Raw genomic sequence first — 55540 nt, 5'->3', positions numbered from 1 at the left:
TGGAGCCCGAGGATTACGACTTTGATGAGGATGGCTCGGTGTCATTGCAGACCGATGCAGTGATCGGTGTGCGAAAGATGCTTGGCACGTTCCCCGGAGATGCCTTGTTCGAAGGATTAGGCCCCGTCGCTGACGCGGAGGGTCGAACACAGATCGACGAAACGCTCAATCAGTTGGTGACTCAGAACGCTCTTGATCTTGACCGTGATGGAACTGTGTCGACCCTGACGGATGTCCTGATGCTGATCATGAACATTCAGGACCTGTCCTGAAGGGCGGCATTCAGCTGGTTGCCTCTCGGTGCATCCAGCTGATCCAGTCCGCTGAGATCTCCTGGGGGCAGACCGCCTCGCACTCGAGGTTGCTGCTGCAGCTGCCGAAGCCCTCCTGTTCCATCCGGTCCTGCATGCTGCGGGCCCGCTTGGATCGCTCCGGTTGCCCCTGCGGGAGTTGGCCGAGATGCGCCAGTTTGGCGGCCACGAACAGGCTGGCTGAGGCGTTGCGGCAGCTGGCCACACAGGCGCCGCAGCCGATGCAGGTGGCGGTGTCGAAGGCGCTGGTGGCCTGGTCGCGGCCCACCGGCAGGGCGTTGCCATCCGGTGCCTGGCCGGTGCCGGTGGAGCAGTAGCCGCCGGCGGCGATCAGGCGGTCGAAGGCGGAACGATCCACCATCAGGTCCTGAATCGGCGGGAAGGCCCGGGCGCGCCAGGGCTCCAGGGTGAGCTCCGCACCGTCCTGGAATTCGCGCAGGTACAGCTGACACACCGATGTGGCCCCGCGCGGACCGTGCGCCTGGCCGTTCACCAGGAAACCGCAGCTGCCGCAGATTCCCTCGCGGCAGTCGTGTTCGAAGCCGATCGGTCGCTGCCCGTTGCTGATCAGCTGTTCATTGAGCTGATCGAGGGCTTCCAGCAGCGACAGATCCGGGGAGACGCGATCGAGGGTATGGCTTTCGTAGCCGCCGGGTTGGTGGCGGTCTGTTTGCCGCCAGATGCGCAGGGTGAGCTTCATCGGTAACTGCGGGTGCTCGGTTGCAGGGCGGTGAACTGCAGCGGCTCGCCGTGGCGGATCGGTTCCCCGTCATCCTGGTGCTCCCAGGCTGCGATGTGCGCGAAGTTGGCGTCATCGCGCTGTGCCTCCCCTTCCGCGCTCTGGTGCTCCTCCCGGAAGTGAGCGCCGCAGGATTCCTCCCGGGCCAGGGCATCCCGCAGCATCAGCTGGGCCAGCCCGAAGAAATCCCGCACCCGCAGAGCCTTCTCCAGCTCGGCATTGGGCCCATGGCCCTCACCAGGCACCCGCACCTCCTCCGAGAACCGCTGCTCCAGGGCCGATACCCGGGCCAGTCCATCCCGCAGATCCTCGGCGCGGCGACTGATGCCGCAGCGGTCGATCATCAGGGCCCCCAGATCGCGATGGAAGCTGTCCACCGGTCGCTCCCCCCTGGCGCCGAGCAGGGCCTCGATGCGGCGGCGGGTGCTGTGCAGGGCCTCCTGGCAGGCCGGATGGTCCGGGCTCACCGCCTCTGAGGGTGTGCCCGCCAACCAGGCGGTCACCGTGGAGGGGGCGATGAAGTAGCCATCGGCCAGGCCCTGCATCAGGGCACTGGCACCGAGGCGGTTGGCGCCGTGTTCGGAGTAGTTGGCTTCCCCCAGCACGAACAGCCCCGGGATCGAACTCATCAGCTGGTAGTCAACCCAGAGCCCTCCCATCGTGTAGTGGGGGGCGGGATAGATGCGCATCGGCGTGCGATAGGGATCGTCGCCGCTGATCCGCTCATACATCGTCATCAGGTTGCCGTAACGGGCGGCAATGACGTCGCGGCCCTCGGTTCTGATCGCGTCGGTGAGATCCAGGTACACCGAGCGTCCGCCTGGACCGACGCCGTGACCGGTATTGCAGAGTTCCCGGGCGCGGCGGGAGGCCACATCTCGGGGCGTCATGTTGCCGTAGGTGGGATACATCCGCTCGAGGAAGTAATCCCGCTCCTGCTCCGGGATGTCCGCGGGGGCGCGCTGATCGCCGGGCTGCTTCGGCAGCCAGATGCGCCCGTCGTTGCGCAGGCTTTCGCTCATCAGCGTCAGCTTGCTCTGGAAGGCATCACCGCTGGGGATGCAGGTGGGATGGATCTGGGTGAAGCAGGGATTGGCGAACAGGGCTCCCTTGCGGTGCGCCCGCCAGATGGCACTGGCATTCGATTTCAGGGCATTCGTCGACAGGAAGTAGACGTTGCTGTACCCACCGCTGCACAGCAGCACCGCCCGTGCTGTGTGCACCTCCAGTTCGCCCGTCACCGTGTGACGCGTCACCACCCCCCGGGCCACGCCATCGACGGTGATCAGCTCCAGCATGTCGCGCCGTGTGAGCAGCCTCACCCGGCCCAGCTCCACCTGACGCATCAGGGCCTGATACGCGCCATACAGCAGCTGCTGTCCGGTCTGGCCGCGGGCATAGAAGGTGCGGCTCACCAGCGCCCCCCCGAAGCTGCGGGTGGCCAGGCTGCCGCCGTATTCGCGGGCGAACGGCACCCCCTGGGCGACGCATTGATCAATGATGCCGCTGCTGATTTCCGCCAGCCGCTGGCAGCCGCTTTCCCGGGCCCGGAAGTCGCCGCCTTTCAGGGTGTCGGTGAACAGGCGGCTGACGCTGTCGCCATCCACCGCCATCGCCCGGGCTGCATTGATGCCGCCCTGGGCCGCTACCGAGTGGGCCCGCCGCGGACTGTCGTGATAGCTGAGCACCGTCACCCGGTAGCCCTGCTGGGCCAGGGTGGCGGCGGCTGAGGCGCCGGCCAGGCCGGTGCCCACCACCAGCAGGTCGATCTGGCCTTTGCGCAGGGGGCTGATCAGCGGCAGGGATTCCCGGGTGCGTCGCCAGGCGTCGGCGATCGGTCCTGTCGGAATGCGTGGATCGGGCAGTCCGCTCATGCGGCACCTCCCAGAGCCAGGCTGAGGCTGATCAGCAGGAAGCCCCCACCGATCAGGGCCGCCAGCAGTCGTCCACCCGTGCGCAGGGCGGAGCTGTTGGTTGGGCTCAACCAGCCGAGGCTGCGGTGGGCGGCCTCGGCGCCATGCAGGAGATGCAGCGCCAGCACCAGCGCCGCAGCGGCGTAAACCACGGCATTCAGCGGTTGCTGCAGCACGGAACTCAGCACCGCCCCCTCCTGCCCGGCTGCCGGTCGCGGCCAGCGCAGCTGATTGAGATGCACCACCAGAAACGCCAGCGTGAGCAGGCCGGCGATCCCTTTGCTGCGACTGGCCAGTGCGGCCAGGGGGGCATCGCGGCGGCTGCTGAGCTGGGCACTGTTGCCGGCCCGGCGGTTGGAGATGGCTTTGCTGATCGTGAGACTCACATGCAGGCCGGCGATCCCGGCCAGCCCGATCTCAAATGGCCTCAGCCAGGGACTGGTGTGCAGGGCGGTGGCGTAGGCCTCGAACCGCTCAGGCGCCAGCACCGCAGGGATCAGTCCGCCCAGGTGCACCAGCGTGAACAGCACCAGCAGCAAGCCACTCAGGGCAGCTCCGGTGCGGACGACAGCGGAGGGCAGCGCGATCATTCAGGACCTGTCGGTCAACGCCGCAACACATCATGGTGGAACGGAGTTGTCATGGTGAGGCTGCGTTGATCCCGTGAAGGACGTGCCCGTTGTGCCGCGTCGGCGTCGCCTCTGGATGGCCCTCGCCGCCCTGGCGTTCGCGTTGACGCTGCAGATCGGCTTCTGGCGTGCCGCCGCGACGCCGGAACCCGCACCACCGGCCGTGGACTGGGGAAGACCAGTGGCACCAGCGGCTTCGCCACCGCTGCGTCAGCCAACGCTGCCTCCGCTGCAGCTGGGTGCCTACATCACCAATGTCAACGACATTGATCTGCTCAATGACCAGTTCTCCATCGAGCTGCTGCTCTGGACCATCTGGCAGGGGGATCCGGATCAGAACCCCAGCGATCAGCTGCGCATCCTCAACGGCGTCTACAACGGCGACACCCAGCGGTTCGAGCGCATCCGCCGCGATCAGATCAACGGCAGCAGCTGGAGTCTCTACACCGTGCGCTCGCCGGTGGTGAAGCGTTGGCGGCTGCAGCGTTACCCCTTCGATGACCAGCTGCTGCATGTGCAGATCGGTCTGGAGGATCCGTTGCAGCCGGTCAACCTGGACGTGGTGCCCACCGATCCCAGCACGGTCAGCCCCGGGCTGATCTTGCCGGGCTGGATTCTCAAGCCCCCCAACGGCTATGCCTCCAGCATCAGCCTGATGAGTGATCTGGGCAGGCCCATGGCCGAGGTAGGGGCCGTTCGGCGTCAGCCCACGGTGTCCTTTGATCTGCCGATCCAGCGCCGCAGCCTGCTGTTCGTGGCGCCGGATTTTCTGGGCTACATGCTGGCCGTCGGCCTCTGCTGCATGAGCCTGCTGATCACCCGCAGCCGGGACGATCTGATCCTGGCGGCCGTGGTCTCCGCCGGAGGCAACTATGTGTTCATCGCTGGCCAGTTGCCGGTGACGGCGATGACCGGATTCATCGGCACGCTGCAGCTGATCATCTTTCTGGGAATCCTGTACGTGGTGGCGGCGGATGAATTGATCGACAACCAGCTCAGCCTGGTGAATGCCCGCTTTGCGCGGGTGTTGAAGGTGTTCCTGCTGCCCAGTTACGTGGGGATGACCCTGCTGGGAATCTGGTGGATCATTCCATGACCTCCGCAGCATCTCCTCAGCCCCGCCCCCCCGAGGTGGCCAATGGCTTCTGGACGCTGTTGACCTCGGCGATCACCATCGTGATCGTGCTGGTGGGCACGCTGCAGATTGAGCCGCGTCTGAGTGAGCGGCGCCTCAGGATTGATGAGCGTTACATCCTCACCTCCGAGGAGGTGGCGGCGCTGCCGCCTGAGACGCTGGCGGTGGTGCTGGATCGCTCGCCGGGTCAGGACCAGACCGGTTTCAGGTACCGGCTTCTGCAGCTGGTGCTGGAGCGCAGTGGTCGCCCCTTCGCTCTCGGGCTCAGCGAGCAGATCCAAAGCCAGGATGAAGCTGTCGCAGCCCTCCAGCAGGGGGCTGGGTCCTCACGCAATCCCTTCGCCATCAGCGTTGGTGTGTACGGGGCCGGGCTGGAGCTGAACCGGCGCCTGCGGGAGATTCCCATCCCCGTGACCGGCGGAATTCTTGGCCTGAGAGTCGGATGGAGCCACCGAAGCCAGCACGAACGGCTGGCTTCGGTGGGTTCCGTTGAAGACCTGCGCAGCGTTGTGCTGCTGCAGGGGCTGGGCTGGAGTGATGTGGAGATCTTCGATGCATCCGGGCTGCGCACCTTCACCGCCCGATCCGAGGATCTGTTCCGTCTTGTGGACAACCGCCGCGTGCAGCTGTTTCCGCGCGGCATTGATGAACTCGAGCGTGAAGCGACGATCGTGGCTTCCACCGCTGCGGGCACCGACCTCGATCCGAATCTGCTGATCACCTATCCCTTCGCCGGTTTCTTCTATGTCAGCCCTGACAATCAGTCGCTGGCGGATGCGATTCAGCTCGGTTTTGAGCGGGCGATCGCGGATGGTTCTTATCAGCAGTTGCTGGAGGAGCTGATCCTCACCCCTTGGCTGCGTCGCCATCTCGCCCTGGCGGACCGTCGCGTGATTGCCCTCCCCAATCCAGTGGCAGCGGATGTTCTGGCTGATGTGGATCCTCGCCACTGGATCGTTCCCTGGACTGATCTGCTGCAGGGGCGGATTCGCACTGGGGCTCAGTTCTGCACGGAGCAACGCCTGCAGGTGCTCTGCCCCTGACAGCTGTTGCTGGAGCAGCGAGAGGGTGTGTATCCGCCTGAACGACACAGCGGTTGACGTTTCCCTTATAAAGGTCTTGTAGCAACAGCTACCAACAACGTTCACCTCACTCCTGTGAGGCGCAGATCAACCAGGCCAAGGAACGGGGACCTGGATTTCTGAGGAACCACAGATGACCCTGACCTATCGCGGCCAGAAGTACGACCAGCAGACCGTTGCTGTCGCTCCTAACAAGCCTGCTCTGAAGTATCGCGGCGTTTCCTACGCCAAGTGATCAAGGGCTAATCACAGCGCACCCCCTGCCTTTGGTAGGGGGTTTTTTATGGCAGAAGCAGGAAAGGTCTGCGCGATTGGGACGCGGGCGCATAAGTACAAATACTTATTAGAAATGCATATGGCCGGATGGTCTCTGTTGAAACAGAAGGATGAATCAGGGCTGCTAAGGATGCCAAATAATCATCTTATTTCTTGCAAGCGGGATGGCGACTTCTATCGTTATCGCCTTCCTGTTGCTGATGAGTTTTTATGTTATTTATGCCGCGGTCAGAAGGCAGTACGTCATCAGAAAAAGGCAGCGGCGGTTGTTCCGCAGCAATCTTTATCAATGGCGTAAAGAGATGAAGGACAGTGTCCATTATCGCAAATATCGAGACAGAGGATAGGCAAGAGACTCAAGCAGTAAAGGGTTGATGGCTGGCACCTTCCTTCAGCGGCGAAAGGTCAAGGCAGCAACGATCGATGGCGTGTGTGCCGACAGCTGGAAAGAAGAAGCATTGAAGGCATTGGCTGTGTCCTCAAATCACAGCAGGGTTCTGAAGGAAATCCGTTGAGCTTCCTTCATCTGGAGCGTGTTGGTCCATAATCATTTCGGAAGAACTGCGTGAAGGTGGACTTCCAGACTGGGCTCGCTGAGGTTGACGGTGCTGGACACACCGTCGACTGAGAGCCCTCATGGGAGAACCCTCCCAGCGAGGTCAGTGACGTTCTGGACGTCTTTTCATGGAAGTGTTGGGTGGATCGGTGCAGTGGATCTGAGGCTTGCTCCTCATCGTCTTCTTTTGGTAGAGCCCCTGAAAAGCACCATCATCAAGGTTCGGATGCAATGGCTTTCGATTGATTGTTTGGATGGGTCATGCTTAAAGCTGTTATTTGGCTGGTTGATTGTGAGGCACTTGCCTCAGGCAGGTCTTCTATCACCGTTCTTATTCCGGACGAATCAGGGCACATCACCCGATCGGGGGATTGATGCAAAGCCTGCATTCCCCCACTTGGTGGGATCAGCGCGTCCACGGGCACGGGCTGGCATATCGCCGCAGCTCGGCGTGGCCGCTGGCGACCATTGACTGCTGGACGTTCGCCCCGTTGATGAACAGCTCGGCCACGGTCCTGCCATATCGGTCAGTCGTAATGCGGCGAATGCCCACCTTCTGGCTCATGAGCATTCCGTTGAGGTGATACTTCGCCGCCATGGCTGGAGCTGGCTTGGCGTTCTCCCCCTTCAGCTCTGGGGTGTCGATGCAAGCCAGCCTGACCTTTTCGCCTGTGGTCGTGGTGCAGGTATCGCCGTCGTAGCAGCTCTTGATGGTGACGGTGGGTAGGGCCGCGACGGGAGCTGAAGCCCCCAGCAGCATCACGGACATAAGTCCGATCGCAGTGGATCGAAAGCGCATCAGAACAGCTCCCTGTTTCAGATGTATCCATAACAACTGACGAACTCGCGTAGATTGTAAAGACTTTATTCGTATTTTCCATGCGCTACCTAATCCAGTGGACTTGCCCCGATGCAGGTTCATCGCCGGAACTGAACCAAGGCTTTAAGGACTACCTCACAGGTGGGAAAGCCATGGACGAGTTCGAAGGTTTCAAAATTCTGGCTCGCTTGATCATGCCGCAAAACGGCACCGGCGCTTTTATCGCAGAGGCTGAAAGCCTTGCCCACGTCTATAAACACACTGGGCCTTGGACCCGAGCTTTCAAGATTTCGGTGCAAATAACACCCGGACTTTCTGATGAAGAATGGGTGCAATCAGAGACAGACCTTTTTGGTTGATTCAAGGTTAAGGATAAGGATTTGTTCAGATACACACCCCCCAAAAAAAATGGGGGGTAAGTATGGTTCCTGTTTTTTGTGGTCTAGTCGGCACCCATCTGTAGGTCCGTACCACCACCCACTGCGCATTTGCGGTCGCTGAGTCGGGCTTGAACTGAACGACCTCCTGCTGATCTTCAATTCGCCAGCCATCTCTCGTCGCCGGGCTTCTACGGGGGGTCATGCGTAGCAAGATCCTTGCTCGGCAGATCAATTAGCGGTCATTGCGGTCGCTGTTCCAACCCTTCGGATCAAGGCGTTTCAAGAGACTTTCTTGCCTTCTACGAAACTGCTCCCTTCCTGTCAGCACAGGCCAACGCTCAAGCCGCAAAGCTCTACGGAATGATCTGAGGCAGCGACGCATACGGGACATACGAATGTTCTACACAGACCACTGAGCGAAATGTGACCTCACAGGACAAAGCCACATGAGCGAATCCGTCGGCGTCAACCCTTGCTCCCATCTGGTTAGAGCCTCACCCCCAGGTGCCAACCCACAAGCCTGTCCGCGCTTCTTGGGTCAGCAGCGGGGTCATCCAGTCCGTCATCAGCTCAGCCACAGCAGGCGTTCCTAGGTCTTAGGTACCGCCAGACAGCCACCGCTTGAAGGTGTCAGGGTCATTAGCTCTCAATGCAGTGACCAGCTCTCCAAGCAGGAGCAAGGCAATACGGGTTTCTTGGGGCATGGGACAGACGTAGCTGTCTGAAGTATTCCCCGCTCGGCTCAGGCGCCGAAGTTGTAGAGCAATTCCTTCCATTTTTGCAAATGAATTCCAATGGATTGCGAGAATCTCAAGTAGCGCAAGCCAAGCAGGACATTTTCTTTTAGCCATCTCAGTGAATCTCACCAAGTACAAAGCGATCAGAATGAGACAGCTTGGAGTGACAAAGGCAATCCATGGACTACAGCGGTCGCGAGGCCCAAAACAAGCTGTGAAAAATTCCCAAAAAAGGGCGACTTAGGCATTGATCGACCTTCCTAACACATGTAGATTAAATAGCCGAGAGACAGCGGACGTTGAAAGCTGGATATGCACCACCACTCATTCTATTGGCTATAGCCGCTTGTTTTTACATGGCCGACGTCAACAAGAGCTTCACAACAGACAAGTCATCCTCAAAGATTCAAAAAAACAAGACATCACTGATCAAAAAAGACTGGAACAAAATCAATCAATGCATCGCGCGTTCTGCCAAGCAACTAAATGATGAAGCGATGAAAACATATCGACTGATTAATTGGGACACAATCACCCCCGAGCAGAGCGAAGAGCGCCGAAAGCTATTATCAGAATTAAACGTTGAAAAGCTTGATCGAGACAAAGAGTGCAGAGAAAAGGGGTCCTTCTAAAGCCTGTACATCGTTATGCGCTTATGCCAAGCAACCCTGATCGCAAGGCGACGAAGCGTGCGACATGATTGCAAACCAAATCGACGGATTCCGAGAAGTTATCTTCACGAAAATGTGCTCAGAATCAATCAAGGTATTTACACCTTCCTGTCTGCAGTACATAGTGGGTGAACCCAATGAAATAGACTAAGGATCATGAGCGGCCTGATTGCATTTTCTACAGGCATGTGTGCCATCGCACTGGGTTCAATTGCTTTGTCATTGAGACCCATAGCCGAGTCAGCCCGCAGTTTCAATTACTGCGTAGAGGAACGAATTTCATACTGGACAAAGCAAGACGATGAACAAGTAGAGCGACCCTGGACACGATCAAACCAGGTCGCCTTTTGCAATGGCAAAGTTTACAAGCTTCGCATCACCAATCTCAATTCCAATAAAACCAAGGAGTAGAGAATTGCTGGACTGTCCCAATCGGCCGTTTCGGCATCGACAGTCATAATGATAGCCGATCACTCATCATCAGCATTCAGCTTCTCGAGCCAATCGATCTTTCGTGATTGCATGAAAACCTTTGCCGTATCTATCATCCCGCATTCTGAAATAGCCAACCTTTCTTTCGATCGCTTCAAATTCAGAGACCTCTTCGGCATAAATCGCATTCGAACGCTTCAGGCATTTCTCACTGAAAAGCAGGGTTTGATCATCTAATTGATTTGGAACTACAACGTCAGAGGTGCTATCAGCAGGAGCAACACCCGGCTCACTGAGTCTAGGTTCTCTGGCCTCCCCCATCAAAAAGAATGCTGCAGCAGCCAAAAGCAATAACGGGACTAAAAACGGAGATTTCAGGCCCACAGTCGCTGGGCAGCCACGCACTTGTTCCAAGTATGCAGGGGCCCCTGCTTTGTCCTTGCGGGTCTTGTATTGCTTTCAGCTTCTCTGCTGTGGCATCAGACTTCCCCAGGTCTTCCACTCCGCCCACAGGCCATCGCTTGAAGGTGTCAGGGTCATTAGCTCTCAATGCAGTGAGCAGCTCACCCACTAGTACCAGTGCAATAAGGGTTTCTTGGGTCATGGGCTAGACGTGACTGCCTTAAGTGTTCCCCCGTGGACGGAGTGGAGAGATACTATTCCTGTTGTCGTTGTTACTAATTCTCTAACTCTTGCCTGTTTCTTCTTTGAAGGTACAGTCCATCTAGATGCAAAGGAACGAGATGAAAACATTGCAGAGAATCTCTAACGTTGTTGCCTTCCCTGCCTTCTTCTTAGGTTCTGTCTCGGTCAGCATCTATCTCACCATCAACCTGTTCTTGAAGTTTGGTTGGTTGCTCTGCTTCTCCTTTGTCGCCTTTCTTTCCATAACTACGCTGCTCTATTGCGGTAAAAGAGCTGACACTTAAGGGCTTAAGTGGCTAGCTACCGACAGCGAATTCTTGAAGCTGCCAGGGTCATTGGCTCGCAATTCAGTGACCAGCTCATCCATCAGGAAAAAGCAGCGCAAAGAAAAACCCAGTTGCAGGAGGAAGTCCTCACCACAACGGGGTTTTGTTGATAAGCCGATGACCTGACTTGAACAGGCGACCCACGCTTTACGAAAGCGTTGCTCTACCAGCTGAGCTACATCGGCGGACAATTCAATTTAACATTGGCACTTGAAGCGTGTAATGGCCTTGACCGACGAGCGGCCTACGGGAAAAGTTCTGGACCCGGAGTTGCGGGAGCGGTTGATCCGGGAATCACAGACCCCCTGGCGTGGGCTCCGGCGTGCCCTCTGGTTCGCTCTCTTCGCCTCGGCCGGGCTCGGGCTCTTCACCATGCTCTTCCGTCTCTCCGCCGGCAGTGCTGTCGAGCTCGGAGATGTCGGCATCCAGGGCGGGGCCCTGGTCCTCTTCGCCTCCCTGCTCTGGTTCGACCGCAGCCGCTCCAGGGACTGACTCTGGTTCTGGTTCGGGCTCTGGAGTTGGTTCGGGGGCCGGTTGAGTTGTGGGCTCGGGTGTGGGTTTCGGTGCCGCTTCCGGCCAGTCCAATGGGGCCAACTGCAGCAGCTGCAGTCCGAAGCTGCTGCGCTCGCTGTTGAGTTGCTCAGCTGAGTACGCAGCCGTTTCACCCGCCCCCGTCAGCAGCAACAGCACGGCCTGAACAAGTTGCTGCAGTTGCCAGACGATCGTCGCCAGCAACGGCATGCTCAGCAGCAGGCAGAGCAATCGGGAGCTGCCGTTCAGCGGCGAGAACTCGCTGATCAGCCCCGCGGAGTCATCCAGCCACCACAGCAGCGGCAGCAGCAGCACGGCCGCTGCGATCAGGGGCACGGAGGATGCAGCCCCGCCCTGGCGGGCGCTCAGGGTCTGCTGATCCGGCGTGCGGCCACGGGTTGGGACGCGAACCAGCAGCAGGGATCCCCAGTCCGCCGGCTGACGCCAGAGGGCCACCGCCGGGGCAAGCACCGCGACGCCCCAGGTGAGCAGACGCTCCACCGACGGCACCGGGCCTGGATCCGCTCCCGCCAGCAGCAGACGGATCAGCAACAGCTCCAGGGGGATCACGCCGAGGGCGAGACACTGAAGCCAAAGCAGGGGCTCGCGGCGGGAACGCACGGCAGAGGGGAGCGTCAGGTGCTGAGTTTGCGGCGCTGGGTGACCATCTTGAAGGCTGAGATCCGGTCGCCGTCCTCCCAGTTGGCGAAGCGATCGCAACCGATTCCGCATTCGAAGCCGGTTGCCACCTCCTTGACGTCGTCCTTGTTGCGACGCAGCGAGTCGAGGTCTCCTTCGAAGACGATCTCCTTGCCGCGATGCACCCGCACCTTGCAGTTGCGCTGCAGCTTGCCGTTGGTGACGTAGCAGCCGGCCACCGCGCTCTTGCCGATGGTGAACACTGCGCGCACCTCGGCTTCGCCGAGATCCTCCTCCACCAGCTCAGGATCCAGCAGACCTTCCATGGCCAGCTGGATGTCCTCCAGCAATTTGTAGATGACGTCGTAATCACGAACATCCACGCCGGAGGCGTCCGCCGCTTTCTTGGCACCGGAGGCCATCGAGGTGTTGAAGCCCACGATCACCGCACCGGAAGCCGCTGCCAGGTCAACGTCCGTTTCGGTGACCTCACCCGGAGCAGAGAGCAGCACCCGCACCTGAACCTCAGCTTTGGGCAGCTGTTCCAGGGAACCGAGGATCGCCTCGACACTGCCCTGGACATCGGCCTTGAGGATCAGATTGAGCTCCTTGAGCTCGCCCTCGGTGGCCTGTCCAGACATCGCCGTGAGCGACACACGGCGGGACGCCATCTGCTGTGCCAGGCGGGTGGCACGGGCATCGGAGGCGCGATCGCCGACCACAGCACGCGCCGACTTCTCATCCGCGTAGACCTCGAACTCGTCGCCGGCGGTCGGCACTTCGCTGAAGCCAAGCGCCTCAACGGCATACGAAGGACCGGCCTCCTTCATGCGCTGGCCGCCGTCGTCGACCATGGCCCGCACCTTGCCCAGCACCGGGCCGGCCGCCAACACATCGCCGGTCCGCAGGGTGCCGTTCTGCACCAGCAGCGTGGCGACAGGGCCCTTGGCCTTGTCCAGGTGCGCCTCGATCACGGTGCCGCGAGCCATCCGTTCCGGATTGGCCTGCAGGTCTTCAACTTCCGTGACCAGCAGGATCATCTCCAGCAGCTTGTCGATGTTGTCGCCCTTGATGGCGCTCACCGGCACCATCACCACATCACCGCCCCACTCTTCAGCGAGCAGGTTCTGTTCGGAGAGCTCCTGCTTCACCCGATCGGGAGACGCCCCTTCCTTGTCGATCTTGTTGATCGCCACCACGATCGGCACCTCGGCGGCGCGGGCGTGGCTGATGGCTTCCAGGGTCTGGGGGCGGACGCCGTCATCGGCTGCCACCACCAGAACAGCCACGTCGGTCACCTTCGTGCCACGGGCACGCATGGCGGTGAAGGCTTCGTGGCCGGGCGTGTCCAGGAAGGTGAGCTTCCGGGATTCGTTCTGGTGCTCGACCTCCACCTGGTAGGCACCGATGTGCTGGGTGATGCCGCCGGCCTCGCCCGCCGCCACCCGTGCCTTGCGGATCGCATCGAGCAGGCTGGTCTTGCCGTGGTCGACATGACCCATCACCGTGACCACCGGTGGGCGACGGATCAGGTGAGCGAGGTCGTCGTCCTCGATCATCTCCACCGTCTTCTTGGCGGCTTCCTCAACGTCGTCCTGGAGCACAGGCACGCCGAATTCCTCGGCCACCGTCTCGATCGTCGGCATGTCCAGGGTCTGGGTGACCGTGGCGATGATTCCTTTGAAGAAGAGGGATTTGATGATCTCCGAGCTCTCGACACTGAGCATGTCGGCGAGTTCCTGAACCGTGAGGTTGTCCTCCGGAACGATCAACATCTCCGGCCGCACCTGCTTGGCTTCGCGGGCGGCGCGAAGCTCCATCGCCCGGCGGCGCTGCCGCTGACGGGTGGTTTCCTTCTTGCGCTTCCGCATCGCCGCCATCGGCTTCGGTGCGGTTCGCTGATGGACCTTCGGCTTGGCGGGGCGGGCGAGGCTCGCGGAGAGCACCATCGCCTGCTGTTCTCCGGCGAAGCCACCGGTTTCCGCGGTCAGGGCATCATCGTTCTCGCCGATGATGTGCACCTTCTGGCGCTGTTTCTGAGGCGAACGGCTGCGCAGGGCCTCCAGCTTGGCGCTGTCGTCCCAGTCGGGCCGACCCGGTCGACGCTGACCGGGAGCTGCTCCGGGACGGAGTCCCGGACGGCGTGGCGCCGTGGGAGGTGTCGGCCGCGCCACCGGTGGGGTGGCCTGTTCGCCATCACCGGTTTTGGTCGGGGCGTCTGGACGCCGTGGCGGCGGTGTTGTCGGGCGACCATTCGGCTTCTGGAGCTGCATGAGCTCGCCGGGTGCCACAGGCTTTCGCATGCCACCCGGCATCCCCGGACGGATGGGAGGTGCCGGTCGGCCGGGGCCGCCGGCGCCGCGAGGACCGCCTGCGGTACTGCTGCCGTCACGGCGGATGGGCTTACCGACGAGTTCGAGGGTGCTGCCACCGCTGCGTGCCGGCGCTCCGGGGCGACTGGGGGCTCCCCCCGGTCGGGTGGGACGTGCTGGGGCACTGCCACTGGGGCGGCCAGGGCTGCCGGGCCGCTGGGGCGCTCCGGTTCCCGGTCGCTGGGGCATGGTGGGGCGCTGGCTGCCGGTTCCTGGCCCGCTACCGGCAGGACCTGCTGCACGGCGGGGCTGCGGTTTGCCCACCAGTTCCGGGCGGGGGGTCGGCCGGGAGGGCATGCCCGCCTTGGCGGGGGCACCGGGTTTGGCCGGTGCGCCGGGCCGCGGTGGAGCCCCCGGTCGGCTGGGGCTGCCGGGCCGCGCAACGATCTGAGGTTTCTGGCCCGGAGCTGGCGCCGGTCGGCCGGGGGTGGCTGCGGGGCGTGGTGCGGGCTTGGCGGCAGTCGGTTTCGGAGATGTCGGCTTCGGAGCTGTGGGAGTCGCCGCAGCCGGCCTGGCCGGAGCCTGGGCTGGTTTGGCCGGTGCCGGTTTGGCGGCGGCAGGGCGAGCCGGTGCGGGTGGCGAGGTCGGTCGCGGTGGCGGTGCTGCTGCCGCTGGCTTGGCCGCCTTGGCGGGGGGCACCACCTCGGGCTTGCTCACCACCTGAGGGCGCGCCGGTGCTGCCGGTTTGGCGGCGGCAGGACGGCTCGGAGCCGGTCGTGCCGGGGTGGCCGGTGCTTCCGGCTTGGCACCGACCGGTTTGGTTGGTGTTGGTGGTCGTGACGGCGGGGCGGACGCACGGGCCGCTGAGGGTGCCGCTGGCTGTGCCACCGGAGCCGGCTTGCTCGCCAGCTGCGGCTTGGCTGGGGCCGGCTTGGCCGCTGATGCCACGTCCTGGGCCGGAGCCTGGGCGGGTTTGGCCGCTGCCGGTTTGGCGGGCGGAGCCGCTTTCTTGACCGAGAGAATCGCCTTGCCACCGGAGGGTTTCGCAGCAGCCGCCGACTTCGTCGGTGCTGCCGATTTCCCTGATCCCGCAGCGCCGTTTTTCAGCAGGTTGCGGATCTTTCCGGCTTCGTCATCACTGATCGAGCTGCTGTGGCTCTTGGCTGCGATCGAGAGCTTCTCAGCCGCATCCAGCACGTCCTTGTTCTCAAGGCCGAGGTCCTTGGACAGCTCATAAATTCTGACTTTGCCGCTGCTGGTCATTCAGTTGGAATCTCCTGTCGGGCCGGGCACGGAATGCCACGGTGGCCACACGCATGGCGGGGCCAATGGTCAGTTTGCCTCAGCGGATACACCAGTCCCGGGACTGAACCGCTCCTGCAGCACCGTGATCACCGCATCAGGCACCTGACAACGCAGGGCTTTCTGCAGTCGCTTGCGACGGCGTGCTTCCTCCAGACAGTCCTCCGTGGGACACAGGTAGGCCGAGCGACCCATGCCTGTGTCGAGAAGGACCCCATCCCTGTGGTCACGGACCACCCGCCAGAGTTGGCGGCGGTCCAGAAGCTGCCGGCAGGCCACGCAGCGACGCAGGATGGGACGCTCGTTCACCGGACGGCCTCACTCTCGGTCTCGGGGTCCTCGGCGGGGCTGTCCTGCATCGGGACCTCCTCGTCCGTCGGCATCGCGTCCTCCGCTGAAGGCTCCTCCTGCGCATACTCCTGCTGAGGAAGTTCCTCCTGAGGGAGTTCGTCCTGTGGAAACTCCTCGACGTAGTCCTCCTCGTCCTCCGGAAGCGGATACAGCTCTCGCAGACGTGCATCCTCTTCAGCGCGGGCAGCCTGTTCCGCCGCCAGTCGTTCCTCGGCCTCCTGCTGAAGGGCCTCCTCCTGTTCCCGCTGCGTGATCAGCTCGGCCACCGTGGCGTCTTCGGTTTCCTGGTCGTATTCCGTGGAATTCTTGATGTCGATCTTCCACCCTGTCAGGCGTGCCGCCAGTCGGACGTTCTGCCCTTCCCGGCCGATGGCCAGACTGAGCTGATCGGGGGGCACCAGCACGTGGGCGTGCTGACCGACGGGATCCACCAGCCGCACCATCTCAACCCGAGCAGGGCTCAGGGAGTTGGCGATGTACTGGCCCGGATCATGGGACCAGCGGATGACATCGATCTTCTCGCCGCGCAGCTCGTTCACCACCTGCTGAATCCTGGATCCGCGGGCACCGATGCAGGCCCCGACGGGATCCACCTCCCGCTCGATGCTGTCGACAGCCACTTTGGTGCGGGGGCCAACGGAGCGTGATGGCGGGTTGGCTTCCCTGGCCACGGCCACGATGCGGACGGATCCTTCCTGAATCTCCGGCACCTCGTTCTCGAACAGATACACCACCAGACCGGCATTGGAGCGGCTGACGAACAATTGCGGGCCGCGGCGGGGCACCTCGCTCACTTCCTTGAGGAACACCTTGAAGGTGGCGTTGGCGCGGTAGTTGTCGTTCGGGAGCTGATCGCGGCGGGGCAATTCGGCCTCCACCTCAGGGCGGCCCAGGCCTGAGCTCACCGCCATGATCACGGACTGCCGCTCGAAGCGGATCACCCGTGCCGTGAGCACCGGGTCTTCCAGATCCGCGAACTCCTCCTGGATCATGCGGCGCTGTTGATCGCGCAACTTCTGAGCCAGCACCTGCTTGGTGGTGGCGGCGGCCATGCGGCCGAAGTCGTCTTTCTCCGGAGTGACATCCAGCACCACGGTGTCACCCACCTGGGCATCGTCGGCCACCTGCATCACCTCGGCCAGGGCGATCTGGTGGTCTTCGCTTTCCACCTCGTCGACGATGATCTTGCTGGCCAGCACCCGGTAGCCCTCTTCTTCGAGGTCGAGGCCCACATCGAAATTGCTGAAGTACTCCTCTTCGAAGGGGTCTTCACTGATGCCCAGATAAAGCGTGCGTCGGTAGCGCTCGTAGCCCTTGAGCAGGGCTTCCCGCAGAGCGGCCTCCACCACCTGTGGCGGCAGCTTCTTCTCGTCGCTGATGTCGTCGATCAGGTTGCTGAGTCCGGGGAGAAGAACGAGAGCCATCGAAGAGGGTGAGGAAGACGGAAGGAGGGGGTCAGGCGCTTGGAGAGGTGAGTCGGACGCCGATCACCCGATCGCGGGAGATCCGTTTGATCCGTCCGCGGATATTGATCTGGAGCTCGTCATCGCTGCGCTCGAGAAGCAGACCATCCAGGCGCTGTTCGGAGTCGTCCTTGTCGCGGTGGATCACCTCCACGGGGAAGCCGCGGAAGGTCTGGAAGTCGCGATCTTCGATCAGCTGATCTCCGATACCGGGACTGCTGATCTCCAGAACATACGCCTCGGTGAGCAAGGTCGACGTCTCGAGGGCGTCTCCGAGGACTCCGCTGAATCCGGCGCAATCATCAAGACTGACGTCTGTTCCAGTGCTGTGACGGATCTGCACCTCCAGCGTCATGGGGCTCATGTGGGTGAGCATCTGAATCCCGCACAGCTCAAAACCTTGTGCTGCAGCGACCGATGAGGCCAGCGTCTCGAGATCGGGTAGAAGCGGGTGCGGCAAGGCGTTGATGGGTCAGGCGCAGGCCCGACGTGCATTCAGTTGTGACCTGGCTCCCGAAGGAGTTGCCCGCCGGACACCTCTTCAATGTATCCGACGACCCTCCGAACGTCAGCTCTTGGTCAAATCGATGCTCGGGGCATCGGGGAAGGCATCTCCCATTTGTTCAACCCCCCTGAGATCGGAGTCCTGGTTGATGCACTGACGTTGTTGATCAGGGGTTTTCAGGTACTGGCAGACCCGGCTCCAAAGCTTGCTGCGGGTTCCCTTCGGACCGTTGCTGAACTGCACGGAGTCCAGCGCTCCGCCATTGGATTCAATCGTCACCTGGCAGAGAGGGCAGCGAAGGATCTCAGGGGAGGCGGTCACAATTCGGGTGAGAACGACGTCGGGACACTAATCAGGGGCCTGTCTGCTGTGCTGGATGATCAGTCACAACCCTGGACGGAAATCCGGTAGCTGAATCCCGTGGCTGTCGGGTCGTCGTTAGCGCCGATCCGGAAGTTCACCTGGCTGATGCTCTTGCCTGCCACCTGTTGATAGGGGCCGAACATTCGGCCGGTTCCCACGGGGGGCTTGAGTTGTTCATCGGCCACCTTGAGGTTGCTGCCGTCGCTGAATTTGAGGAAGGCTTGGATGGGATAGCTGCTGGGATCGCTGGAGTCGGCCGTGAAAAACAGCTTGAAACTTCCATAGGGCCGATCCACCACAAAATCGGTGTTCCAGTTGGTGCGACCCACGGCTTTGCCAATCAGGCCCTTGGGACGCTCCACCTTCTTTTTCACGATCGTTTCCCCACCGCCAACCGGTTGGAGAAACGTGCAGGCCGCCTCTGCACCGGCGGGAGTCAGCACCACCGATGCAGCGAGGCTGAGCAGGGAGATCAAACGAGGCATGGATCGCTTCAGTGGGTTGGTTGGGGGGTGAGTGGCGGCCCTGACTCAAATCGCTCCAGCAGCACCTGAACAGGAATCTGGGTGCCGAAGCGGCAGGCGTTGGTTTCGCTGGTGGCGAGGCTGCCGTGTTCCCAGAACTTGTTGCTGCCGTTGCCGCCGCCACAGAGGCCGAAGTACTCACAGCCTTTGTGGCAGGTCTCCACACCGCGGGTCATGTCCTCCAGCAGGCGCTGGAACTGGGCTGTCTGCGTGGACTCCACCAGGGAAAGCTCACGGAGGTTGCCCAGGTTGAAGGTGCCGTAGCGGTCGCTGGCGACCGAGAGCAGTTCCGGGTCAAAGGTGGAGAAGTTGCCCTGCCAGTCGACGCTGAGGATCGAGAACGGACGGTTGAGCTCGTTCTGCGTCATGCGCTGGTTGCCCTGAATCAGGGTGATCACCTGATCGAACTCCCTCAGAACCACCGGGTAGCCGTCCTGTTCACTCAGGCGCCAGAAGGCCCGCAGGAAATCGCGGTACTTGGCTTCCATGGCCACACCCTGCATGGAGGAGGAGGTGTTGATCCCTTCCTGTTCCTCCACGTTGAAGCCGACATCATTGATGCCGTTGTCGCGGAAGAAGCGGTACATCCGCTCCGGCTGTTCCATCGCATCGGCGGTCACCACGGAAATGCAGTGGAAGGGCACCTCATTGCGATGCAACGCCTCAATGCCTTTCATCGCCATGGCGTGGGAGCCGCGACCGTTGCGGAAGCGCCGATGGGAATCGTGGATGTCCTCCGGCCCATCCACGCTGATGCCCACCACGATGCGGTTGCGGCGGAAGCAGTCGCACCAGGCGTCGTTGATCAGGGTGGCGTTGGTCTGAACGTGCTGGGTGAACTCCAGCTCCTCGGCACCGTGCTCCTTCAAGCTGCGCTGAAGGATCGCTGTGGCCTGGTCGTACCAGCTCGTCGGCAGGGTGAGAGGCTCGCCCGCATGCCACACCAGAGAGAACTCAGGGCCGGCATACGGACTTTCCAGAATGCGACGCACCAGAAGCGGCAGCAGATCCAGGTCAAAGACCCGTTTCTTCTGCCGATCGGGCAGGTAGCAGTAGGAGCAGTCGAGATTGCAGAGCGATGTGGACTGAACCACTACGAGGCCGATGGGCCCGAACCGGCTGAGGTCGGGCCCTGCTTCCGTTGTACTGATCACCAGTTGACGAAGCCGCCGCCACCGTTCTTCCAGCCGCCGCCGCCATTGCGCCAGCCACCGTGGTAGCCGCCATTACCCCAGGTGTTGCGACTGTTGCCCCAATTGTTGCCGCCCTTGCCGTTCTTCCACTTACCGGATCCACGGCTGTTGCTGAACTTGTGGCCGCCACCGTTGCCCCATTTGCTCTTGGCGACGAGTTCACCCTCGACGTCGGAGGGATTTAGCAGGTTGCTCCAGTCGCCGGACCTGGCTGCCTCGATGCGTGACTCGAGGCTGCTCTGCACCTGATCAGGAGTGTTGTAGGTCGAGCTGGCCTCAGCGGTCTGGCAGAGGATGGCGCTGGAGGCGAGCAGGGCCTGAAAAGCGAGCAGGGAGCGTTTCATGACAGAAGAAAAGTGGATGGATGAAGGAGTTGGGTGTTGGTTCAGCTGCCGGGGTCAACCGAAGTGGAGATTTCGGCTGTGGTGCTGAGAATCAGGCCGTACAACGATTTGATCGCTTGCTGGGTGAGGCCGACGTTGCTGTCGGGTCCGATCCAGCGGTCGATCATTCGACGGGTGCCTGCGTCTCCGTCCATGTAGGCCTGCATCATCTGGCCGATTGCCACGTTGGTGGAAGACAGCAGCTTGCCGCTCTTCTGATTCACGATGCAGCCGATGCCGGATCGTGCATAGGGGCGGAAAGGAAGCAGAGCGCTCTCGTTCGGGCTGCTGTTGGCAGCAAGCCACAGGGTCCCGCCACCGAGGATTGGAACTTCACCTTTGTTGTAGGCATCGAGTGCCTCATCAGGTCTCTTGAAGGTTTTGAGCGTCACGCCTGGAGCCACGCTTTTCAGCACATTCGCCGCAGGGGTGTCTTGCACCACTCCAACGGTCTGTCCCTTCAGCGAGTCCGGTGTCCCATCGACGGTGGTGTCGAAGGCCGTGAGAAGTCGTGTGCCCCCGATGGCGAAGGGCAGGCTGTAGCTCAACTGGGTTGCTCGACCCCAGGTGAAGGCCACACCGCAGGCGATGTCAGCTTTGCCGCTGATCACCGCACCGACGCCGTCCTTCACCGAGGAGGCCACGCGATAGCTGACGTTGCGTCTCCTGGCCTGGATCCGGATCTGCTCGAGGATGTCCACGCCGAGCCCTTCGTAACCGCCGTCGGTCTTCCGGTAGAGGGGGTTGACCTCCTCGAAGATCACAGCTTTGAGCGTTGTGCTCTCCGCTTTCGCTGTTGGCGAGAAGGCCAAGGGAGCAACCATCGCGAGCATGGCCGCCGCTGGTGCCAGGGCCGTAAAAGCGCGCATGCAGACACATCGACTGAATTCTTCTTTAGCGAGAGTCGCTGCATCTGGCAGTCATCCGGACGCCGGCTTGACGATTCACGCTCGATTTGGATCAACGTCACCCCGTCGCGAACTCGGATAGAACACCCCACAGTGATGGGCCTCGTTTCCTGAGCTCCTTGATGCGGCAGGTTCTGACTTTCCTTCTGGCTGTCGTGCCGTTCCTGTGGATGGCGCCTCAAGCTCCGGCCCTCGAGCACAGCTTTGTGGCCCGAGCTGTGGAGAGGGTTGCTCCTGCGGTGGTTCGGATCGACACCGAACGCGCCGTGGAGCGGCAGCCCTTTGATCCAACCCTGATCGACCCGTTGCTGCGGGATCTGCTCGGCGACCCGCCGCTCGGTCAGGAGCGGGAGCGGGGTCAGGGCTCCGGGGTGGTGATCGATCCCGATGGACTCGTGCTCACCAACGCTCATGTCGTGGAGCGTGTCGACACGGTGAGCGTCACCCTGGCCGATGGGCGGCAGCTGGATGGTCAGGTGGTGGGCACCGATTCCGTCACCGATCTGGCTCTGGTCCGGCTGCAGGGGCATGACCTGCCCCCGAAGGCTCCCCTGGGTGATTCGGAAATCATGCAGGTCGGTGACTGGGCGATTGCGCTCGGGACCCCGTTCGGTCTTGAACGCACGGTGACCCTTGGCATCGTCAGCAGTCTTCACCGCAACATCAACAGCCTTGGTTTCGCCGATAAGCGACTGGATCTGGTTCAGACCGATGCCGCGATCAACCCCGGCAACTCCGGGGGCCCGCTGGTGAATGGGGAGGGAGACGTGATCGGTATCAACACCCTGGTCCGCTCAGGCCCGGGTGCCGGGCTCGGCTTTGCGATCCCGATCAACCTGGCCCGCCGTGTTGCCGATCAGCTCGAGCAGCAGGGCGAGGTTGTTCATCCCTACATCGGTTTGCAGCTGGTGGCTCTCACGCCACGCATGGCCAGGGATCACAACCGCGATCCCAATGCCCTGGTGCAGCTGCCTGAACGCAGTGGCGCCCTGGTGCAGAGCGTGATGCCCGATGGCCCGTCGGATCGGGCCGGGCTGCGTCGCGGCGATCTGGTCATCGCCGTCGACGATCGGCCGGTACCGGATCCTCAGGCGCTGCTCGAGGTGGTTGATGCGGCCAGCCTGGGCACACCCCTGCCTTTGAAGCTGCTGCGTAACGGCCGGGAGCTCACCTTGTCTGTCAAGCCAGCGCCGCTGTCGGAACTCGCCTGAAACCCTTGCTACGGTCGCGTCCTCAAGTTTCGGCTCGATGGCGGATCTCCAGACCCAGATGAAGCAGGCGGTGGCCGACGCTGCCGTTCAGCAGATCCGGGACGGCATGGTGCTCGGTCTGGGTTCCGGATCCACGGCGGCTCTGATGATCAAGGCGCTGGGCGCCAAGCTGGCCAGCGGCGAACTCAAGGACATCGTCGCCGTCACCACCTCGTTTCAGGGAGAGGTGCTGGCGGCTGAGCTGAACATTCCCCTGCTCAGCCTGAATGCGGTGCAACGCATCGATCTGGCCATCGATGGTGCCGATGAAGTGGATCCCGGTTTTCAGCTGATCAAGGGCGGTGGAGCCTGCCACGTGCAGGAGAAGCTTGTGGCTGCCAGAGCCGAGACGTTCGTGGTGGTGGTGGATTCCACCAAACTGGTGGACCGTCTCAACCTCGGTTTTCTGCTTCCGGTGGAGGTTCTGCCCGGTGCCTGGCGTCAGGTGCAGCAGCAGTTGGCGTCGATGGGAGGAAGCGCTGAGCTGCGGATGGCGCAGCGCAAGGCCGGTCCGGTGGTCACCGATCAGGGCAATCTCGTTCTCGATGTCCGCATGGATGGCGGCATTGCGGATCCCGTCGAGCTGGAACGCGCTGTCAACAACATTCCCGGCGTGCTCGAGAACGGCCTGTTCGTCAACCTGGCCGACGAGGTCCTCGTGGGTGAAATCACCGATGGCACAGCTGGTGTGCGCAGTCTGGAGAAGCGCCTCAGCTGAGGCGCCTCCTCACCGAGTCGGCGTGGCTGTGAAGGCCTTCGCTCACGGCCAGCTCCTGAACCGCTGAAGCCGTCGCCTCCAGGGCGGCCTTGTTGAACCCGATCAGAGAGGTGTGGCGCATGAAGGTCTCCACACTCAGTGCACCGCTGAAGCGCGCTGCACCGCAGGTGGGCAGCGTGTGGTTCGGACCGGCGAGATAGTCGCCCACGGCTTCGGGGGACCAGGGCCCAAGAAAGATCGCTCCGGCATGGTGGATGCGATCGGCCAGAGGTTCCGGTCGCTCCACGAGCAGCTCGAGATGCTCCGGCGCGAACCCGTCGCTGAGCCGCGCGCAGGTTTCCAGGTCATCGCAGACCACCACCAGCCCCCAGTTGCCCAGGGAGGCTTCGCAGATCTCCCGGCGGGGGTGCCCCTCGAGCTGGCGTGCGATCTCGTCTCCGATCGTCTCGGCCAGAGCTGCGTTGGTGGTGATCAGAACGGCGGCCGCGAGGGGGTCGTGCTCCGCCTGGGCCAGCAGATCCGCAGCCACCTGCGACGGCACCGCGCTCTGGTCGGCGATCACCAGCACTTCGCTGGGTCCTGCCAGGGAATCGATGCCCACCTGGCCGTAGACGGCTTGCTTGGCCAGGGTCACGTACAGATTCCCGGGGCCGCTGATCACATCCACTTTCGGCACGCTTTCGGTGCCGTAAGCCATGGCGGCCACAGCCTGGGCGCCGCCGATCCGCATCACGGTGCGCACGCCGCTGAGGTGTGCTGCGGCGAGAACCACCGGGTTCACCTGACCGTCGGGTCCCGCCGGCGAACAGATCACGATGTCGTTCACACCGGCGACCTTCGCCGGGACGGCGTTCATCAGAACCGTGCTCGGGTAAGCCGCCCGACCCCCTGGCACATAGAGCCCGGCGCGTTCCACGGGTCGCCAGCGTCGACCGAGCTTCTCGCCATGCACTCCCGTGACGGCGATGTCCTGCGGGCGCTGCCGTTGGTGGAATTCCTGAATGCGACGGTGTGCCAGATCGAGGGCATCGCGCAGGTTCTCCGGCAGCTCCTGCCAGGCGCGGCCCAGATCGTCCTTCGGCACCGCGATCGGAACGGGGCGAAAGCGGTCGAAGCGTTCGGTGTACTCAGCAACCGCGGCATCTCCGCGCTGGCGGACATCCTCGAGGATTCCGTCCACCAGAGAGCGGGCCTGCTGCTGACTGCTGCTGACGTTGCGGCTCGCCACGCGAGCCAGCTCCTGCCGAGCCTGCTCCGGGTCCTGCAGAACACGCAGGGGAAAGGGTGCCGGACGGCTCTCAGGCAAGGCTGGATCTCAATGCGCGCAGATCAAACTAGAACCCCATTCCGTGTTGGCTGTGCCTGCCGGAGAGTATGTTGTTGGATTGTTCGCGACTTCTGCGCCTCAGTGGCCAATAACAACTCATCAAAGAAGCGGATTGAGATCGCCGAGCGCAACCGTCTGCGCAACCGCACCTACAAATCCTCGCTGCGCACTCTGATGAAGCGGTGCTTCAACGCCTGTGATGCCTACAGCACTGCGCCTGGCGACGATGCCAAGGCCAGCGTGCAGGAGTCGATGCGTGCTGCCTTCAGCAGGATCGACAAGGCCGTGAAGGTGGGTGTGCTGCACCGCAACAACGGTGCCAACCAGAAATCCAGAATCAGCGCTGCGGTCCGCAAGGTGCTCGAGCCGGCCAACTGAGCGTCATCACCCTCTTCGGAGACCGGCAGAATGGAGCTGAAAGCGAGATTCAGCTCCTTTGTCTTCCCCGACGCTGATTGACAGTCACTGCCACATCGTCTTCCGGAACTTCGATGAGGATCTGGATGAGGTGGCGGCACGTTGGCGTGAAGCCGGTGTCGGCGCTCTGCTGCACGCCTGCGTCGAGCCGGCTGAAATCCCAGCGATCCGAGCCCTGGCCGATCGTTTCCCGGAGATGCGCTACTCGGTGGGTGTCCATCCCCTGGATACCGAGCACTGGGGCGGCGACACGGTGTCGACCCTGCGCCGAGCCGCCCTTGAGGACGATCGTGTGGTGGCGATCGGCGAACTCGGACTTGATCTGTTCCGGGACAAGAACCTCGAGGAACAGCTGAAGGTGCTGCGCCCGCAGCTGGATCTGGCGGTCGAGCTGGATCTGCCTGTGATCATTCACTGCCGCGATGCGGCCGAACCGATGCTGGCGGAACTGCGAGGCCGCCAGAGCGAGGGGCGCTGCCCTGCCGGGGTGATGCACTGCTGGGGGGGAACGCCCGAAGAGATGCATGGCTTTCTGGATCTGGGCTTTCACATCAGCTTCAGCGGCACGGTGACCTTCCCCAAGGCCGTTCCGACCCACGACTGTGCCCGCCAGGTTCCTGAAGACCGTTTTCTGGTGGAAACCGATTGCCCGTTCCTGGCGCCGGTGCCCCGTCGCGGCAAACGCAATGAGCCCGCATTCGTGGCGGCTGTCGCGGCTCGGGTCGCCGAGTTGCGAGGCGTCGACCTGGAGGTCGTGGCGGCCCAGAGCACGGCGAACGCCCGCCGGTTGTTTGGCCTTCCCTGACAGACCGAAGCTGTTTCGTGACGCAGGCCCCCCGATATGTAAGATGTTGTATTGGCCTGGTCAGGGAGCGGCTTGCCGTCTCCACCGACCCCGAAGCGTCCATTTCCCTTCCGGTGAACTTGTCGTCGTCAGCTGATCTGACCCGCGATCTCTGAGCTCAACTGCGGCGCTGTCGGCCCTCTGCGGAGGGGCGGCAGCCGCCGCTTTTGCTGTCTCGGATTGCTTGTTGTCTGCTGCGACGGTCTGTCCAGGCCTCTTGTCCATTCGTCCTCTCTGCCGGTCCCCGCATGAGCAGCAGCGCGATTCAGGTCGCCAAGACCGCCACCTACCTCCCTGATCTGGTGGAGGTGCAGCGGGCCAGCTTCAAGTGGTTTCTGGATCAGGGACTGATCGAGGAGCTTGAGAGCTTCTCTCCCATCACGGATTACACCGGCAAGCTGGAGCTGCATTTCATCGGCAGCGAGTACCGCCTGAAGCGCCCCCGCCATGACGTGGAAGAGGCGAAGCGTCGCGATGCGACCTTTGCCTCACAGATGTATGTCACCTGCCGCCTGGTCAACAAGGAGACCGGCGAGATCAAGGAGCAGGAGGTGTTCATCGGCGAACTGCCGTTGATGACCGAACGCGGCACGTTCATCATCAACGGCGCCGAGCGGGTGATCGTTAATCAGATCGTGCGCAGTCCGGGTGTCTATTTCAAGGATGAAATGGACAAGAACGGCCGCCGTACCTACAACGCCAGCGTCATTCCCAACCGTGGTGCCTGGCTGAAGTTCGAAACTGATAAGAACGATCTGCTGCACGTTCGTGTTGACAAGACGCGCAAGATCAACGCCCACGTGCTGATGCGTGCGATGGGGCTGTCGGATAACGACGTTCTCGACAAACTGCGTCACCCCGAGGCTTACAAGAAGTCCATCGATGCCGCGAATGATGAGGGCATCAGTTCCGAGGATCAGGCACTCCTCGAGCTCTACAAGAAGCTGCGTCCCGGTGAACCGCCGTCCGTCAGTGGTGGTCAGCAGCTGTTGCAGACCCGCTTCTTCGACCCCAAGCGCTACGACCTCGGCCGGGTCGGCCGCTACAAGATCAACAAGAAGCTGCGTCTCACCATCCCCGACACGGTGCGCACCCTCACCCATGAGGACGTGCTCTCCACCCTCGACTACCTGATCAACCTCGGGCTGGATGTCGGCGGCGCCGTGCTCGATGACATCGATCACCTCGGGAACCGCCGCGTCCGTTCCGTTGGAGAGCTCCTCCAGAACCAGGTCCGGGTCGGACTCAACCGCCTGGAGCGGATCATCAAGGAGCGGATGACCGTCGGCGAGACCGATTCGCTCACCCCCGCCCAGCTGGTGAACCCCAAGCCGCTGGTGGCGGCGATCAAGGAGTTCTTCGGCTCCAGCCAGCTGAGCCAGTTCATGGATCAGACGAATCCGCTGGCTGAGCTGACGCACAAACGACGCATTTCCGCCCTTGGACCCGGCGGTCTGACCCGTGAGCGGGCCGGCTTCGCCGTTCGAGACATCCACCCCTCCCACTACGGCCGTCTTTGCCCGATCGAGACGCCGGAAGGGCCGAATGCCGGACTGATCAACTCCCTGGCCACCCACGCCCGGGTGAACGAGTACGGCTTCATCGAAACCCCCTTCTGGCGGGTTGAGAACGGTGTCGTGCGCAAGGACGGCGATCCCATCTACCTTTCCGCCGACCGGGAAGATGAGGTGCGTGTCGCGCCCGGTGACGTGGCCACCGACGACGACGGACGGATCAAGGCCGATCTGATTCCGGTGCGCTACCGCCAGGACTTCGAGAAAGTTCCGCCGGAGCAGGTCGACTACGTCGCCCTTTCACCGGTGCAGGTGATCTCGGTTGCTGCCTCGCTGATTCCGTTCCTGGAGCACGACGACGCCAACCGCGCCCTGATGGGATCCAACATGCAGCGTCAGGCCGTGCCGCTGCTGCGTCCTGAGCGGGCCCTGGTGGGAACCGGTCTGGAGACCCAGGTGGCCCGTGACTCCGGCATGGTGCCGATCTCTCGGGTCAACGGAACGGTCACCTTCGTCGATGCCACCGCGATCGTGGTGCAGGACGAGGATGGCAACGACCACAACCACTTCCTCCAGAAGTATCAGCGCTCCAACCAGGACACCTGTCTCAACCACCGTCCGATCGTCCGCTGCGGTGATCAGGTGATCGTCGGGCAGGTGCTGGCGGATGGTTCCGCCTGTGAGGGCGGTGAGATCGCCCTCGGTCAGAACGTCCTGATCGCCTATATGCCCTGGGAGGGATACAACTTCGAAGACGCGCTGCTCGTCAGCGAGCGTCTGGTCACCGACGACCTGTACACCTCGGTGCACATCGAGAAGTACGAGATCGAGGCCCGTCAGACGAAGCTCGGACCGGAAGAGATCACCAGGGAGATCCCCAACGTTGCCGAGGAGAGCCTGGGCAATCTCGATGAGATGGGCATCATCCGGGTTGGAGCCTTCGTTGAGAGCGGCGACATCCTGGTCGGCAAGGTCACTCCCAAAGGGGAATCCGATCAGCCTCCGGAAGAGAAGCTGCTGCGCGCGATCTTCGGCGAGAAGGCCCGTGATGTGCGCGACAACTCCCTGCGGGTGCCGGGCACCGAGCGCGGCCGCGTTGTGGATGTGCGGATCTACACCCGCGAGCAGGGCGATGAGCTTCCGCCCGGCGCCAACATGGTGGTGAGGGTCTATGTGGCGCAGCGCCGCAAGATCCAGGTGGGCGACAAGATGGCCGGCCGCCACGGCAACAAGGGCATCATCAGCCGCATCCTTCCCCGGGAGGACATGCCTTACCTGCCGGATGGCACCCCGGTTGACATCTGCCTCAACCCTCTGGGTGTGCCCAGCCGCATGAATGTGGGCCAGGTGTTCGAGCTGTTGATGGGCTGGGCCGCGTCCAATCTCGACTGCCGGGTGCGCGTGGTGCCCTTCGATGAGATGCACGGTGCTGAGATGTCTCAGCAAACCTGCGAAGCCTTCCTGAAGGAGGCCGCCAAGCAACCCGGAAAAGACTGGGTCTATGCCCCCGATGATCCCGGCAAGCTCGTGCTGCGGGATGGCCGCACCGGTCTTCCCTTCGATCAGCCTGTGGCTGTGGGCTATTCCCACTTCCTCAAGCTGGTGCACCTCGTGGACGACAAGATCCACGCCCGCTCCACCGGCCCCTACTCCCTGGTCACGCAGCAACCCCTGGGCGGCAAGGCTCAGCAGGGTGGTCAGCGTCTGGGCGAGATGGAGGTGTGGGCTCTGGAGGCCTACGGCGCCGCTTACACCCTCCAGGAACTGCTCACCGTCAAGTCCGACGACATGCAGGGTCGCAACGAGGCGCTCAACGCGATCGTCAAAGGCAAGCCGATCCCCCGTCCCGGCACGCCGGAGTCGTTCAAGGTGCTGATGCGCGAGCTTCAGTCGCTCGGCCTGGACATCGCGGTGTACACCGATGAAGGCAAGGAGGTGGATCTGATGCAGGACGTGAACCCGCGTCGCAGCACACCGAGCCGCCCGACCTACGAATCCCTCGGCGTCGCGGATTACGACGAGGACTGACGGACCGACCTGATCAAACCGACTGACAGCCCTTCCTTCCCCCTCCGTCCATGACCAACAGCAACCTCCGCACCGAGAACCACTTCGACTACGTCAAGATCACGCTCGCGTCACCTGAACGGGTGATGGAGTGGGGCCAGCGCACCTTGCCCAACGGCCAGGTGGTGGGCGAGGTCACCAAACCGGAGACCATCAACTACCGCACTCTGAAGCCCGAAATGGACGGGCTGTTCTGCGAAAAGATCTTCGGTCCCTCCAAGGACTGGGAATGCCACTGCGGCAAGTACAAGCGTGTCCGTCACCGCGGCATCGTCTGCGAGCGCTGCGGCGTTGAGGTCACCGAGAGTCGGGTGCGCCGCCATCGCATGGGCTTCATCAAGCTGGCGGCCCCGGTGTCACACGTCTGGTACCTGAAGGGCATCCCCAGCTACGTGGCGATCCTGTTGGACATGCCTCTGCGGGATGTGGAGCAGATCGTCTACTTCAACTGCTATGTGGTGCTGGATCCCGGCGATCACAAGGATCTCAAGTACAAGCAGCTGCTCACCGAGGACGAGTGGCTGGAGATCGAGGACGAGATCTACGCCGAGGAATCCGAAATCGAGAACGAGCCCGTGGTGGGCATCGGTGCCGAGGCCCTCAAGCAGCTGCTGGAGGACCTCACCCTGGATGAGGTGGCCGAACAGCTGCGGGAGGAGATCAACGGCAGCAAGGGGCAGAAGCGGGCCAAGCTGATCAAGCGCCTGCGGGTGATCGACAACTTCATTGCCACCAGTGCCCGTCCCGAGTGGATGGTGCTGGATGTGATCCCCGTGATTCCCCCCGACCTGCGCCCGATGGTGCAGCTCGACGGTGGTCGCTTCGCCACCAGTGATCTCAACGATCTCTACCGGCGGGTGATCAACCGCAACAACCGTCTGGCAAGGCTTCAGGAGATCCTGGCCCCTGAAATCATCGTCCGCAACGAGAAGCGGATGCTGCAGGAGGCCGTCGACGCCCTGATCGACAACGGCCGTCGCGGTCGCACTGTGGTGGGTGCCAACAACCGGCCGCTGAAATCACTCAGCGACATCATCGAGGGCAAGCAGGGTCGCTTCCGTCAGAACCTGCTCGGCAAGCGGGTCGACTACTCCGGTCGTTCCGTGATCGTGGTCGGGCCGAAGCTGAAGATGCACCAGTGCGGTCTGCCCAAGGAGATGGCGATCGAGCTGTTCCAGCCGTTCGTCATTCACCGTCTGATCCGTCAGAACATCGTCAACAACATCAAGGCGGCCAAGAAGCTGATTCAGCGGGCCGACGATGAGGTGATGCAGGTGCTTCAGGAGGTGATCGAGGGGCACCCGATCATGCTGAACCGGGCACCGACGCTGCACCGCCTCGGTATCCAGGCCTTCGAACCGAAGCTGGTGGATGGCCGGGCGATTCAGCTCCATCCGCTCGTCTGCCCAGCGTTCAACGCTGACTTCGACGGCGACCAGATGGCCGTGCACGTTCCTCTGGCGATCGAAGCGCAGACCGAGGCGCGCATGCTGATGCTGGCCAGCAACAACATCCTCTCGCCCGCCACGGGAGAACCGATCATCACGCCGTCCCAGGACATGGTGCTCGGCTCGTACTACCTCACCGCTCTCCGGCCGGAGTCCGAGCAGCCCGAGTTCGGGGATCGCAGCCGCACCTTCGCCGACCTTGAAGATGTCATCCATGCCTTCGAGGACAAGCGCATCGATCTGCACGAGTGGGTCTGGGTCCGCTTCAACGGTGAAGTCGAGGACAAGGATGAGCTCGAGGAGCCGATCAAGGCCGAAGACCTCGGCGACGGCACCCGCATCGAGCAATGGAGCTACCGCCGTGACCGCTTTGACGAGGACGGCGCTCTGATCAGCCGTTATCTGCTCACCACCGTCGGACGTGTGGTGATGAATCACACCATCATCGGCGCTGTGGCCGCCGCCTGACCCTTCCGTCTTCCCGAACCTCCCTTCTCCTGATCTGCGCGCAGCCATGACCACTTCCAAGTCCCGCAAGTCCTCCAAGGCGGCCAAGGACGCCACCCCAGCTCCTGAGAGCGCATCCCGTCCACTGGCCAAGACCCCGCCGCCGTTCCGAAACCACGTCGTCGACAAGCGGGCCCTCAAGCAGCTGGTGGCCTGGGCCTACAAGAACCACGGCACGGCTGTGACCGCCGAGATGGCGGACAAGCTCAAGGATCTCGGCTTCCGCTATGCCACCCAGGCGGCCGTGTCCATCTCCGTGGAGGACCTGCGCGTTCCGGAGGCCAAGAAGGACCTGCTGGGTCAGGCGGAGGAGCAGATCACCGCCACGGAGGAGCGCTACCGGCTGGGAGAGATCACGGAGGTGGAACGCCACACCAAGGTGATCGACACCTGGACGGAGACCAACGAGCGTCTGGTGGACGCGGTGAAGAAGAACTTCAACCAGAACGCGCCGCTGAACTCGGTCTGGATGATGGCCAACTCCGGTGCCCGGGGAAACATGTCCCAGGTGCGTCAGCTGGTGGGCATGCGGGGCCTGATGGCGAACCCGCAGGGCGAGATCATCGACCTTCCGATCCGCACCAATTTCCGTGAGGGTCTCACGGTCACCGAGTACGTGATCTCCTCCTACGGAGCTCGCAAGGGTCTGGTGGACACCGCCCTGCGGACGGCTGACTCCGGCTACCTCACCCGTCGTCTGGTGGACGTGGCTCAGGATGTGATCGTCCGTGAGGACGACTGCGGCACGATGCGTCACATCGTGGTGGAGGCCGAAGACGGTCGCTACGGCAAGCGCCTGGTCGGTCGCCTCACCGCCGCGCAGGTGGTGAGCGCCGACGGTGAGGTGCTCGCGGAGCGGAACACCGAGATCGATCCACCCCTCTCCTCAACGTTCGAGAAGGCCGGCATCACCGCCGTCAGCGTCCGTTCCCCGCTCACCTGCGAGGCCAACCGCTCGGTGTGCCGCAAGTGCTACGGCTGGGCACTGGCCCACAACGAACTGGTCGACCTCGGCGAAGCCGTCGGCATCATCGCCGCCCAGTCCATCGGTGAGCCCGGCACGCAGCTGACGATGCGCACCTTCCACACCGGGGGTGTGTCCACGGCGGAAACGGGTGTGGTGCGCTCCACCATTGCCGGAACCGTTGATTTCTCCGCCAAAGCCAGGGTGCGTCCCTACCGCACGCCCCATGGGGTCGAGGCTCAGCAGGCCGAGGTGGATTTCAACCTCACCATCAAGCCTTCGGGCAAGGGCAAGGCCCAGAAGATCGAAGTCACCAACGGTTCCCTGCTGTTCGTTGACAACGGCCAGACCATCGACACGGACGTGACCGTCGCTCAGATCGCCGCGGGTGCGGTGAAGAAGAGCGTGGAGAAGGCGACCAAGGATGTGATCTGCGATCTGGCCGGCCAGGTCCGTTACGAAGACAAGATCCAGCCGAAGGAGGTCACCGACCGCCAGGGCAACATCACCGTCAAGGCCCAGCGTCTGGGCCGGATGTGGGTGCTGGCTGGCGATGTCTACAACCTGCCTCCCAACGCGCAGCCCGTTGTCGGCAGTCAGAGCTCCGTCGTCGAAGGCCAGGTGCTGGCGGAAGCCAGCCAGCGCAGTGAGTACGGCGGCGAGGTGCGTCTGCGCGATTCCATCGGCGATTCCCGTGAGGTTCAGATCGTCACCACGGCGATGACCCTCAAGGACTTCAAGCTGCTGGAGGAATCCACGCACTCCGGTGAGATCTGGAATCTGGAAGCCAAGGACGGCACCCGTTATCGCCTCAACACCATCCCCGGCAGCAAGATCGGCTCCGGTGAGGTGATCGCCGAGCTGGCGGATGACCGGTTCCGCACCCAGACCGGTGGTCTGGTGCGCTTCGCGCCCGGTCTGGCGATCAAGAAGGCCCGCTCCGCCAAGAACGGCTACGAGGTGAACAAAGGCGGCACCCTGCTCTGGATCCCCCAGGAGACCCATGAGATCAACAAGGACATCTCCCTGTTGATGATCACGGACGGTCAGTGGATCGAGGCCGGCACCGAAGTGGTGAAGGACATCTTCAGCCAGACCGCCGGCATCGTCACCGTCACTCAGAAGAACGACATCCTGCGCGAGATCATCGTCCGCGGCGGTGAATTCCACCTCTCCAGCGACAGCAAGGCACTGGAGCGTTTCGAGGGCGATGGCCAGATGGTCAACCCCGGCGAGGAGATCGCCAAGGGGCTCAGCTCCGAAGAGATGCGCTTCGTCCAGACCGTCGAGACCCCTGAAGGCAAGGGCCTGCTGCTGCGTCCGGTGGAGGAATACACCATCCCCAACGAAGCCCAGCTGCCCGAGCTGTCTCACGTGAAGCAGGCCAACGGCCCGCATCTCGGCATCAAGGCCACCCAGCGACTCGCCTTCAAGGACGGCGAACTGATCAAGTCCGTCGAGGGCGTTGAACTGCTCAAGACCCAGCTGCTGCTCGAGACCTTCGACACCACACCGCAGATGACGGTGGATGTGGAGAAGGCCCCGGACAAACGGGCCAAGACCATCTCAAGGCTGCGTCTGGTGATCCTTGAGTCGATCCTCGTGCGTCGCGACACGATGTCCGACTCCAGCCACGGCTCCACCCACACGGAGCTTCAGGTGGAGGATGGCATTTCCGTGAAGGCCGGCGACGTGGTCGCCACCACGCAGATCCTCTGCAAGCAGGCGGGTGTGGCTCAGCTCCCCGAAGCCACCGAAGCCGAACCGGTGCGACGCATGATCGTCGAGCGTCCTGAGGACACCACCACCCTCACCACCAGCGGCACACCCCTGGTGAGCGTCGGTCAGCGCATCGTCGACGGTGATCTGCTCGCCGACGGGGAACCCGCCAGCTGCTGCGGCGAAGTCGAGAAGGTGGAGGGCAAGGCCATCACCCTGCGACTGGGCCGTCCGTACATGGTGTCGCCGGATTCCCTGCTGCACGTGCGCGACAGCGAACTGGTGCAACGCGGAGACGGTTTGGCTCTGCTGGTGTTCGAACGTCAGAAGACCGGCGACATCGTTCAGGGTCTGCCCCGGATCGAGGAACTGCTCGAAGCCCGTCGCCCCAGGGAATCCGCCGTGCTCTGCAAGAAGCCCGGCACCGTGGAGATCAAGCAGGACGACGAGTCGATCACGGTCACGGTGATCGAGGCCGATGACGCCATCGGCGAGTACCCGATCCTGCTGGGCCGCAACGTGATGGTCAGCAACGGCCAGCAGGTGACCGCCGGTGAGCTGCTCACCGATGGTCCGATCAATCCACACGAGTTGCTGGAGTGCTTCTTCGAGGATCTGCGCAGCCGCAAACCGCTGATGGAAGGGGCTCAGGAGGCGATCGCCAACCTGCAGCACCGCCTGGTGACCGAGGTGCAGAACGTCTACAAGTCCCAGGGCGTCTCCATCGATGACAAGCACATCGAGGTGATCGTGCGTCAGATGACCAGCAAGGTGCGGGTCGAGGATGCCGGCGACACCACCCTGCTGCCCGGCGAACTGATCGAGTTGCGTCAGGTGGAGGACACCAACCAGGCGATGGCCATCACCGGTGGCGCCCCTGCCGAGTTCACGCCGGTGCTTCTGGGCATCACCAAGGCGTCCCTGAACACCGACAGCTTCATCTCCGCCGCTTCCTTCCAGGAGACCACCCGGGTGCTCACCGAAGCCGCCATCGAAGGCAAGAGCGACTGGCTGCGCGGCCTCAAGGAGAACGTGATCATCGGTCGCCTGATCCCTGCCGGCACAGGCTTCAGCGGTTTCGAGGAGGAGCTGCAGAAAGAGGCCGGTCCTCATCCGGACATCCTTTCGGAAGATCCCAGCGGCTACCGCCGCATGCAGAACCTGCGTCCCGACTACACCGTGGACATGCCTCCGGCAGCCAGCTCCACGGCGGTGCTGGATGACCCCAGCGAGGAGGATCTCGAGGCCACCCGCACCCGCCACAACATCGATCCCGCCACCAGCAACTTCGCCGCGTTCGCTCGCCCCGACGCCGACAATGAGCTGAAGGAGGAGCAGGTTGTTGATGCCGAAGCCGTCGAAGGTCTTCAGGAGGAAGGCCTGCTCTCCGACGATTGATCCCGCTCACGACCCCGTTCCAAGCTGACCCGACATGCTTCAACCCACTGAGATTCCGCAGCGCCGCCTGCCGCGCTACGGCTTCCACGGTCACACCGAGAGGCTGAACGGTCGCATGGCGATGCTCGGATTCATCGCCCTTCTGGCTGTGGAGATCAAACTCGGCCACGGTCTGCTGGTCTGGTGAGCAGCGCACTGCTCGGCCGCAGCGCGGCCGAGCTTGAGGACTGGGCTGTGGCTCAGGGGCAGCCGGCCTTCCGTGGGCGGCAGCTGCACGACTGGATCTATGCCAAGGGAGCCCATTCCCTGGCGGATATCACCGTGCTGCCCAAGGCCTGGCGATCATCGTTGAGCGAAGCGGGTGCCAGGGTCGGGCGTCTCAGGCAGGTTCACCGTTCGGTGGCTGCTGACGCCACCACCAAGCTGCTGCTGTCCACCGATGACGGCGAGACGATCGAAACGGTTGGGATTCCCACCGACCAGCGCCTGACGGTCTGCGTCTCCAGCCAGGTGGGCTGTCCGATGGCCTGCCGGTTCTGCGCCACCGGCAAAGGGGGGCTGCAGCGATCCCTCGAGACCCACGAGATCGTCGATCAGGTGCTGAGCGTGCGCGAGGCCATGGATCGCCGCCCCTCTCACATCGTGTTCATGGGCATGGGGGAACCGCTGCTCAACAGCGCTGCGGTGCTTGATGCGATCCGCTGCCTCAACGATGACCTCGGCATCGGACAACGCCGCATCACCGTCAGCACCGTCGGTGTGCCCCGCACCCTGCCGCAGCTGGCAGAACTGGCCCTCGAGCGGCTGGGTCGCGCCCAGTTCACCCTCGCCGTCAGCCTGCATGCCCCCAATCAGCAGCTGCGCGAGGAGCTGATCCCCACCGCGAGCACCTACCCCTACGACGCTCTGCTGGAGGACTGCCGTCACTATCTGGCGGTGACCGGCCGTCGCGTCAGCTTCGAATACATCCTGCTCGGGACGCTCAACGACCGGCCTGAGCACGCCGAAGAGCTGGCCGATCGGGTCGGCGGCTTTCAGAGCCACGTGAATCTGATCGCCTACAACCCGATCGAGGAGGAGGAGTTCCAGCGCCCCACCCCTCAGCGGATCCATGCGTTCCGTCGCGTTCTCGAGCGCCGCGGCGTGGCGGTGAGCCTGCGGGCCAGCCGTGGTCTGGATCAGAACGCCGCCTGTGGTCAGCTCAGGCGACAGATGCGGGAAACTTCTGCGAGCTGAGACCTGTTCATGGCGGCGATCGATTGGGTCCTGCTGATCGCCTATCTGGTCATGACCCTGGTGCTCGGGTTGTGGCTGGCGCGTCGCAACCGCGGCGAGGACGATTACTTCGTTGCCGGGCGTCGGCTCAGCGGCTGGCTGGCTGGTGCCTCGATGGCAGCCACCACCTTCTCGATCGACACGCCGCTGTATGTCGCCGGGCTGGTGGGGTCCCGCGGCCTTGCCGGTAACTGGGAGTGGTGGAGTTTCGGGCTGGCCCACGTCGCGATGGCGGTGGTCTTCGCTCCGCTCTGGCGTCGCAGCGGTGTGCTCACCGACGCCGCTTTCACGGAACTGCGCTACGGCGGGGCCGCTGCCGCCTGGCTGCGGGGCATCAAGGCCTTTCTGCTGGCTTTGCCGGTGAACTGCATCGGCATCGGTTACGCCTTTCTTGCGCTGCGCAAGGTTGTTGAAGCGCTCGGCATCGTGTCCGGCCAGCCGGCTGCTCTGGGCATCACCGACACCGTCTGGCTGCTGGCGGTGGTGGCCCTGCTTGTGATCAGTTACACCGTCGCCGGCGGGCTCTGGGCGGTGGTGGTCACGGATCTGATTCAGTTGCTGCTGGCTCTCGTCGGTGCTCTGGTCGTCGCGGTGGCGGCGCTGCGGGCTGCCGGCGGTATGGATGCTCTGCTCAGTCAGCTGCAGGATCTCGGTCGCCCGGAGCTGCTGAGCCTGGTGCCCTGGAACTGGCAGGACGGCGGCATCCGCTGGCTGGAGGGTGCCGGCATCAGCGTGCCGATGTTCACCGCCTACCTCGCGGTGCAGTGGTGGAGTTTCCGTCGCAGCGACGGTGGCGGTGAATTCATCCAACGCATGCTCGCCACCCGTGATGAGCAACAGGCCCGGCTGGCCGGCTGGGTGTTTCTGGTGGTCAACTATCTGATCCGGAGCTGGCTCTGGGTGGTGGTGGCGCTGGCCGCCGTGGTGCTGCTGCCTGAGCAGACCGACAGCGAGCTGAGCTACCCGGCACTGGCTGTTCAGCTGCTGCCGCCGGTGGCCCTCGGCCTTGTGGTGGTCTCCCTGGTGGCGGCCTTCATGAGCACGGTCAGCACATCGGTCAACTGGGGAGCCAGCTACCTCACCCATGACCTCTACCAGCGGTTTCTCAGGCCCCGTGCCGGCTCCCGTGAACTGCTGCTGATCGGTCAGCTGACCACCGTGCTGCTGCTGCTGCTCGGTGTGATCACCGCTCTGGTGAGCGACAGCATCGGCACGGTGTTCCGCCTGGTGATCGCCATCGGATCCGGGCCTGGGGTGGTGCTGGTGCTGCGTTGGTTCTGGTGGCGTGTGAATGCGGCGGCGGAGCTGGCGGCCATGCTCTGCGGTTTCGGGGTCGGTTTGCTCACCTCGGTCATCCCCCTGGTGCGCATCGACGACTACGGCATTCGCCTGACGGTGATCACCGGAGTCTCCGCAGTGGTCTGGCTGACGGCTCTTCTGCTCGCACCGCCCGAATCGGACGAGGTGCTCGAGCGCTTCGTCCGCCAGGTGCGTCCTCCCGGTCCGGGCTGGGCCCGGTTGCGGCAGCGGGTCGGGGTCACCCCGCTCGAGACTCTGCCGGCGCTGCTGCGGCGATTCCTTCTGGCCAATGGCGTGCTCTTCGGTGGTCTGCTGGGCACCGGCGCCTTTCTGCTGCATCAGCAGTTGGCCGGCTGGAGCGGGCTTGCCCTTCTGGTGCTCTGTGTGCTGCTGCTTCGGCGCTCGAATCAGCAGAATGCCGCCACCAGCCCGTGAGCCTTGGCCTTTTTCCGATCCACTCTGTTGCCGGTCCTGATCGTGCTCCTCTTCGCCCTGGCTCTGGTGGCGGTGAGTGCCCGCATCTGGCTGCCTGGAGACATGCTGGCCCCGGCGCCCGTCGGCTGAGCCGGAGCAGGCCCGCCCTACGATCGCTGCCATGACCGACGCCTCACCACGGGATCAGGGCCTCGCAGGCCTGTCGCTCGATCCGGAGCTGCTGGCCAGGGAGCTGGCGGCGGAACTGGACGGAGACCCGTTGGATGCGATCGCCATCGATGACGGAGAGGAACACTCGCTCGATGCGGCCAGGGCCTGTGATCAGGGCCTGATCCTGCTCACGCAGGGTCACGATCAGCGGCTGCAGGGCCTGCAGGTGTTCTGTGAGCACCGCGACCCGAGGGCCGTGCCACTGCTGCTGCCTCTGTTGCAACGTCCCTGCCCGGTTGAGCGGATGAGCGCCGTCTATGCCTTAGGACGCAACCCTTCACCTCCGGCTGTGCAGCCGCTGCTGCAACTGCTTCAGATCGACAGCAACGCCTATGTCCGCAAGGCGGCGGCCTGGAGCCTGGGCAATTACCCCGACGCGCCGGTGCTGAATCCACTGATGCAGGCGCTGCAGACCGATGTGGCCGCGGTCCGTCTCTGGTGTCCGGGATCCCTGGCCGAGGCCGGCAGTCGCTCGGCATCCAAGGCGGATCCCGCCGCCGGTCAGTTGCTCAGCAGTCTGCGCATCGACAGCGAACCCGTGGTCCGCAGCAACTGCATCTGGGCCCTCGGGAGACTCCATGAGCAGCTGGTGCCTCCCCGTCAGCAGGAGATCGTTGAGGCCATCGTGGAATCCCTGTTGCAGGACAGCGAGGCGTCCGTGCGGGACGAAGCCCGCACGGCGCTCGAACAGCTGGAGGACCCGGGTGTCATCGAGCGGCTTCAGGCCCTGATCGAAGAAGGATTTCTCCACTGATCCGGGATCCATCGGTCCGTTACGCCTGAGCCAACAGGCCCGTGGCAACCCAACTAGCATGCGTGCCTCAACACGGCTCCGGCATGCCCCAACGCACGCTCCGCTTCACCATCCGGCCTGACGGTCGGGTCGAAGAGCGGGTCGAAGGGGTGGCAGGAGAGGCGTGTCAGCAGCTCACCGAAAGTCTGGAGGCTGCCCTCGGAACTGTCGAACGGCAGGAACCCACAGGTGAGGCTTTTCTCCAGCCCGAAGTTCAGTCCCAGACCCTTCCCGCACACCTCCACTGATGTCGCACTTCAGCACCGTCAAGACCGAATTGCGTCAGATCGAGCCCCTGGTTCAGGCCCTCGAGGATCTGGGTCTGGCTCCTGAGAAGGGTCAACGTCCGGTGCGCGGCTACCGGGGCCAGACCGTCACGGCGGATCTCGCGGTGACCATGGATCAGGGGGGCGACCTCGGCTTCCGATGGAATGCTTCGACCGGAGCCTTTGAGCTGGTGACCGATCTGGATCTCTGGAAGCAGCGGATTCCTGTTGAACGCTTCCTGGCGCAGCTCACCCAGCGCTATGCCCTCAACACCGTGCTGGCAGCTTCCCTGCGTGAAGGGTTTCAGGTGGCCGAGCAGACCAACGCCCAGGACGGCTCCATCGAGCTGGTTGTCACGCGCTGGGACGCCTGATCCTGACTGATCCATCTCTCGCCTTTAAGGCACCGTCCAAGCTCCCGGACGCCCCCAGCGGTCGCGAACCGATGCTGGGTGGAGCGTTGAGGGAGCGGGCGGTCTGGGTGGATGAGGCGGTGTGCATCGGTTGCCGCTACTGCGCCCATGTCGCCACCAACACCTTCGTGGTGGAGCCGAGTTTCGGGCGCTCCCGTGCCATCCGTCAGGACGGTGACAGCAGCGAGCGGATTCAGGAGGCGATCGACACCTGTCCGGTGGATTGCATCCATTGGGTTCCCTTCGAGGAACTCGATGAGCTGCGTGACCAGCTGGCCTGTCAGCACCTCCAGCCGCTGGGTATGCCTTCAGCGGTGCGCAAGCGTCGCATCAAGCCGAGACACACCGCGTGAGCACCCCGCTGCCCACCAGACGGTTCGGGCGAACCGAGCTGCCGATGCCCGTGCTCTCCCTCGGTGGCATGCGGTTTCAGCAGAGCTGGAGTGACCTGCCTGCTGAACAGATCACCGATGCCTCCCAGACCAATCTGCTGCTCACGCTTCAGCGGGCCGTGGACCATGGTTTTCACCATGTGGAGACCGCCCGCCATTACGGCAGCTCGGAACGGCAGCTCGGCTGGGCCTTGCCGGACATTCCCGATCCGCACCGCATCCTGCAGAGCAAGGTTCCACCGCGCGACGATCCCAAAGAGTTCGAGGATCTGCTCTCCCTCACCTTCGAGCGGCTGGGTCGCGATCGTCTGGAGCTGCTGGCCATCCATGGCATCAATCAACCGCGGCATCTCGATCTGGCGCTGCGTTCCGGGGGCTGTCTGGAGGTGGTGCGCCGCTGGCAGAAGGACGGCCGCATCGGTCATGTGGGGTTCTCCACCCATGGCCCCGTCGATCTGATCGCGACCGCCTGCGACAGCGGAGCGTTCGATTACGTCAACCTTCACTGGTATTACATCCGTCAGGACAACAGTCCGGCTCTCGACGCCGCCCGACGCCAGGACATGGGGGTGTTCATCATCAGCCCCACCGACAAGGGCGGCCATCTGCACAGCCCCTCGGATCGCCTGCTCGAACTCTGCGCTCCGCTGCACCCGATCGTCTTCAACGACCTCTTCTGCCTCCGTGACCCACGGGTGCACACCATCAGTGTCGGAGCCGCGCGTCCCTCCGATCTCGATCGGCACCTCGAAGCGGTGCAGAGGCTTCCGGATGCCGCCGAGCTGATCGGACCGGTGCATGCCCGGCTGCAGGCCGCCGCCCTCTCAAGCCTGGGTGCCGATTGGCTCTCCAGCTGGCAGGTGGGCCTGCCCAGCTGGCAGCAGACCCCCGGGGAGATCAATCTGCCCGTGCTGCTCTGGCTCCATAACCTGCTTGAGGCCTGGGATCTGGAGCAGTACGCCAGAGCGCGCTACCGACTCCTCGGCCAGGGGGGGCACTGGTTCCCCGGCGCCAACGCCGATCCCCTCGACGCGGATGTCAGCGAGCAGGACCTGCGCTCCGTGCTGGGGACGAGTCCCTGGCGTGATCGCATTCCGTCGTTGCTGCGGCGACTGCGTGATCGCCTCGCCGGTGAGCCGCAGCGTCGTCTGATCAGCGTCTGACGACCGACGTCAACTCCCCAGCGGCAGTTTGCCGGGCACGCCCACAGCGCGGGGGAAGCCTGACGGGCAGGGACCGTCCTGTTGCAGCCGCAGCAGGTGGCGAATGCCCCGATCGCCTGGCAGCTGCTGCTGTTGCACCTCTGTGATCCGCGCCTTCAGATCCCGCAGGGCCCCCTGCAGGTCCCGGCCGTCGGCCTCGCTCCACTGACCGCGGTACAGCAGGGCCTGGCCGCTCGGTTGCAGCAGCGGCACCAGATACTCCGCCACCACCGGTGCCGCGGCCACCGCCCGTGCCATGGCCAGGTCGAACATGCCTCGACAGCGCCTGTCTCGTCCGGTGGTTTCGACCCGCTCGGTGCGCACGCTCACCCGTTCCGAGAGTCCGAGGGATCGGGCCATCTCCGCAACGGCCGCCGTCTTGCGCCCGACCGAATCCACCAGGGTGAGTCGCGCATGGGGAAGGGCGATCGCCACGGCGAGGCCGGGGAAGCCTCCGCCGGTGCCCACATCGATGCAGTGCAGCGGCCGGTCGGCTTGCTGCAGCTCCCTGCCCAGTGGCCAGAGGCTGTCGAAGACCTGGTTGATCCAGAAGTCATCGCCTTCCACAAGCCGGGTCAGATTGACGCGGCCGTTCCATTCCCGCAGCAGCTCCTGCAGCGTCAGGAACTGCTGCTGTTGCTCTGGCGTGGGGGTCCAGTCCAGAACCTGCCAGAGCTCCGCTCCCGGGTTGGAGGGGTCAGGCATCAACCATCAGCACGACTGTTCCTAGATTGAATCGCCGCCGAACCCACCGTGCCGGAGACGCCCTCCTGTCACTACGCACGGCTCGGGGTGTCCGTCCGGGCCGATCCGGAACAGTTGCGCCAGGCCTTCCGTCGTCAGAGCAAAACTCTGCATCCGGACACCACAGCACTTCCCGCCGCGTTGGCCGCGCAGCGCTTTCAGCAGTTGCGTGAGTCGTATGAGCTGCTGGCGGATCCCGCGCGACGTCGCCTGTACGACGAACAGCGGCTGAAACGGACCATCGCTCCGCTGGCGGCCGCTCCGGACCGTCGGGACAGCTGGCAGGGGATCGGGGAGCGGCGTCCCCTCTCCGGCGGTGAGTGGTTCTCGCTGGTGCTGCTGACGCTGGCGCTGCTGGTGTGCCTCGTGTTCGGACTCGGTGTGGCGGCCCTGCAGGGACGGGACTGGCAGGTCTCACCGGGCTGGCTCACGGATGAGCAGACTCGGGACAACGCCGCAGCCCCGCCATCGCATGTCAGACCTGCCACCGCAGACCACACCGCTGAATCAGCACTCCATCCGGGCGCTTGAGCAGTGGCTGGATTCCCTGGGGGCCTCGAGGGTTGATGGCGATCCCTGTCTCTGGTCGTTGGTCACGCCCGAGTGGACCGCAGAGCTGCAGCTGGAGAGGGAGGATCTGCGGGTGGCCTGGCAGCGCCCGGATCAGGCCGATCGCGTCTGCTCCCTCCCCTATGGCCTGTCGCGAGCGGATGTGGAGGCGGCGATCCAGGCCGGGCCCTGAGTCAGAGCTGATCGAGGGCCTTGCCGATCGCTGCATAGCACTGCTCCAACTGCGCATCCGTGATGCACAGCGGAGGCAGCAGGTACACCACCTGTCCGAGCGGCCGCAGGAACACGCCCGCTTCCATGGCGATGCGCTTGACGGTTGGCCCCGCGGGGTTGAGGTAGCCCGCTGTTCCCTCCACGGCAAGGTCGAAGGCCGCCAGGGTGCCGATCAGGCGGCAGTGGTCGACGCGTGGGTGCCGGCTCAGTGCCTGCAGATGCGGGCGATGGCGGGCCTCGAATCCAAGGAAGCGCTGCGGCTCCGCCTCCAGCAGATCGAGGCTGGCATTGGCCACCGCACAGCCCAGGGGGTTGGCGGTGAAGCTGTGGCCGTGCCAGAGGGTGAGTGAAGGATCACTGCCGATGAAGGCCGAGAAGATCCGTTCGCTGGCCATGGTGACCCCCATCGGCAGGCAGCCGCCGGTGAGTCCCTTGGACAGGGCCATCAGATCGGGTTGCAGCCCGGCCCGCCGGCTGGCGAACCAGTCGCCGCATCGCCCGAAGCCGGTCAGCACCTCATCGGCGATCAGCAGCGCCCCGGCGTCATGGACCAGCCTCTGCACCGCCTTGAGAAACTGAGGACGGACCACAGCCATGCCGCCGGCCCCCTGCAGCAGCGGCTCGAGGATCACCGCTGCAGTGGGTGTTTCCAGGGTGCGGCTCAGCACCGCCAGCGCCTCGGCTTCGCGCGCTTCCACCGCATCGTCGTCCCACCAGGTGGCCGGCCAGGGCACACGGGCGACCGGGAAGAGCTTGTCCTCGAACGGTGCACTGAACAGATTGCGCTCTCCCACGGCCATCGCCCCGAAGGTGTCGCCGTGATACGCCCCATCGAAGGCCACGATCTGATGGCGCGCCTCGCCGCGATTGGCCCACCACTGACAGGCGATCTTGAGCGCCACCTCCACCGCCGTGGAGCCGTTGTCGGAGAAGAAGAGCCGTTGCAGGCCGGTGATCGCGCTCAGCCGTTCCGCCAGCCGTTCGGCCGGCGCGTGGGTGAAATCGGCGAAAATGACCTGCTCAAGTGTCCTGGCCTGGTCGTGGACGGCGGCCGCCAGGTCGGGATGGGCATGGCCGTGCAACGTCACCCACCAGCTGCTGATCGCATCGATCAGTGGTTCTCCGGACTCGAGATGCAGCAGGGCTCCATCGGCCCTGGAGACCCGTCGCGGCGGTTCGCTGCGGGCGAGCTGAGTGAAGGGAGGCCAGAGGTTGGGATGCCGTGTGTGTGGACCCGCCGATGTCATGGCCATTCGCTCAGCTTTTGTCATATTGAGGCCCAGTGCGCTGGTGGTTGCCGATGGCCACGACGCGGATCCGACGGCCATCCAACCGATTCGTCTCTGCCGCCGGGCCTCGCTCCGGACTGAGCGGAGCGCAACCTCCCCGCCATCAGGTGTTCGCGGAAGGCGGCTGGCCGTCCATCCGCGTGCTGCTGGAAATGCGCGGCTGGTCTCCGACGCACATCGAGCAGATCCATGAACAGCTGCGTCAGGGATGGCCCCTGTCGCTGGCGGTCCGCCACGTCTCGATCCGCATGGGGACCTGTCCGATGCGATCGCGCTCGCTCGGCTGAGGGTTCAGCGGCAGGCTGTTCAGCGGCAGACTGCTCAGCGGCAGACGGTCGTGGAGCGTTCACTCTCGGTGGCGAACGGTCCGCAGTTCAGCCAGCGGATGACCTGAACTTCGATATCGGTGAACAGCACGAGCACACCGACGCAGAGGAGAAGCACCACCCCACTCACCAAGGACTGACGACCGTTCATGAGCGAGCGGGAGCAAGAAGCTGTCGGAATTTAGTGCTGAGGCCCTGCTGCCGCCACTGGCGGTCCAGAGCGTGTGCATCGAGCGGATTCAGGGGTGGCAGCTGCGCCAGCACCGGGATTCCACCGAACTGCTCCAGGGTGCCGGGATTGTCGGCATGGGGAGGGCCGTTGAGGATCAGTCCGAGAACGGCAATGCCCCGGTGCCGCAGGGCCTCCAGGCTCAGCAGGGTGTGATTGAGCGTTCCCAGGCCGCTGCGGGCGACGAGCACCACCGGCAGCTGCCAGCGCTGCAGCTGATCGATCTGCAGCCAGGAGCGGTTGAGCGGCACCATCAGCCCTCCGGCGGTCTCCACCACCAGGGGGCCGTTGCAGGGCGGCAGGCCGAGACAGGCGGGATCGAGCTCCGCGCCGTCGCATTCGGCCGCCCAGTGGGGAGACAGGGGCCGGCGGAACGCGTACGCCTCGCGCAGCCATCGCTCGGGTGGGAGGTTCAGCAGCTGACAGATCCGATCCCGGTCACCTCCCTCGTCCAGTCCGCTCTGCACCGGTTTCCAGTAGGTGGCCTGAAGCCCCTGCACCAGCCAGGCGCTCACCACCGTTTTGCCGACGTCGGTGTCTGTGCCGCAGACCACGATCCGCATGGGGGAAGACGTCATCGGCGCAGCAGCACCAGCAGGATCCGCCAGCTCAGCCTGAATGATCGTCCGCCGGCCTGCGGCCAGGCCCTCAGCAGGCGCCGCCAGGCTGCGGCCGAAAGCTGCGGGGCGGAGGTGGTGCCGGCACCGAGCTCCGCCATCGGTCGCAGCAGTCGCAGGGGATCGGCTGCACTCTGCGTGAACAGCAACTGACGCTGGAGATGGATCGCCGAGCCAGGAATGGCTTCCAGCAGTTGCTCACCGTCCGGTAACGGCAGCGCCGTACAGGGCACCCCTGCTGCTGTCGCTGCGGCATGCCATTGCGGGAAGCTGCCTCGGATCGGAACGCTCAGGGCCAGGACACCCCCCGGAGCCAGAGCGTTCCACCACCGCCGCAGCTGTCGTTCCGGCTCGGGCAGCCAGTGCAGGACAAAACTGGAGGCCAGCAGCGTCGGTGGTCGTGACCAGACCGGCAGCCCTGCACTCAGGTCAAACCGTTCGGTGGCGGCGGTGGCGGGATGCTGGCGCAGCATGGCGGCGCTGCCGTCCACCCGCAGCACGGTCTGGCCCGGTCGGATCGCTTCGAGAGCCTCGGCCAGCTGACCGGTGCCGCTGCCCAGATCCACCCAGAAGCCGCTGACGATGTCGGTGCGTCGGCAATGTTCCGCCAGGCGCAGGGCCATGGCCTGCTGCAATGTCGCCAGAGCGTCGTAACGGCGTGCTGAAGCGTCGAATGTCTCCAGCACCCTGCGGCTCCAGGCAGCGTTCATGGGCCCTGCTCCAGCCAGGCCCGCACCCTCGCCAGCACCGGCAGGTTGATCAGGGCATGTCCCCAGTCCGGCAGCGTCACGATCTCGATCCGGTCTCCCGGCAGAGCAGCGGTCAGCTGCTGCTGACTGATGGCCGGCACGATGGCATCCAGATTCCCCTGCACCACCAGCACTCTGGCGTTGGCAGGGAAGGCGGCCGGCAGTGCTGAACACTCCTGAAGCAGAGTCAGATCCGCCGCCAGCCTGTGGCGACCGGCGGCGGTCACTCCCTCGAGCAGGGATGACGGCGGCAGGGCCGAGAGCGGCAGAGGCTGGGCGGCCCGAGTCAGGAAGCGTTCCAGCATTCCTCTCTCCTCGCTGCTGCCGAGGGCCGATGCCATGCCGGCCAGACCTGCCCGGATGGCTCGTCCAGCACGGTCGCTGGGCACGAAACGTCCGAAACTGCCCAGCAGCACCACGTCGGTCGCCGTCTCCAGCACGGAGCTGGGCAGCAGGTGCAGACCGAGCGAATGGGCGATCAGCAGACGGCGCCCGGGCTCCGGATGCCAGCTCGGGGATCGGGGGGGCAGGTTGCCGTAGCCCCGTTCTCCATCACTCCAGTGCCAGCCCAGAGCCATCAGCTCCTCTCGCCAGTGGCGCCAGTTCGAGGCGTCACCGGCCCACCCGTGCATCGTGATGGCCTGGTTCATGGGCTGGGAAGGGCCGCCAGCAGTCGCTCCAGGCTTCCCTGCGGCAGATCCCGGCGCAGCACAAGCCGCAGCCGTGCGGTTCCCTCCGGAACCGTGGGGGGACGGATCGCGATACTCAGCAGTCCCTGTGCCTCCAGCTGCTCCTGATGCTGCAGGGTTGAGGCGTCATCACCGATGAGCAGCGGCAGCACCGGGCCGTCTCCACGGGGGCGGCACCAGCCGGCTTGTTGCAGGGCATCCCGCCAGCGCCGGGAGCGTTGCAGCAACTCCTGTCCCCAGTTCGGATGCCTCTGCAGCAGATCCAGGGCTGCGCGGGCTCCGGCCACCAGCGGCGGCGCCAGGGCCGTGGTGTAGCGGAAAGCTCCACTGGTCTGCAGCAGGCGTTCGCCCATGGCGGCATCACCGGCCAGAAAGGCACCGCCGCTGCCGAAGGCCTTGCCGAAGGTGCCGCTGATCAGATCCACCGGTTGCCCCATGGCGTGGCAGAGGCCACGCCCGCCGATCCCGAGCACGCCGAGGGCATGGGCTTCATCGATCAGCAGCCGGGCTCCGTGGTGGGAGCAGAGTCGGGCCAGCGCCTCCACATCGGGGCTTGTGCCTTCCATGCTGAACAGGCTCTCGCTGATCACCAGCGGTGCTTCATCGCCGCTGAGCTTGACCAGACGGCGTTCGAGATCAGCCAGGTCGTTGTGAGCGAAGCGCTGCAGTCGTGCTCCGGAGGCCTGAACTCCCACCAGCAGGGAGTGGTGAATCAGCCGATCCGCCAGGACGGTGCTGCGTCGGTTCGCCAGGGCGCCGACAGCGGCGATGTTGGCCTGGAAGCCGCTTGGGAAGAGAAGTACTCGATCGCGGCCGAGCCAGTCGGCCAGGGCCTGCTCAAGGTCGTCATGGCCGGGTCGGCTGCCGGTGACCAGCCGTGAGCCTCCGCTTCCCACCCCTTCCGTCCGCAGGGCGGCGGTGGCCGCTTGGATCAGATCCGGATGACGGCTCAGGCCGAGGTAGTCGTTGCTCGCCAGATCGAGCAGCGGTTCACCCCCCTCGGCCGCGTGGCGCAGCTGCCAGCTTTCCGCCCCGGGACACCAGGTGCGCAGGCGACGACGTCTGGCCGGCTCGGCTTGGGTCATCGGTTCAGTCTGCGCGCTGCTCCACCGGAAGATGGTGGTTTCGAATTCAGTCGGATGTCTCCGGAGCGCTTCACGCTGTTGTTCCCGCTCTGGACCCTGCTCGGCGCGGTGGTCGCCCTGCTCTGGCCTCCGCTGTTCATCTGGTTCCGCGGTCCGCTGATCACGCTGGGGCTCGGGGTGATCATGCTGGGGATGGGCCTGGGACTGGCGCCCCAGGATTTCCTCCGGGTGGGTCAGCGGCCACGGCCGGTGTTCATCGGATTGGCCGCTCAGTTTCTGGTGATGCCCAGCCTTGCGGCGACCCTGGCCTGGGGGCTGCAGCTGTCTCCGCCGCTGGCCGTCGGGCTGATCCTGGTGGGGTGCTGTCCCGGAGGAACCGCCAGCAACGTGGTGGCGCTGATCGCCCGTGCGGATGTGGCCCTTTCCGTGGTGATGACCACGCTCAGCACGCTGGCGGCTGTGGTGCTGACCCCACGGCTGACGGAACTGCTGGCCAGTCAGTACGTGCCGGTGAATGGATGGACCCTGTTCCTCAAGGTGGTGCAGGTGGTGCTGTTACCGGTGGCGTTGGGGGTGGTGCTGAAGCAGGGCTTCCCGCGGGTGGCCCGGCGTGTTCAGCCTGTGATGCCACCCCTGGCGGTGGTGATGATCGTGATGATCGTGGCGAGCATCGTGGGCAGCCAACGGGCTGCTCTGATCGAGCAGGGGCCGCGGCTGCTGATGGCCTGCCTGCTGCTGCATGGCGGCGGTTTTCTGCTCGGGCATCTGATCCCGCGACTGCTGGGTGAGCCGGTGCCGGTGCGTCGCACCATCAGCATCGAAGTAGGGATGCAGAATTCAGGACTGGCGGTGGTGCTGGCCCGAAGCGGTGGTTTCGCCAGCCCGATCACCGCGTTGCCTGGGGCCATTTCAGCGGTGATTCACTGCTTGATCGGCAGTGGCCTTGCAGCGAGCTGGCGTCGGTCGGAGCCGTCAGACGGCTGAATCAGCCGGCGAGCTTGGCGAAGAGTTCCTTGTGGTAATCAACGACGTTCTGGCAGCTGATCACCGGTGTGAATTCAACAACCATGCCGAACTGAGCACGCCAGGGTGCGAAGTGGGCAAACAGCTGTTTGTCACTTTCTGCGCGACAAAGCACCACGACGCGGCCTTCGCCGGGAGCATGAACGCGGAACAGCAGTTCAAAACCTTCGAACTTGTCTTCCTTTGCCATGGCACCACTTTCCCAGAGTTCGACGAACTGGGCATAGGCCGCCTTCTGCATGTCGATGTCATCGAACTGGATGTCAGCCAGATAAAGTTGCATGGTTTTTTTGTGATGAACACGACAACAGAATGATGTTCCACTGCTGAATCAATCAGCAAGGATGCATACAACTCCTGAAAGAAAATTTAAGGCCTTCGCTCGTCAGCGCTGCCTGAACTCAGCTGCGGGAGGGTTCGCTGGCGATCAGCTTGTAGAGCCACAGCGCACTGCAGGCCAGGCTCATGGACAGCAGAACGGTCAGCAGGTCAAGAGTTGTCATGATTCTTTACGGCGACCGAACCTTTCTAACGGCTCGAGCCGCTGAGTGCCAGCTGGGCCGCGGGGTTGTCCTTCCTTAAGATCCGCGCATGACATCCACGGCGCCGCCTACGACTGACCCCGGCGCTGAAGGGCCAGCCCCACTCGATCTGGCGGGCATCTTCCCCTTCCCTCTGGACGGCTTCCAGCTGGAGGCCATTGATGCCCTGAACCAGGGGCATTCCGTCGTCGTCAGCGCTCCCACCGGATCGGGCAAGACCCTGGTCGGTGAATATGCGATCCATCGGGCCCTGGCTCACGGCCAGAAGGTCTTCTACACCACACCTCTGAAGGCGCTCTCCAACCAGAAACTGCGCGATTTCCGCGATCAGTTCGGGGAGCAGAACGTCGGCCTGATGACCGGTGATCTCAGCGTGAACCGCGAGGCATCGATCGTCGTGATGACGACGGAGATCTTCCGGAACATGCTCTACGCCGAGGCCGATGAGCACGACGACCCCCTCGCGGATGTGGAAGCGGTCGTTCTGGATGAATGCCATTACATGAACGATTCCCAGCGCGGCACGGTCTGGGAGGAATCGATCATCCATTGCCCCCCTCCCGTGCAACTGGTGGCGCTCTCGGCCACCGTCGCCAACGCCGGTCAGCTCACCGACTGGATCGAGAAGGTTCACGGTCCGACGCAGCTGGTGATCAGTGATCACCGCCCGGTGCCGCTGCAGTTCAGCTTCTGCAGTGCCAAGGGTCTGCATCCTCTCCTGAATGAACAGGGAACCGGTCTGCATCCCAACTGCAAGGTCTGGAGGGCTCCCAAGGGGCAGAAACGCAAGGGGCGTTCCCCCAAGCCGCCCCAGCCGGAACCGCCTCCGATCAGTTTCGTGGTCGCTCAGATGGCGGAGCGGGACATGCTCCCAGCCATTTATTTCATCTTCAGTCGCCGGGGCTGTGACAAGGCGGTGCGGGATCTGGGGGTGCAGTGTCTGGTGAGCCCCGAGGAGCAGGCCCGCATCCGCGAGCGGTTCACCGCCTACAGCCAGGCCAACCCCGAGGCCGTGCGGGACGGCCTGCATGCGGATGCCCTGCTGCGTGGCATCGCCGCACACCACGCCGGCGTTCTGCCGGCCTGGAAGGAGTTGATCGAAGAGCTGTTCCAGCAGGGCCTGGTGAAGGTGGTCTTCGCCACCGAGACCCTGGCGGCGGGCATCAACATGCCTGCCCGCAGCACGGTGATCTCCGCTTTGTCCAAGCGCACCGAGCGGGGGCATCGTCCGCTCATGGGCAGTGAGTTCCTGCAGATGGCCGGTCGGGCCGGGCGGCGCGGTCTCGACTCCCGCGGCTACGTGGTGACCGTGCAGAGTCGCTTCGAGGGCGTCCGCGAAGCGGGACATCTGGCCACCAGTCCCGCCGATCCGCTGGTCAGCCAGTTCACCCCCAGCTACGGCATGGTGCTCAACCTGCTCCAGCGCCATGACCTGGACAAGGCGCGGGAACTGGTGGAGCGCAGCTTCGGCCGCTACCTGGCCAGCCTCGATCTGGTGGAGGAGGAGGACATCCTTTCTCAGCTGCGTCTGCAGCTCGGTCAGCTGGAGGGGGTCGCCGGAGACGTGCCCTGGGAGGACTTCGAGAATTACGAAAAGCTGCGGGGCCGGCTGCGGGAGGAGCGGCGCCTGTTGCGCATCCTCCAGCAGCAGGCCGAGGAGACCCTGGCCAATGAGCTCACCCTGGCGCTGCAGTTCGCCAGCACCGGCACCCTGGTGAGCCTCAAGTCACCCCAGCTGCGCGGCCGGGTCACCCCGGCGGTGATCGTCGAGAAGGTGAACGGTCCGGGTCAGTTCCCGCTGCTGCTCTGCCTCACCGACGACAATCTGTGGCTGCTGGTGCCCTGCCAGGCGGTGGTCAGCCTCCACGCCGAGCTGAGCTGCCTGCAGGTGGACAGCGTGATGGTGCCGGAACTGCAGCGTGGCGGTGAGCTGCGCCATGGGGATCAGCAGAGCGGAGGACTGGCCCTGGCCGTGGCTCATATGGCCGGCCGTCATGACATGACCACTCCCCAGTACGACCTGGCCGGCGAAGTGCTCACGCAGGCCAGGCTCGTGCAGGCCCTCGAACAGGAGCAGGAGCAGCATCCGGCGCATCGGTGGGGGGATCGCAAGCAGCTCAAGAAGCATCGCCGCCGTATGGAAGAGCTGGAAGAGGAGATCGAGGAACGACAGCGGCTGCTGCATCACCGAGCGAACCGACACTGGGAGACCTTTCTGTCCCTGCTTGAGATCCTGCAGCAGTTCGGCTGCCTCGAGGATCTCGAGCCGACCGAGATCGGACGCACCGTCGCGGCTCTGCGCGGCGACAACGAACTCTGGCTTGGACTGGCTCTGATGAGCGGACACCTCGATGATCTCGAGCCGCCTGATCTTGCGGCGGTGTTCGAGGCGATCAGCACCGAGGTGAACCGACCGGATCTCTGGAGTGGCTTCCCGCCACCGCCGGCAGCGGAGGAGGCCCTGCATGATCTGAGCGGGCTGCGGCGCGAGCTGCTGCGGGCTCAGGAGCGTCGTTCCGTGGTGGTCCCCGCCTGGTGGGAGCCGGAGCTGATGGGACTGGTGGAGGCCTGGGCGAGGGGGACCGACTGGACCGATCTGATCGCCAACACCTCCCTGGATGAGGGTGATGTGGTGCGCATCATGCGCAGAACGGTCGATCTGCTGGCTCAGGTTCCCTACTGCGAGGCGATCAGCGAGCAGCTGCGCAGCAAGGCCCGTCAGGCCCTGCGGGCGATCAACCGTTTCCCTGTGGCGGAAGCGGATGATCTGCTCAGGCAGGCCGGCGAGCTGAACCCGGCAACGGAACGGGCGGCCTGAGATCAGCGCTCCGGCGTTGCCATGGCCACCGGATCCACCAGGCGATCAAAGGTCTCGCCATCCAGATGACCGGAGGCGAGGGCCGCCTGCCGCAGGCTGAGCCCCTCGCGATGGGCCTGCTGGGCGATGGCACTGGCCTTGCTGTACCCGATCGCAGGGGTGAGGGCGGTCACCAGCATCAGGGAGCTCTCCACCAGGGCGGTGATGCGTGCCCTGTCCGGTTCCATGCCCTCCACAAGATTCAGCCGGAAGCAGTGGCAGGCATCCGTCAGCAGGGTGATCGCCTTGAGCAGATTGAAGCCGATCAGGGGCTTGTACACATTCATCTGCAGATGTCCTCCTGAGGCCGCGGCTGCGACGGCAGCGTCCAGGCCGATCACCTGGGTGCAGACCATGGCCAGTGCCTCGCACTGGGTGGGATTCACCTTCCCCGGCATGATCGAGCTTCCCGGTTCGTTGGCGGGGAGCAGCAGTTCCCCAAGACCGGCCCGCGGCCCGCAGGCCAGCAGGCGGATGTCGTTGGCCATGCGCAGCAGTGCCAACGCAAGCCGTCGCAGCTGGGCCATGGCCTGATGCAGGGCGTCGTGACCGGCCATCACGGCAAACAGATTCGGCGCCGGAGCGAGCGGCAGATCGACCAGCCCGCCCAGTTCGATCGACACCGCGGCGGCGAATCCCGCCGGAGCGTTCAAGCCGGTGCCCACGGCGGTTCCTCCCAGCGGCAGCTGCTGCAGCTCCGGCAGGCAGTCCGCCAGGCTGCGGCGTGCCTGCCCCAGCTGATCCCGCCAGGCGGAGACCTCATCGGCGAGTCGCAGCGGAACCGCATCCTGGAGATGGGTGCGACCGATCTTGACGATGTCGCTCCAGGCCTGGACCTTGTCGTCCAGCCCTCCGATCAGCGCATCCAGCTCCGGAAGCAATGCCTGCTGGAGCCGCAGGGCGGCTGCCACATGGATCGCTGCAGGAAAGACGTCGTTGGTCGACTGGGATCGATTGACGTGATCATTCGGATGAACCGGGAGATGGCTGCCCAGCGGCTCGCCGTTCTGGCGGGACACCAGGTTGCTGATCACCTCGTTCATGTTCATGTTCGTCTGGGTTCCACTTCCCGTCTGCCAGACGCTGAGCGGAAACTGTTCGTCGTGCAGGCCGCTGGCGATGGCACCCGCGGCCTCAGCGATCGCGCTTGCCTTGCCGGTATCGAGAACCTTCATCTCGGCATTGACGAGGGCACAGGCCTGCTTGATCCGGGCCAGGGCATGGATCAGCTCCGCCGGCATCCGTTCATCGCTGATGGCGAAATTTCTGAGGGAGCGCTGGGTCTGCGCACCCCAGAGCGCGCCGGCAGGAACACTGACGGGCCCCAGGCTGTCCCGCTCCTGTCGAACCCGATCATCCATCGCAGAATGCCGCTCAAAGCTCACAATCGTATGCAGACGGGATGAGCTTCCAGACGCTGGCAGAGCGCAGCCACCGCTGCTCGGTGGACCTCCCGGGGGGTGAGCTGGACAGTCTGGAGAGGTTTCTGCAGAAACCGAAGCGCACCATGGCGGCTCTGCTCAGCCGTGAGCGCATGACACCACTCGGTCAGGGAAGGTTCCTCTACCAATCCAGACCGTTCCGGGTGCTGCAGTTCGAGATCAGGCCGGTGGTGGTGTTCCAGGCGGTCTGGCAGCACAGATGCCTCCGGATCGATTTTGAGGATTGTCAGCTGAAGGGGCTCGGCGCTGTGCAGGAAGCGGTCCGCTTCGAATGCCGAGCTGTGCTGACACCGCGTGATCAACGGCTGGATGCTGAGGCGACAGCAGCTCTGGCCATTGCTGAGCGGCACCCGCTGCAGCGACTGCCGCTTTCCGTGATGGAAGCTCTGGCCAGCAAAGCCCTCGGCCTGGTTGTTGTGCGTCTGGAACGCCGTTGTCAGGGTGGGCTGCGTCGTGCTGTGGAGCGCTGGATCCACGCGGCAGGTGAACAGGCTGATGGGCCGAGGAATCCCCGGTTACAATCTCTGCCGTTCATCGGTCAGCGAAGAGATGTCGTCGACCAGGATGAGCAGAACGCTGATTGAATTGACGCGCGCGTGCAGAGAGGAATCTCTGCCGAGGGGGCGTTCACGCTGCCTGTTGAAAGATGTCTCCTTTGCTTTGCGGGAGGGGCAGAAAGTTGCTGTGTTCAGCGACTTCAACAAAAGTGCTAATGCTCTGCTGGAGTGTGCTTCAGAGGTGGCACCGTTGCAGTCGGGGAAAGTGGAGATCCGGGCCAATGTGAGCTGGCCCCTGCCATCGCGTGGTGCCCTGGAAGGTGTGATGACAGGTCGTCAGAATGCGAAGTTCCTGCAGGCGGTGTATGGAACGCCCGGGGAAGAGTATGAGCAGATCGCCAGGATCGAGGAGTTGGCAGCCCTTGAGCCCGGTTGTTTTGATCAGCGAATGAAGAGCTGGGGACCTCTGATGAGGGCGCGCTTCGATGTTGCAGTATCTCTAGTTTTTGACTTTGACGTTTACATCATTTCAAAGAGATTTCCCTGGAGTCAGCCGACGAGGCCTCAGCTTGAAACCCTGGTGAGGGAGGCCTTCGAGCGTCGGGTTTCTGGTAAAACACTGCTTCTTTTTCACCAGGATGAAGAGTTTCTGGGCCGCTACTGTGACGAGGCGATTGTGATCAGCGATTGTCAGATTGCTTACAAAGGTTCCTTCCCTGATGCGCAGAAATGGTTCCATCTCAATATTACCAAGTCTCGTATTGAAGACGATTCCCAGGATCAGGAGATTGAAGATTCGTCGCCTGAGTTGATCGAAGAATCTCCCGATGAGGTGCAGCTATGGTGAATCTATTAACAGCTTTTGGCCGCAGGGTCGCGCGCATCGTTAACGGATTGGCACTGCAGGTCCGGATCGTGCTGGCGTTGGCAGACCGTGATTTCTTCATGCGTGCGGAGAAGGGTTCCTTTGGCGTCTGGGGGGTGCTGTTTGAGCCTCTGGCCCTGATGTTGACATTGCTCGCACTCCGAATTCTGGTGCGGATGAAAACTGTGGACCTGATGAATCCACTCATCTGGCTGGCCT

The 55540-nt window shown here is 63.6% G+C and carries 56 protein-coding genes, 1 tRNA gene and 1 pseudogene (1 of these 58 cut by a window edge); 32 read left to right on the top strand and 26 right to left on the bottom strand.

Annotated elements, in window-relative coordinates:
- Positions 1–272, top strand: partial view of a hypothetical protein gene (locus ACJ0G7_RS00290; RefSeq protein WP_407394664.1) — the end only. The gene continues 1471 nt to the left of window position 1, outside the view; only the last 272 of its 1743 coding nucleotides appear in the window; the start codon falls outside the window, past its left edge; the stop codon is at positions 270–272.
- Between the two features lie 10 nt (positions 273–282).
- Here the strand turns inward: ACJ0G7_RS00290 and ACJ0G7_RS00285 are convergent, their stop codons facing one another.
- Genes ACJ0G7_RS00285 through ACJ0G7_RS00275 form a run of 3 tightly spaced genes read right to left on the bottom strand, consistent with a single transcriptional unit; the run spans position 283 to position 3553 of the window.
- The gene (locus ACJ0G7_RS00285) at positions 283–1011 is read right to left on the bottom strand and encodes a succinate dehydrogenase/fumarate reductase iron-sulfur subunit (protein WP_043692447.1); all 729 of its coding nucleotides are present in this window, start codon (positions 1009–1011) and stop codon (positions 283–285) included.
- Positions 1008–2924 (bottom strand): fumarate reductase/succinate dehydrogenase flavoprotein subunit, encoded by a 1917-nt coding sequence (locus ACJ0G7_RS00280; RefSeq protein ID WP_407394662.1) that lies wholly within the window; start codon positions 2922–2924, stop codon positions 1008–1010. Before ACJ0G7_RS00280 ends, ACJ0G7_RS00285 begins: the two co-directional genes overlap by 4 nt.
- Positions 2921–3553, bottom strand: coding sequence for a succinate dehydrogenase cytochrome b subunit (locus ACJ0G7_RS00275; RefSeq protein ID WP_407394660.1), 633 nt, complete (start codon positions 3551–3553; stop codon positions 2921–2923). Before ACJ0G7_RS00275 ends, ACJ0G7_RS00280 begins: the two co-directional genes overlap by 4 nt.
- Positions 3554–3626: 73 nt before the next feature.
- Here ACJ0G7_RS00275 and ACJ0G7_RS00270 point away from each other — a divergent pair, with 73 nt between their 5' ends.
- The 4 genes from ACJ0G7_RS00270 to ACJ0G7_RS00255 all read left to right on the top strand — a co-directional run bounded on the left by ACJ0G7_RS00270 (position 3627) and on the right by ACJ0G7_RS00255 (position 6432).
- A complete protein-coding gene (locus tag ACJ0G7_RS00270) occupies positions 3627–4688 on the top strand; it encodes a hypothetical protein (protein ID WP_407394658.1) in 1062 nt (353 codons plus the stop codon).
- Positions 4685–5770 carry a hypothetical protein gene (locus ACJ0G7_RS00265; protein WP_407394657.1) on the top strand — a complete coding sequence of 362 codons (1086 nt, stop codon included), beginning with the start codon at positions 4685–4687 and terminating at the stop codon, positions 5768–5770. The genes ACJ0G7_RS00270 and ACJ0G7_RS00265 overlap by 4 nt, the downstream gene beginning before the upstream one ends.
- 172 nt (positions 5771–5942) lie before the next feature.
- Positions 5943–6044 carry a DUF4278 domain-containing protein gene (locus tag ACJ0G7_RS00260; protein WP_071839666.1) on the top strand — a complete coding sequence of 34 codons (102 nt, stop codon included), beginning with the start codon at positions 5943–5945 and terminating at the stop codon, positions 6042–6044.
- A gap of 205 nt (positions 6045–6249) precedes the next feature.
- Positions 6250–6432 carry a hypothetical protein gene (locus ACJ0G7_RS00255; protein ID WP_156957104.1) on the top strand — a complete coding sequence of 61 codons (183 nt, stop codon included), beginning with the start codon at positions 6250–6252 and terminating at the stop codon, positions 6430–6432.
- Between the two features lie 615 nt (positions 6433–7047).
- Here the strand turns inward: ACJ0G7_RS00255 and ACJ0G7_RS00250 are convergent.
- A complete protein-coding gene (locus tag ACJ0G7_RS00250; protein WP_407394655.1) occupies positions 7048–7410 on the bottom strand; it encodes a thermonuclease family protein in 363 nt (120 codons plus the stop codon).
- Positions 7411–7520: 110 nt separating this feature from the next.
- Here ACJ0G7_RS00250 and ACJ0G7_RS00245 point away from each other — a divergent pair, with 110 nt between their 5' ends.
- Together ACJ0G7_RS00245 and ACJ0G7_RS00240 are read left to right on the top strand one after the other, a co-directional pair.
- Positions 7521–7820 carry a DUF3303 domain-containing protein gene (locus tag ACJ0G7_RS00245; RefSeq protein WP_052378176.1) on the top strand — a complete coding sequence of 100 codons (300 nt, stop codon included), beginning with the start codon at positions 7521–7523 and terminating at the stop codon, positions 7818–7820.
- Positions 7821–8934: 1114 nt separating this feature from the next.
- Positions 8935–9210, top strand: coding sequence for a hypothetical protein (locus ACJ0G7_RS00240; protein WP_156957102.1), 276 nt, complete (start codon positions 8935–8937; stop codon positions 9208–9210).
- A gap of 519 nt (positions 9211–9729) precedes the next feature.
- Here the strand turns inward: ACJ0G7_RS00240 and ACJ0G7_RS00235 are convergent.
- A complete protein-coding gene (locus ACJ0G7_RS00235) occupies positions 9730–10095 on the bottom strand; it encodes a hypothetical protein (RefSeq protein ID WP_407394653.1) in 366 nt (121 codons plus the stop codon).
- A 669-nt stretch (positions 10096–10764) separates the two neighbouring features.
- Positions 10765–10837: transfer RNA gene (locus ACJ0G7_RS00230), tRNA-Thr, on the bottom strand.
- Positions 10838–10874: 37 nt separating this feature from the next.
- On the opposite strand from ACJ0G7_RS00230, the gene ACJ0G7_RS00225 reads away from it, so the two are divergent.
- A complete protein-coding gene (locus ACJ0G7_RS00225; RefSeq protein WP_156957248.1) occupies positions 10875–11144 on the top strand; it encodes a DUF3493 domain-containing protein in 270 nt (89 codons plus the stop codon).
- A gap of 105 nt (positions 11145–11249) precedes the next feature.
- Here ACJ0G7_RS00225 and ACJ0G7_RS00220 read toward each other — a convergent pair.
- The 10 genes and pseudogenes from ACJ0G7_RS00220 to grrP all read right to left on the bottom strand — a co-directional run.
- A pseudogene (locus ACJ0G7_RS00220) lies at positions 11250–11915 on the bottom strand (low-complexity tail membrane protein); the annotation flags it as partial.
- The gene (gene infB, locus ACJ0G7_RS00215) at positions 11819–15397 is read right to left on the bottom strand and encodes a translation initiation factor IF-2 (protein ID WP_407394651.1); all 3579 of its coding nucleotides are present in this window, start codon (positions 15395–15397) and stop codon (positions 11819–11821) included. The pseudogene ACJ0G7_RS00220 and the gene infB, both read right to left, overlap by 97 nt.
- A gap of 69 nt (positions 15398–15466) precedes the next feature.
- Positions 15467–15745: a YlxR family protein gene (locus ACJ0G7_RS00210; protein WP_043692418.1), complete on the bottom strand. Its 279-nt coding sequence runs from the start codon at positions 15743–15745 to the stop codon at positions 15467–15469.
- A complete protein-coding gene (gene nusA, locus ACJ0G7_RS00205) occupies positions 15742–17211 on the bottom strand; it encodes a transcription termination factor NusA (protein ID WP_407394648.1) in 1470 nt (489 codons plus the stop codon). Before nusA ends, ACJ0G7_RS00210 begins: the two co-directional genes overlap by 4 nt.
- Positions 17212–17242: 31 nt before the next feature.
- Positions 17243–17710 carry a ribosome maturation factor RimP gene (gene rimP / locus ACJ0G7_RS00200; RefSeq protein ID WP_043692411.1) on the bottom strand — a complete coding sequence of 156 codons (468 nt, stop codon included), beginning with the start codon at positions 17708–17710 and terminating at the stop codon, positions 17243–17245.
- Positions 17711–17818: 108 nt separating this feature from the next.
- Entirely contained in the window at positions 17819–18076 is a 258-nt protein-coding gene (locus ACJ0G7_RS00195) for a hypothetical protein (RefSeq protein ID WP_407394646.1), read from the bottom strand.
- 59 nt (positions 18077–18135) lie between these two features.
- Complete coding sequence (locus ACJ0G7_RS00190) at positions 18136–18603, bottom strand: hypothetical protein (RefSeq protein ID WP_043692401.1); 468 nt, start codon at positions 18601–18603, stop codon at positions 18136–18138.
- An 8-nt stretch (positions 18604–18611) separates the two neighbouring features.
- Positions 18612–19796: a cyclophane-forming radical SAM/SPASM peptide maturase GrrM/OscB gene (grrM, locus tag ACJ0G7_RS00185; RefSeq protein ID WP_371257657.1), complete on the bottom strand. Its 1185-nt coding sequence runs from the start codon at positions 19794–19796 to the stop codon at positions 18612–18614.
- Positions 19793–20179: a GrrA/OscA1 family cyclophane-containing rSAM-modified RiPP gene (grrA, locus tag ACJ0G7_RS00180; RefSeq protein WP_407394643.1), complete on the bottom strand. Its 387-nt coding sequence runs from the start codon at positions 20177–20179 to the stop codon at positions 19793–19795. Before grrA ends, grrM begins: the two co-directional genes overlap by 4 nt.
- 41 nt (positions 20180–20220) lie before the next feature.
- Complete coding sequence (gene grrP / locus ACJ0G7_RS00175) at positions 20221–21087, bottom strand: extracellular substrate binding-like orphan protein GrrP (protein WP_407394641.1); 867 nt, start codon at positions 21085–21087, stop codon at positions 20221–20223.
- A gap of 161 nt (positions 21088–21248) precedes the next feature.
- Between grrP and ACJ0G7_RS00170 the strand changes: the two genes are divergently transcribed.
- Positions 21249–22337 carry a trypsin-like peptidase domain-containing protein gene (locus ACJ0G7_RS00170; RefSeq protein ID WP_407394639.1) on the top strand — a complete coding sequence of 363 codons (1089 nt, stop codon included), beginning with the start codon at positions 21249–21251 and terminating at the stop codon, positions 22335–22337.
- A gap of 37 nt (positions 22338–22374) precedes the next feature.
- Complete coding sequence (gene rpiA / locus ACJ0G7_RS00165) at positions 22375–23094, top strand: ribose-5-phosphate isomerase RpiA (RefSeq protein WP_043692389.1); 720 nt, start codon at positions 22375–22377, stop codon at positions 23092–23094.
- On the opposite strand, the gene hisD is transcribed toward rpiA, so the two are convergent.
- Entirely contained in the window at positions 23087–24400 is a 1314-nt protein-coding gene (gene hisD / locus ACJ0G7_RS00160) for a histidinol dehydrogenase (RefSeq protein ID WP_043692386.1), read from the bottom strand. The two genes, rpiA and hisD, sit on opposite strands and share 8 nt — an antisense overlap.
- 102 nt (positions 24401–24502) lie before the next feature.
- Between hisD and rpsT the strand changes: the two genes are divergently transcribed.
- The 14 genes from rpsT (at position 24503) to ACJ0G7_RS00090 (ending at position 41545) form a co-directional block, all read left to right on the top strand.
- Positions 24503–24799, top strand: a complete 297-nt coding sequence (gene rpsT / locus ACJ0G7_RS00155) for a 30S ribosomal protein S20 (protein ID WP_043692383.1) — start codon at positions 24503–24505, stop codon at positions 24797–24799.
- Positions 24800–24857: 58 nt separating this feature from the next.
- Positions 24858–25643, top strand: coding sequence for a TatD family hydrolase (locus tag ACJ0G7_RS00150; RefSeq protein WP_043692378.1), 786 nt, complete (start codon positions 24858–24860; stop codon positions 25641–25643).
- A gap of 287 nt (positions 25644–25930) precedes the next feature.
- Positions 25931–29224 carry a DNA-directed RNA polymerase subunit beta gene (rpoB, locus tag ACJ0G7_RS00145; RefSeq protein ID WP_043692375.1) on the top strand — a complete coding sequence of 1098 codons (3294 nt, stop codon included), beginning with the start codon at positions 25931–25933 and terminating at the stop codon, positions 29222–29224.
- 50 nt (positions 29225–29274) lie between these two features.
- Positions 29275–31179, top strand: coding sequence for a DNA-directed RNA polymerase subunit gamma (locus ACJ0G7_RS00140; protein ID WP_043692372.1), 1905 nt, complete (start codon positions 29275–29277; stop codon positions 31177–31179).
- A gap of 46 nt (positions 31180–31225) precedes the next feature.
- A complete protein-coding gene (locus ACJ0G7_RS00135) occupies positions 31226–35299 on the top strand; it encodes a DNA-directed RNA polymerase subunit beta' (RefSeq protein ID WP_407394635.1) in 4074 nt (1357 codons plus the stop codon).
- Positions 35300–35333: 34 nt separating this feature from the next.
- On the top strand, positions 35334–35486 hold the full coding sequence (locus tag ACJ0G7_RS00130; RefSeq protein ID WP_043692364.1) for a high light inducible protein: 153 nt from the start codon (positions 35334–35336) through the stop codon (positions 35484–35486).
- Positions 35483–36535 (top strand): 23S rRNA (adenine(2503)-C(2))-methyltransferase RlmN, encoded by a 1053-nt coding sequence (gene rlmN / locus ACJ0G7_RS00125; protein ID WP_407394633.1) that lies wholly within the window; start codon positions 35483–35485, stop codon positions 36533–36535. Before ACJ0G7_RS00130 ends, rlmN begins: the two co-directional genes overlap by 4 nt.
- 9 nt (positions 36536–36544) lie before the next feature.
- The gene (locus ACJ0G7_RS00120; protein WP_407394631.1) at positions 36545–38308 is read left to right on the top strand and encodes a sodium:solute symporter family protein; all 1764 of its coding nucleotides are present in this window, start codon (positions 36545–36547) and stop codon (positions 38306–38308) included.
- 3 nt (positions 38309–38311) lie between these two features.
- Complete coding sequence (locus ACJ0G7_RS00115) at positions 38312–38437, top strand: hypothetical protein (RefSeq protein ID WP_255475466.1); 126 nt, start codon at positions 38312–38314, stop codon at positions 38435–38437.
- 31 nt (positions 38438–38468) lie between these two features.
- Positions 38469–39272 (top strand): HEAT repeat domain-containing protein, encoded by an 804-nt coding sequence (locus tag ACJ0G7_RS00110; RefSeq protein ID WP_407394629.1) that lies wholly within the window; start codon positions 38469–38471, stop codon positions 39270–39272.
- An 83-nt stretch (positions 39273–39355) separates the two neighbouring features.
- The gene (locus ACJ0G7_RS00105) at positions 39356–39559 is read left to right on the top strand and encodes a DUF2997 domain-containing protein (RefSeq protein ID WP_043692349.1); all 204 of its coding nucleotides are present in this window, start codon (positions 39356–39358) and stop codon (positions 39557–39559) included.
- The gene (locus ACJ0G7_RS00100; protein ID WP_043692346.1) at positions 39559–39951 is read left to right on the top strand and encodes a DUF1257 domain-containing protein; all 393 of its coding nucleotides are present in this window, start codon (positions 39559–39561) and stop codon (positions 39949–39951) included. Before ACJ0G7_RS00105 ends, ACJ0G7_RS00100 begins: the two co-directional genes overlap by 1 nt.
- Before the next feature lie 2 nt (positions 39952–39953).
- Positions 39954–40343, top strand: coding sequence for a ferredoxin (locus tag ACJ0G7_RS00095; RefSeq protein WP_043692342.1), 390 nt, complete (start codon positions 39954–39956; stop codon positions 40341–40343).
- 44 nt (positions 40344–40387) lie between these two features.
- Positions 40388–41545, top strand: a complete 1158-nt coding sequence (locus ACJ0G7_RS00090) for an aldo/keto reductase (protein WP_084188108.1) — start codon at positions 40388–40390, stop codon at positions 41543–41545.
- A 9-nt stretch (positions 41546–41554) separates the two neighbouring features.
- Here the strand turns inward: ACJ0G7_RS00090 and rsmG are convergent, their stop codons facing one another.
- Positions 41555–42289, bottom strand: coding sequence for a 16S rRNA (guanine(527)-N(7))-methyltransferase RsmG (gene rsmG, locus ACJ0G7_RS00085; protein WP_407394627.1), 735 nt, complete (start codon positions 42287–42289; stop codon positions 41555–41557).
- A 48-nt stretch (positions 42290–42337) separates the two neighbouring features.
- Here rsmG and ACJ0G7_RS00080 point away from each other — a divergent pair, with 48 nt between their 5' ends.
- Positions 42338–42859, top strand: a complete 522-nt coding sequence (locus ACJ0G7_RS00080; RefSeq protein ID WP_253912823.1) for a J domain-containing protein — start codon at positions 42338–42340, stop codon at positions 42857–42859.
- Positions 42801–43070 carry a DUF3143 domain-containing protein gene (locus tag ACJ0G7_RS00075; RefSeq protein WP_156957100.1) on the top strand — a complete coding sequence of 90 codons (270 nt, stop codon included), beginning with the start codon at positions 42801–42803 and terminating at the stop codon, positions 43068–43070. Before ACJ0G7_RS00080 ends, ACJ0G7_RS00075 begins: the two co-directional genes overlap by 59 nt.
- A 1-nt stretch (position 43071) precedes the next feature.
- Here the strand turns inward: ACJ0G7_RS00075 and bioA are convergent, their stop codons facing one another.
- Positions 43072–44358: an adenosylmethionine--8-amino-7-oxononanoate transaminase gene (gene bioA / locus ACJ0G7_RS00070; protein ID WP_407394625.1), complete on the bottom strand. Its 1287-nt coding sequence runs from the start codon at positions 44356–44358 to the stop codon at positions 43072–43074.
- 53 nt (positions 44359–44411) lie between these two features.
- On the opposite strand from bioA, the gene ACJ0G7_RS00065 reads away from it, so the two are divergent.
- Positions 44412–44687, top strand: coding sequence for a hypothetical protein (locus ACJ0G7_RS00065; RefSeq protein ID WP_407394623.1), 276 nt, complete (start codon positions 44412–44414; stop codon positions 44685–44687).
- Between the two features lie 34 nt (positions 44688–44721).
- On the opposite strand, the gene ACJ0G7_RS00060 is transcribed toward ACJ0G7_RS00065, so the two are convergent.
- The 5 genes from ACJ0G7_RS00060 to ACJ0G7_RS00040 are packed head-to-tail and all read right to left on the bottom strand — an operon-like array spanning position 44722 to position 48095.
- A complete protein-coding gene (locus ACJ0G7_RS00060; protein ID WP_173402129.1) occupies positions 44722–44877 on the bottom strand; it encodes a hypothetical protein in 156 nt (51 codons plus the stop codon).
- Positions 44874–45533, bottom strand: a complete 660-nt coding sequence (bioD, locus tag ACJ0G7_RS00055) for a dethiobiotin synthase (protein ID WP_407394621.1) — start codon at positions 45531–45533, stop codon at positions 44874–44876. Before bioD ends, ACJ0G7_RS00060 begins: the two co-directional genes overlap by 4 nt.
- Complete coding sequence (locus ACJ0G7_RS00050; protein ID WP_407394619.1) at positions 45530–46282, bottom strand: methyltransferase; 753 nt, start codon at positions 46280–46282, stop codon at positions 45530–45532. The genes bioD and ACJ0G7_RS00050 overlap by 4 nt, the downstream gene beginning before the upstream one ends.
- On the bottom strand, positions 46279–46971 hold the full coding sequence (locus ACJ0G7_RS00045) for an alpha/beta hydrolase (RefSeq protein ID WP_407394618.1): 693 nt from the start codon (positions 46969–46971) through the stop codon (positions 46279–46281). The genes ACJ0G7_RS00050 and ACJ0G7_RS00045 overlap by 4 nt, the downstream gene beginning before the upstream one ends.
- Entirely contained in the window at positions 46968–48095 is a 1128-nt protein-coding gene (locus ACJ0G7_RS00040; RefSeq protein WP_407394616.1) for an aminotransferase class I/II-fold pyridoxal phosphate-dependent enzyme, read from the bottom strand. The genes ACJ0G7_RS00045 and ACJ0G7_RS00040 overlap by 4 nt, the downstream gene beginning before the upstream one ends.
- Positions 48096–48149: 54 nt before the next feature.
- Between ACJ0G7_RS00040 and ACJ0G7_RS00035 the strand changes: the two genes are divergently transcribed.
- Entirely contained in the window at positions 48150–49079 is a 930-nt protein-coding gene (locus ACJ0G7_RS00035; protein WP_043696840.1) for a bile acid:sodium symporter family protein, read from the top strand.
- 1 nt (position 49080) lies between these two features.
- On the opposite strand, the gene ACJ0G7_RS00030 is transcribed toward ACJ0G7_RS00035, so the two are convergent.
- On the bottom strand, positions 49081–49401 hold the full coding sequence (locus ACJ0G7_RS00030; protein ID WP_043692313.1) for a DUF3303 domain-containing protein: 321 nt from the start codon (positions 49399–49401) through the stop codon (positions 49081–49083).
- 308 nt (positions 49402–49709) lie between these two features.
- On the opposite strand from ACJ0G7_RS00030, the gene ACJ0G7_RS00025 reads away from it, so the two are divergent.
- The gene (locus ACJ0G7_RS00025; RefSeq protein ID WP_407394613.1) at positions 49710–52478 is read left to right on the top strand and encodes a DEAD/DEAH box helicase; all 2769 of its coding nucleotides are present in this window, start codon (positions 49710–49712) and stop codon (positions 52476–52478) included.
- A 2-nt stretch (positions 52479–52480) separates the two neighbouring features.
- Here the strand turns inward: ACJ0G7_RS00025 and ACJ0G7_RS00020 are convergent, their stop codons facing one another.
- On the bottom strand, positions 52481–53878 hold the full coding sequence (locus ACJ0G7_RS00020; RefSeq protein WP_407394611.1) for a class II fumarate hydratase: 1398 nt from the start codon (positions 53876–53878) through the stop codon (positions 52481–52483).
- A 41-nt stretch (positions 53879–53919) separates the two neighbouring features.
- Between ACJ0G7_RS00020 and ACJ0G7_RS00015 the strand changes: the two genes are divergently transcribed.
- The 3 genes from ACJ0G7_RS00015 to ACJ0G7_RS00005 form a co-directional block, all read left to right on the top strand.
- Positions 53920–54543, top strand: coding sequence for a DUF1997 domain-containing protein (locus tag ACJ0G7_RS00015; RefSeq protein WP_407394610.1), 624 nt, complete (start codon positions 53920–53922; stop codon positions 54541–54543).
- A 55-nt stretch (positions 54544–54598) separates the two neighbouring features.
- A complete protein-coding gene (locus tag ACJ0G7_RS00010; protein WP_407394608.1) occupies positions 54599–55303 on the top strand; it encodes a hypothetical protein in 705 nt (234 codons plus the stop codon).
- Positions 55297–55540 (top strand): hypothetical protein (locus tag ACJ0G7_RS00005; protein WP_407394606.1); only part of this gene is annotated, 244 nt, incomplete at its 3' end. The genes ACJ0G7_RS00010 and ACJ0G7_RS00005, both read left to right, overlap by 7 nt.

It is taken from the genome of Parasynechococcus sp. (assembly GCF_045559935.1).
Lineage (GTDB): Bacteria > Cyanobacteriota > Cyanobacteriia > PCC-6307 > Cyanobiaceae > Parasynechococcus.
The sequence above is the reverse complement of the archived record's forward strand: the minus strand, read 5'-3'. Positions and strand labels throughout refer to the sequence as shown.

Bases quoted from the DNA above. Each gene is read 5' to 3' on its own strand.
- ACJ0G7_RS00285 (WP_043692447.1), bottom strand. From the start codon at position 1,011: ATGAAGCTCACCCTGCGCATCTGGCGGCAAACAGACCGCCACCAACCC.
- ACJ0G7_RS00280 (WP_407394662.1), bottom strand. From the start codon at position 2,924: ATGAGCGGACTGCCCGATCCACGCATTCCGACAGGACCGATCGCCGAC.
- ACJ0G7_RS00275 (WP_407394660.1), bottom strand. From the start codon at position 3,553: ATGATCGCGCTGCCCTCCGCTGTCGTCCGCACCGGAGCTGCCCTGAGT.
- ACJ0G7_RS00265 (WP_407394657.1), top strand. From the start codon at position 4,685: ATGACCTCCGCAGCATCTCCTCAGCCCCGCCCCCCCGAGGTGGCCAAT.
- ACJ0G7_RS00260 (WP_071839666.1), top strand. From the start codon at position 5,943: ATGACCCTGACCTATCGCGGCCAGAAGTACGACCAGCAGACCGTTGCT.
- ACJ0G7_RS00255 (WP_156957104.1), top strand. From the start codon at position 6,250: ATGGCGACTTCTATCGTTATCGCCTTCCTGTTGCTGATGAGTTTTTAT.
- ACJ0G7_RS00250 (WP_407394655.1), bottom strand. From the start codon at position 7,410: ATGTCCGTGATGCTGCTGGGGGCTTCAGCTCCCGTCGCGGCCCTACCC.
- ACJ0G7_RS00245 (WP_052378176.1), top strand. From the start codon at position 7,521: ATGCGCTACCTAATCCAGTGGACTTGCCCCGATGCAGGTTCATCGCCG.
- ACJ0G7_RS00240 (WP_156957102.1), top strand. From the start codon at position 8,935: ATGGCCGACGTCAACAAGAGCTTCACAACAGACAAGTCATCCTCAAAG.
- ACJ0G7_RS00225 (WP_156957248.1), top strand. From the start codon at position 10,875: ATGGCCTTGACCGACGAGCGGCCTACGGGAAAAGTTCTGGACCCGGAG.
- infB (WP_407394651.1), bottom strand. From the start codon at position 15,397: ATGACCAGCAGCGGCAAAGTCAGAATTTATGAGCTGTCCAAGGACCTC.
- nusA (WP_407394648.1), bottom strand. From the start codon at position 17,211: ATGGCTCTCGTTCTTCTCCCCGGACTCAGCAACCTGATCGACGACATC.
- ACJ0G7_RS00190 (WP_043692401.1), bottom strand. From the start codon at position 18,603: ATGCCTCGTTTGATCTCCCTGCTCAGCCTCGCTGCATCGGTGGTGCTG.
- grrA (WP_407394643.1), bottom strand. From the start codon at position 20,179: ATGAAACGCTCCCTGCTCGCTTTTCAGGCCCTGCTCGCCTCCAGCGCC.
- grrP (WP_407394641.1), bottom strand. From the start codon at position 21,087: ATGCGCGCTTTTACGGCCCTGGCACCAGCGGCGGCCATGCTCGCGATG.
- ACJ0G7_RS00170 (WP_407394639.1), top strand. From the start codon at position 21,249: ATGCGGCAGGTTCTGACTTTCCTTCTGGCTGTCGTGCCGTTCCTGTGG.
- rpiA (WP_043692389.1), top strand. From the start codon at position 22,375: ATGGCGGATCTCCAGACCCAGATGAAGCAGGCGGTGGCCGACGCTGCC.
- rpoB (WP_043692375.1), top strand. From the start codon at position 25,931: ATGAGCAGCAGCGCGATTCAGGTCGCCAAGACCGCCACCTACCTCCCT.
- ACJ0G7_RS00140 (WP_043692372.1), top strand. From the start codon at position 29,275: ATGACCAACAGCAACCTCCGCACCGAGAACCACTTCGACTACGTCAAG.
- ACJ0G7_RS00135 (WP_407394635.1), top strand. From the start codon at position 31,226: ATGACCACTTCCAAGTCCCGCAAGTCCTCCAAGGCGGCCAAGGACGCC.
- ACJ0G7_RS00130 (WP_043692364.1), top strand. From the start codon at position 35,334: ATGCTTCAACCCACTGAGATTCCGCAGCGCCGCCTGCCGCGCTACGGC.
- ACJ0G7_RS00120 (WP_407394631.1), top strand. From the start codon at position 36,545: ATGGCGGCGATCGATTGGGTCCTGCTGATCGCCTATCTGGTCATGACC.
- ACJ0G7_RS00110 (WP_407394629.1), top strand. From the start codon at position 38,469: ATGACCGACGCCTCACCACGGGATCAGGGCCTCGCAGGCCTGTCGCTC.
- ACJ0G7_RS00105 (WP_043692349.1), top strand. From the start codon at position 39,356: ATGCCCCAACGCACGCTCCGCTTCACCATCCGGCCTGACGGTCGGGTC.
- ACJ0G7_RS00100 (WP_043692346.1), top strand. From the start codon at position 39,559: ATGTCGCACTTCAGCACCGTCAAGACCGAATTGCGTCAGATCGAGCCC.
- ACJ0G7_RS00090 (WP_084188108.1), top strand. From the start codon at position 40,388: ATGCCCGTGCTCTCCCTCGGTGGCATGCGGTTTCAGCAGAGCTGGAGT.
- rsmG (WP_407394627.1), bottom strand. From the start codon at position 42,289: ATGCCTGACCCCTCCAACCCGGGAGCGGAGCTCTGGCAGGTTCTGGAC.
- ACJ0G7_RS00075 (WP_156957100.1), top strand. From the start codon at position 42,801: ATGTCAGACCTGCCACCGCAGACCACACCGCTGAATCAGCACTCCATC.
- bioA (WP_407394625.1), bottom strand. From the start codon at position 44,358: ATGACATCGGCGGGTCCACACACACGGCATCCCAACCTCTGGCCTCCC.
- ACJ0G7_RS00065 (WP_407394623.1), top strand. From the start codon at position 44,412: ATGGCCACGACGCGGATCCGACGGCCATCCAACCGATTCGTCTCTGCC.
- ACJ0G7_RS00060 (WP_173402129.1), bottom strand. From the start codon at position 44,877: ATGAACGGTCGTCAGTCCTTGGTGAGTGGGGTGGTGCTTCTCCTCTGC.
- bioD (WP_407394621.1), bottom strand. From the start codon at position 45,533: ATGACGTCTTCCCCCATGCGGATCGTGGTCTGCGGCACAGACACCGAC.
- ACJ0G7_RS00050 (WP_407394619.1), bottom strand. From the start codon at position 46,282: ATGAACGCTGCCTGGAGCCGCAGGGTGCTGGAGACATTCGACGCTTCA.
- ACJ0G7_RS00045 (WP_407394618.1), bottom strand. From the start codon at position 46,971: ATGAACCAGGCCATCACGATGCACGGGTGGGCCGGTGACGCCTCGAAC.
- ACJ0G7_RS00040 (WP_407394616.1), bottom strand. From the start codon at position 48,095: ATGACCCAAGCCGAGCCGGCCAGACGTCGTCGCCTGCGCACCTGGTGT.
- ACJ0G7_RS00035 (WP_043696840.1), top strand. From the start codon at position 48,150: ATGTCTCCGGAGCGCTTCACGCTGTTGTTCCCGCTCTGGACCCTGCTC.
- ACJ0G7_RS00030 (WP_043692313.1), bottom strand. From the start codon at position 49,401: ATGCAACTTTATCTGGCTGACATCCAGTTCGATGACATCGACATGCAG.
- ACJ0G7_RS00025 (WP_407394613.1), top strand. From the start codon at position 49,710: ATGACATCCACGGCGCCGCCTACGACTGACCCCGGCGCTGAAGGGCCA.
- ACJ0G7_RS00020 (WP_407394611.1), bottom strand. From the start codon at position 53,878: ATGGATGATCGGGTTCGACAGGAGCGGGACAGCCTGGGGCCCGTCAGT.
- ACJ0G7_RS00015 (WP_407394610.1), top strand. From the start codon at position 53,920: ATGAGCTTCCAGACGCTGGCAGAGCGCAGCCACCGCTGCTCGGTGGAC.